Origin of the sequence: Streptomyces sp. NPDC001407, assembly GCF_042895325.1 — a bacterium.
In the GTDB taxonomy this organism is placed as follows: Bacteria; Actinomycetota; Actinomycetes; order Streptomycetales; family Streptomycetaceae; genus Streptomyces.
Window position 1 is genome coordinate 1 of sequence record NZ_JBIAWF010000024.1, and the last position, 54,521, is coordinate 54,521.

Genomic DNA, 54,521 nt, shown 5'->3' on the forward strand with positions numbered 1-54,521 from the left:
GGCTTTGTTCCCCTACCCCGCCCCTTCCCGAAACCGGGGAGACCCCGGACCCCAACCCGGCTCCGCCGGGTGTCCTCAAACGCCGGACGGGCTGAAATCAGCCCGTCCGGCGTTTGAGGACAGCGCGCGAAGCGTGCTTCGGGGTCTGGGGCGAAGCCCCCCACGCGGCGGAGCCGCACATCAGACGCAGCCGGGAAGGGGCGGGGGCTGGGGAACAAGCAGCCCGTCCGGCGATTGAGGACGAGCGCCGCAGGCGCTGCGCGTAAGCCGACGCACAGCGACCCCACCCCCGGGTCAATGAGTCGCGTGCCACACCCACCCCCGCGTTCCCCCACCGCCGCGTCGGATAGCCTGACGCCGGATCTCTTGACACCGAGAGAGATCCCCACAAATGGGCAGGGACACCCAACCCCAGTTCGCAGCAGGAGATCGCCATGACCCGCACTCCCGTCAATGTCACCGTCACCGGCGCGGCCGGTCAGATCGGCTACGCGCTGCTCTTCCGCATCGCCTCCGGCCAGCTGCTCGGCGCGGACGTGCCGGTCAAGCTCCGCCTGCTGGAGATCCCGCAGGGGCTGAAGGCCGCCGAGGGCACCGCCATGGAGCTCGACGACTGCGCCTTCCCGCTGCTGCGCGGCATCGACATCACGGACGACCCGAACGTCGCCTTCGCCGGTGCGAACGTCGCGCTGCTCGTCGGCGCCCGCCCCCGCACCAAGGGCATGGAGCGCGGTGACCTGCTGGAGGCCAACGGCGGCATCTTCAAGCCGCAGGGCAAGGCGATCAACGACCACGCCGCGGACGACATCAAGGTCCTCGTCGTCGGCAACCCGGCCAACACCAACGCCCTGATCGCCCAGGCCGCCGCGCCGGACGTCCCGGCGGAGCGCTTCACCGCGATGACCCGCCTGGACCACAACCGCGCGATCTCGCAGCTGGCGCAGAAGACCGGCACCCCGGTCTCCGAGATCAAGAAGCTGACGATCTGGGGCAACCACTCGGCCACCCAGTACCCCGACATCTTCCACGCCGAGGTCGCCGGCAAGAACGCCGCCGAGGTCGTGAACGACCAGGCGTGGCTGGCCGACACCTTCATCCCGACCGTCGCCAAGCGCGGTGCCGCGATCATCGAGGCCCGTGGCGCCTCGTCGGCCGCCTCCGCTGCCAACGCCGCGATCGACCACGTGCACACCTGGGTCAACGGCACCGCCGCCGGCGACTGGACCTCGATGGGCATCCCGTCGGACGGCTCCTACGGCGTGCCCGAGGGCATCATCTCCTCCTTCCCGGTCACCACGAAGGACGGCAAGTACGAGATCGTCCAGGGCCTGGAGATCAACGAGTTCTCCCGCGCCCGCATCGACGCCTCCGTGCAGGAGCTCGTCGAGGAGCGCGACGCGGTGCGCGCCCTCGGCCTCATCTGATCGACCCTATTCGTACGGGCGTGCAGACGTACGCCCGTACGCGTCGATTTTCGGCCCGTCATTTGCCCCCGGCAGGGGGTCGGTGGCGGGCCTTCTGGCTTATTCTGAGTTCTCCGAAAATACGTCAACTGCCGTGTATTCGCGGGTCAGTTCGACGATCGGGGGACCTGCATGTCAGCAAACGCCCGACACGATTCCCGGACCGAGGCCACCAGGCTTCTCTGCGCCGGGACCTACCTGGACATCGAGTTCCGCCGCCGCGTCATCGAGGAGCTGGTGGAACACGAGGAAAGACCCATCGCACCCTCGCTCGGCGTGGACGTCGTGCCGGTGCTCACCCACGCGCTTCGCGCCCGTAAACAGGACGCCCAGACGGCGCTGTTACTCCTCGCCCTCTGGGCGGCCTTCATCGGTGTCGACTTCGCCACCTCCGGGGACGGCGTCCCGCCCGTCTGGGCGGCGCTCTACGCCGGAGTGTGCTTCATCCAGTGGTCCGCGCACGCCGCCGCGGGCCGTGGATCCGCCGTCTACGTGGTGGACAAGCGCACCCTGCGCGAGGCGCTGAAGGGGCACCCGGCACCCCTGCGCGTGCTGGTGCCCGTGATCCCGCCGCTGGTCGTGCTCGCCTACTGGCTCTTCGCGGTCTCCAGCCTCGTCGAGGGCGCGGGCAACTGGCTCGCGCTGATCTTCCCCCTCGTGCTCGTGCTCCCCGTGTGGATGCACCGCTCCCGGGTGGCGGCCGTGATGCGCGCCGAGCTCGGCCGCAGGGCCTTCGCGCACGCGCCGCGCGCGGTGCCGGAGACCCGGCACCACCTGCGGATCGCCCAGGCCATCGACCGCGAGCAGTACGCGGGCCTGACCATCTACGACCCGACCCGCCCCTTCATCGGCATGGGCCGCCCCTACGAGCCCTGGTCGTTCGCCCTGGAGCTCAAGCGGCGCAAGGACGCGGGCCCGGCCGGCGGCCCTGCGGCGCCCTTCACCGGCCGCACCGTCGTGGAGCTCGTACGCCCCCGTCTGGAGGCGCTGCGCAAGGGTGCCGCCGAGACCAGCCGGGACCGGCTGAAGGATCTGGAGATCGAGGAGTTCGTCTATCTCCCGGTCGGCCCGCCGCGCCCCCGCCTCGACTACGCGGACGCCACCGTGCTGCGGCACCTCGCCGAGTCGGTCGACGAGGGCGGCGAGGCGCGCCGCTACTTCCTCCGGGTGCGCGTCGGCGCCTGGGACGAGCAGGTCGTGGTCTCCGTGCTGGTCCGGGTGCACACCCAGGGCGGCATGCTGGTGCTGGAGGTCGTGCCGCACGTCCTGACGCCGATCAAGCCGGAGTTCCGGGCGGTCGACGTGATCGCCTCCCGCGGCGAGGACGACGTGCTGCGCGACGGCGTACGGGCCCTGCTCAGCGGCCCCGCCGCCGGCTTCGCGGCCGCCGTCTCCACCGTCCGCTCCGCCGTCTCCGGCTTCCGCACCTGGCTCGCCGACCCGCAGCGCGCGGTGCCGGACGGCCCGGCGGGGTCCGTGCGGGAGATGGCCGGGACGCCGGGGGTCTCGCTGTTCCAGGAGATGGACATCAGCCGCTATGTGAAGACGGTCCAGGACCGCATCGCGAGCGGCGTACGGGACGCCCTGCGCTCGCAGGGCTTCGAGACCGACCAGTTCGAGCAGCAGATCGTGCAGATCAGCGAGGGCGGCGTCTTCATCGGCTCGATGAGCGGCGGTGCGGTCGCCGCGGGCGCCGGGGCACAGGCGAAGAACACGGCGAAGAGCGGGGCATCATGACGGAGCGGAACCAGCACGGACACGACGGGGAAGGGCGGGGCGGCGGCATCGCCATCGGGCGGATGACCGGCGGCGCGGTCGCCAGCGGCCGGCAGGCGCGGGCGGAGGACCGCTCGGAGCGCGTTGCCCGGCCCGCGCCCGGAGGGGGCGCGTTAGCGCCTGTGCCGGGGCGCGCGCCCGGCGAAGGCGGCGTCGCGGTCGGCGAGTTGGAGGGCGGCGCGGTCGCCGCGGGGCACGGGGCCGAGGCGGTGGACGCCGCGCGCGAGCCCCTCCCGGTGCCGGCCGCACTGCTGCTGGCCGTACGGGAACTGCGCGGCCAACTGCCCCTGCTCGCCCGGAGCGAGGACGACGGCCTCGACGCGGTCGACGAGGAGCTCGCCGATCTGGAGGAGGAGGCCACGCGCACCGGCCGCGCCGACCGCGGCCGGCTGGAGCGGCTGCGGTCCCTGCTGACCGGCGGCGCCACGGTGGCGGCGGGCCTGGCGTCGGCGCTCGCCGTCGTCCAGGCGATCACCCAGCTGCTGGCGTGAGGGGGCGGGCACATGAGTCGCTGGGACGCGGATCTCCAGCAGTGGGTGGACGACGACCCGCCACCCCGCAGGCCACACCACCACGGCCCCCATGAACCGACCGAGCCGGACATCCTGCTGGGCCCGGTGCCCCCGGACGACCTCGCCACGGGCCCCTCGCACGCGGCGATCCTGGCCGGTGTGCTGGCCGGAGTCGTCCTGGCGGGCGGCATCGGCGTCGGCATCTGGGAGCTGACACGCGACGACGGGGGCGGCAGCACCCCTGGAGGCGGCGTCCCGTCCGCCCCCACCGCCCCCGTGACCCCCGGCCCGTCCTACGACGGCTCCACGGTCACGGGCGGTCTCACGGGCGGTCTCACGGGCGGTCTCACCGGCGGTCCGACGTACGCGCCGCCGACGGACCTGCCCACCGGGCAGTCGACGTACGACTCGCCCAGCCCGTACACGGGCACGGGCACCGGCAGCGCCCCCGCGGGCTACGCGCGCACCAAGGACCCCTCGGGCTTCACGCTCGACGTGCCGCAGGGCTGGCAGCGCAGCACGGACGGCACGTCCGTCTACTACCGCACGGCCGACGACGAGAGCTTCATCCAGGTCTTCGTGCTGCACGGGCCCGAGGCCACGCCGTACGACGCGATCGTGTCGACCGAGGCGAGCATGTCCAAGAACCCCGGCTACCACCGCGTCCGGATGGAGCGGACCGCCGGCGGGGCGGCGGAGCTGGAGTACACCTACACGCGCGACGACGGCAGCCCCCGGCACGTCGCCCTGCACGACCTCCTGGCCCCGGACCACCAGCAGTACGGGCTCCTGGTCGCGGGCCCGGCCGGGGACTGGGGGTCGTACGAGGGGGTCTTCCGGACCCTGCTGAGCTCCTTCTGCCCCACGGCCTACTGCACGAACGGAGGCTGACCCGGTCTCCTGCGGGCTGCCGCCCCGGCGGCGGCCCGCAGGACGCGTCGGACGCGCATAAGTGACTCCCGTCACTCTTCGCGAAAGAAGTGGCATATGTTTCCGCCTTCTGGTTAGGCGCGCCTCGTTGCCGGGCCCCGCGAGGGCCCGGCGCGGTAGTTCAGCGCCCAGCGGACCGGAAGGCAGAAAAGCATGTCGTCAGTCGAGACCATCCTTGTGGACGGGGTGTGGCGTGCCGCCACGTCCGGCGCGCAGCGGGAGGTCCTCGACCCCGCAGACGCCAAGACCCTGGCCGTGGTGGCCGAGGGCGGCGCCGACGACACCGACGCCGCGATCGCCGCCGCCCGCCGCGCCTTCGACCACGGCACCTGGCCGCGGACACCCGTCGCCGAACGGGCCGCGCTGCTGCGCCGCGTGGCCGACCTGCTCCAGCGCGACCGCGAGGCCATCGCGCTGACCGAGAGCCGGGACACGGGCAAGACCCTGGAGGAGGGCCGCGTCGACGTCGACGACGTCACCAACGCCTTCCGCTACTTCGCCGACCTCGTCATCGGCGAGGGCGGCGGCCGCGTGGTGGACGCGGGCTCGGACGAGGTGCACAGCATCGTCGTGCACGAGCCGGTCGGCGTCTGCGCGCTGATCACCCCGTGGAACTACCCGCTGCTCCAGGCGAGCTGGAAGATCGCCCCGGCCCTCGCGGCCGGCAACACCTTCGTCATCAAGCCCAGCGAGGTCACCCCGCTCTCCACCGTGCACCTCGTCCGGCTGCTGGCCGAGGCGGGCCTGCCGGACGGTGTCGCGGGCCTCGTCACCGGCGCGGGCGACCCCGTCGGCGCCCGGCTGTCCGAGCACCCGGACGTCGACCTCGTCTCCTTCACCGGCGGCCTCGCCAGCGGCGTCAAGGTCGCCCAGGCGGCCGCGCCGACCGTGAAGAAGGTCGCGCTCGAACTCGGCGGCAAGAACCCCAATGTCGTCTTCGCCGACGCCTGCGCCACCGAGGAGGACTTCGACACCGCCGTCGACCAGGCCCTCAACGCCGCGTTCATCCACAGCGGCCAGGTCTGCTCGGCCGGCTCCCGCCTCATCGTCGAGGAGTCCGTCAGCGAGCGGTTCGTCGCCGAACTCGCCCGCCGCGCCGAGAAGATCAGGCTGGGCCGGGGCACCGAGGAGGGCGTCGAGTGCGGCCCGCTCGTCTCCGCCGCGCAGCTCGACAAGACCGAGGCGTACGTCGCCTCCGCGCTGGCCGAGGGCGCCGCGCTGCGCTGCGGCGGCTCCCAGCCCGAGCCGAGCGCCGTCCGCCCCGCGACCGGCTACTTCTACTCGCCGACCGTCCTCGACCGCTGCCACCGCGGCATGAAGGTCGTCCGGGAGGAGACCTTCGGTCCGATCCTCACCGTCGAGACCTTCCGCACCGAGGACGAGGCCGTCGAGCTCGCCAACGACACCGAGTACGGGCTCGCGGGCGCCGTGTGGACCAAGGACGCCGGCCGGGCCCGCCGGGTCGCCGGGCGGCTGCGCCACGGCACCGTGTGGATCAACGACTTCCACCCCTACCTGCCGCAGGCGGAGTGGGGCGGCTTCGGCAAGTCCGGCACGGGCCGCGAGCTCGGCCCCGCGGGCCTCGCCGAATACCGCGAGGCCAAGCACGTCTACCAGAACCTCGCCCCCAAGCCCGTCCGCTGGTTCGCGGGCTGACGCCCGCGTCCGCGAACGAACCGTCACGCGAAGAACCTTCCCTGCCCCCGAGGAGTACCCCCATGCCCCCCGCTGTCGAAGAGACCCGCGCGAAGATCACCGCTGACTACGTCGTCGTCGGTGGCGGCACCGCCGGATCGGTGATCGCCTCCCGGCTCGCCGAGGACCCCGGCACGTCCGTCGTCGTCATCGAAGGCGGCCCGACCGACATCGACCGCCCCGACGTGCTCACGCTGCGCCGGTGGCTCGGTCTCCTCGGCGGCGACCTCGACTACGACTACCCGACGACCGAGCAGCCGCGCGGCAACTCCCACATCCGGCACAGCCGGGCGAAGGTCCTGGGCGGCTGCTCCTCGCACAACACCCTGATCGCCTTCAAGCCGCTGCCCGGCGACTGGGCCGAGTGGGTGGCCGCGGGCGCCGAGGGCTGGGACGCTGCGTCCATGGAGCCGTACTTCACCCGGCTGCGGAACAACATCGTGGCCGTGGACGAGAAGGACCGGAACGCCATCGCCCGCGACTTCGTCGAAGCCGCGCAGGCCGCCATCGACGTGCCGCGCGTGGAGGGCTTCAACAAGAAGCCCTTCCACGAGGGCGTCGGCTTCTTCGACCTCGCCTACCACCCGGAGAACAACAAGCGCTCCTCCGCCTCCGTCGCCTACCTCCACCCGCACATCGAGGCCGGTGACCGCCCCAACCTCCGCATCCTGCTGGAGACCTGGGCGTACAAGCTCGAACTGGACGGCACCCGCGCGAGTGGCGTGCACGTGCGCACCAAGGACGGCGAGGAGGTCTTCGTCGAGGCGGGCCGCGAGGTGCTGCTGTGCGCCGGCGCCGTCGACACCCCGCGCCTGCTGATGCACTCCGGCATCGGCCCCAAGGCCGACCTGGACGCGCTGGGCATCCCCGCCGTCCACGACCTGCCGGGCGTCGGCGAGAACCTCCTGGACCACCCCGAGTCGGTGATCGTGTGGGAGACCGACGGGCCGATACCCGAGAACTCGGCGATGGACTCCGACGCGGGTCTCTTCGTGCGGCGGGACCCCGAATCCCCGGGCCCCGACCTGATGTTCCACTTCTACCAGATCCCCTTCACCGACAACCCCGAGCGCCTGGGCTACGAGAAGCCCGAGCACGGCGTGTCGATGACGCCCAACATCCCCAAGCCGCGCAGCCGCGGCCGGCTCTACCTCACCAGCGCCGACCCGGCCGTCAAGCCCGCCCTCGACTTCCGCTACTTCACGGACGAGGAGGACTACGACGGCCGCACCCTCGTCGACGGCATCAAGATCGCCCGTGAGATAGCCAAGTCCGAGCCCCTGGCCGGCTGGCTCAAGCGCGAGGTCTGCCCCGGCCCGGAGATCACCTCGGACGAGGACATCAGCGAGTACGCGCGGAAGGTCGCGCACACCGTCTACCACCCCGCCGGCACCTGCCGGATGGGTGCCGCCGACGACCCGCAGGCGGTCGTCGACCCCGAGCTGCGGATCCGCGGCCTGGAGGGCGTCCGCATCGCGGATGCCTCCGTCTTCCCGACCATGCCCGCCGTGAACCCGATGATCGGCGTCCTGATGGTGGGGGAGAAGTGCGCGGAGCTGCTTGTCTCCGATACCGACAGGGGCGATGCCCGATGAACGGCGGCAGTGGCACAACCGAGGCGCCCGTCTTCTCCGTCCGCAACCTCTGGAAGGTCTTCGGGCCCAAGGCCGACCGCGTGCCGGGCGGCCCGCTGGCCGACCTCTCGCCCGAGGACCTGCGCCAGGAGGCCAACTGCACCGTCGCCGTCCGCGACGTGTCCTTCGACGTCCGCCAGGGCGAGGTCTTCGTCGTCATGGGCCTGTCCGGCTCCGGCAAGTCCACGCTGGTGCGCTGCCTGACCCGGCTGATCGAGCCGACGTCCGGCACCATCGCCATCGACGGCGAGGACGTGTGCGGCATGGACAGTGGCGCCCTGCGCGAACTGCGGCGCCACCGCGCCGCGATGGTCTTCCAGCACTTCGGCCTGCTCCCGCACCGCACCGTCCTCGACAACGTCGCGTACGGCCTGGAGATCCAGGGCGTCGGCCGGGCCGAACGCCGGGCCAAGGCGGGCGAGATGGTGGAGAAGGTCGGCCTCGCCGGCCTGGAGGGGCGCCGCCCCACCCAGCTCTCCGGCGGTCAGCAGCAGCGCGTCGGGCTCGCCCGCGCGCTCGCCGCCGACCCCGAAGTGCTCCTCTTCGACGAGCCGTTCAGCGCCCTCGACCCGCTGATCCGGCGGGACATGCAGGAGGAGGTCGTCCGCCTGCACCGCGACGAGGGCCGCACGATGGTCTTCATCACCCACGACCTGTCCGAGGCCCTGCGCGTCGGCGACCGGATCGCGCTGATGCGCGCCGGGCGCGTCGTGCAGTGCGGCACCCCGGAGGAGATCGTCGGCTCCCCGGCGGACGACTACGTACGGGACTTCGTCCGCGACGTCCCCCGCGAGCAGGTCCTCACCGTCCGCCGCGCCATGCGGGACGCCCTGCCGGGCGAGGCGGAGGCGGGCCCCGCCCTGACCCCGGCGACGACGGTCGCCGACGCGATCGAGACGGTCGCCCGCACGGGCTCCGCGGCCCGCGTCATGGACGACGGCCGCTGCCTCGGCATCGTCGACCACCGCGGCCTGCTCGGCGTGGTGGCCGGCCTGGACCGCGACGGGAAGGCGGCGGCATGAGGGTCCACGCGTATCGCGAAGTCGTGGCGAACCGGCCCGTCCGGCGGCCGCTGACGCCGTCGGCGAACGGCGCTTCGCACGACACGGGCCGCGGGGAGACGCACGGCCGGACACGGCCCAGGGCCGCCCGCCCGGACGGGAGCTGTACATGAGCCTGACGACCACCACCGCCGACACGACCCGCAAGGCGGTCGCGCCCTCGTCGTCGGCCACGCGCGGGGCCGGTTCCCCGCAGGCAGCCGCCGCCGGCCAGGACGGCCGCATCCGGCAGGCGCTGCGCGAGCGGCCCGCCGCGCGCAAGCTGCTCGTGCTGGCCCTCGCCGCGGCCGTCCTCGCGCCCGTCGCCGCCGCCCTCTGGGGCAGCGGAAGCTGGCCGCACCCGCTGACCGTCGACCTGAGCGGGCCGCTCGGCCGCGCCAACGACTGGATCATCGACAACCGCGACAGCCACTGGCTGTTCCTGTACTTCTTCGGCTACATCAGCGGCGGCATCATCGACGCCGTCCACGCCGTCTACACCGTGCTCCTCGCCCTCGGCTGGGCCGGGGTCACCGCGGGCGCCACGCTGCTCGCCTGGCGGGTCGCGGGCGTACGGGTGGCCGTCACCACCGTCGTGTCGTTCGCCGTGTGCGGGCTGCTCGGCATGTGGGTGCCCACCATGCGCACGCTCGCGCTGATGATCGTCGCCGTCGCCGCGTCCGTCGTGGTCGGCGCGCTGCTCGGCCTCGCGGCCGGTCTCTCGGACCGTACGTTCCGCGCCCTGCGGCCCGTCCTGGACACCATGCAGTCGCTGCCCGCGTTCGCCTACCTGATGCCCGTCGTGCTGATCTTCGGCATCGGCGTGGCACCGGCCGTCCTCGCGACCGTCGTCTACGCGGCCCCGCCGATGGCCCGCCTCACGGCCCTGGGCCTGCGCTCCACCGACAAGGGCGTCATGGAGGCCGTGGAGTCCCTCGGCGCGACCGGACGGCAGCGGCTGCTGACCGCGCGGCTGCCGCTGGCCCGCCGCGAGCTCCTGCTGGGCGTCAACCAGACCATCATGATGGCCCTGTCCATGGCCGTGATCGCGTCCGTCATCGGCGCGGACGGCCTGGGCGACCGCGTCTACCAGGCCCTGTCGACCGTCGACGTCGGCAGCGCGCTGGCCGCGGGCATCCCCATCGTGCTGCTGGCCATCGTCATGGACCGCACCACGGCCGCCGCGGGCGCCGAGGGCCGCACCGGCCGGCGGATCACCGGCCGTACGGCCTGGCTGCTCGCCGCGGCCGGCACCGCCGCCGTCGCGCTGGCCGGGCGGGCGCTCTCCGCGCTCAACTGGCCCGACAGCTGGAACGTCGCCATCGCCGGTCCCGTCAACGACGCCAAGGACTGGATGGTCGACCACCTCTACTCCGGCCTGCCCGGCATCGGCGGCACCGCCGACTGGGCCGCGCACTACACCGGCTGGGTCCTCGACCCGCTGCGCGACGGCCTCCAGGCCCTCCCCTGGTGGGGCGCGCTGCTGCTGGTCGCCGCCCTCGCCTGGCTGATCGGCACCTGGCGCACCGCGCTGACCGCCGTCCTCGCGCTGGCCGCGATCGGCGTGCTCGGCCGCTGGGAGATCTCCCTGGACACCCTCTCGCAGGTGCTCGCGGCCGTCGCCGTCACGCTCGTCCTCGGCTTCGCGATCGCCGTGCCCGCCGCGCGCAGCGCGCGGGTGGAGCGGCTGCTGCGCCCGGTCCTGGACGTGTGCCAGACGATGCCGCAGTTCGTCTATCTGATCCCCGTCGTCGCCCTCTTCGGCGTCGGCCGGGCCCCGGCCGCGGCGGCCGCGATCGTCTACGCGCTGCCCGCCGTCGTCCGCATCACCAGCCAGGGCCTGCGGCAGGTCAACCCCGGCGCGCTGGAGTCCGCCCGCTCGATGGGCGCCACCAGCGGGCAGCAGCTGCGTCAGGTGCAGTTCCCGCTGGCCCGCCCGCAGTTGCTGCTGGCCGTCAACCAGGCCGTCGTGCTGGTGCTGTCCGTCGTCATCATCGGCGGCCTCGTCGGCGGTGGCGCGCTCGGCTACGACGTGGTCTTCGGCCTCGCCCAGGGCGACCTGGCCACCGGCCTCGTCGCGGGCGCGGCGATCGTCTGCATGGGCCTGATGCTCGACCGGGTCACGCAGCCCACGAAGGGAGGTGCCCGTGAAGACGCGTAAGTGGATCGTGGCCGCCGGCGCCCTCGGCCTGCTCGCCGCCACCGGCTGCGGTGCGGCCGACATGACCAAGCAGGCGTCGCCGTACGCCAACGCCCAGGGCACGAAGTCCATCACCCTCTCCGTGCAGTCGTGGGTGGGCGCGCGGGCCAACGCGGCCGTCGCCAAGTACCTGCTGGAGCACGAACTCGGCTACCGCGTCGACACCGTGCAGGTGGACGAGGTGCCCGCCTGGGACGCGCTCAGCCAGGGCCGCGTCGACGCGATCCTGGAGGACTGGGGCCACCCGGACCAGGAGAAGCGGTACGTGAAGGACAAGAAGACGATCGCGCCCGGCGGCGACCTCGGGGTCACCGGGCACATCGGCTGGTTCGTCCCGAAGTATTTCGCCGACGCCCACCCGGACGTCCTGGACTGGAAGAACCTCAACAAGTACGCGTCCCAGCTGCGCACGCCCGAGAGCGGCGGCAAGGGCCAGCTGCTCGACGGCTCGCCGTCGTACGTCACCAACGACAAGGCGCTGGTGAAGAACCTCGGCCTGGACTACCAGGTCGTCTTCGCCGGTTCCGAGGCGGCGCAGATCACGCAGATCAAGCAGTTCGCCAAGGACAGGAAGCCGTTCCTCACCTACTGGTACGAGCCGCAGTGGCTCTTCAACGAGGTGCCGATGGTGGAGGTGAAGCTCCCCGAGCACACCGACTCCTGCGCGGACAAGGGCGCGGCCGACCCCTCGACCGTCGACTGCGCGTACCCGACGTCGTCGCTGAAGAAGTTCCTCAACGCCGACTTCACGCACAAGGGCGGCAAGGCGGCCCGCTTCCTGAAGAACTTCAACTGGACGAAGAACGACCAGAACGAAGTGGCCCAGATGATCGCGGAGGACAAGCTCTCCGCCGACGACGCGGCGAAGCGGTGGGTCAAGGAGCACCCGGACGTCTGGAAGCGCTGGATTCCTTAATCGGGCGCCACCCCCGGTCCGGGGCGGACCCCCGTGCCGCCCCGGACCGGGGGTGGGTGTTTCGTATCCCCGGGTCTGAGGAGGGGGCCGCCTGCCCTGGCGCTGTGTCCGGGGCCGCCCCCTCCTCCAGGCGCGCTCGCATCCAGCCGCCTTGCCCATCCCTGCGGGCGCCCGGCGTCCACAGGAGGCGGATCAGCCGGTGACGGCGGCGCGACCGGCGGCGTAGACCGCGGCCTGGGCGGCGACTCGTCGGCCGAGGTGTTCGGCGGTGGCTATGTCGGCCTTGTGGACGCCGTCCGGCCCCCGGTCGGTGTCGGTCTGCGCGCCGGCGCCCAGGTAGAAGCCGAGGCGGTTGAGGTCGTACTCGGAGGCGGTGGTGGAGTGCCAGCCGGACGGCAGGCCGAGGTTGATCCAGTGCATGCCGTGCTGGGCAGCCAGCACGGAGAAGAACTGCAGGGTGTGCAGCTTGTCGCCGCTCTTGGAGCCCGAGTTGGTGAAGCCGGCGGCGAGCTTGTCCTGCCAGGCGCGGGTCGCCCACCGCTTCGAGGTGGCCTCCGCGAAGGCGTGGAAGGCGCCGGACGCGGTGCCCATGTAGGTCGGCGAGCCGAAGACGATCGCGTCGGCGGCGTCGAGCAGGCCCCACTGCTCCTCGGTGATTTCGTCGACCTTGACCAGGTGGACGGTCGCGCCGGCCCCGGCGGCGCCCTCCCGCACGGCCTCGGCGAGCACCGCGGTGTGCCCGAACCCCGAGTGATGGGCGATGGCGACGACCGGCGGGGCGGCAGCTGCGGAAGAGGCGGTCGGGGTGGGGGTGGTCACGGCGGGGCTCCTCAAGGTCGCGCCGCGTGGCGCGGCGCGAAGCGGTCGACGAATCCAAGGAAAACGATGGAAGGGTTAACTTTTTCGGAAGGCATGGTGGGCTGGTGAGCGCTGTGCGGAAGTGTGCCGGACGGGGTGTTCAACGTCTTCGCGCGTTTGCGGCGGCGGGTAGCCGGCGCCGGCGAGAAGACCCTGAACGCCCTGGAGCGCGGCGGGCTGGTGCGCCGCAATTTCTCAGAACCTGCCTTTGACAACACGCAGTCAGCTGGGGTCGTACGCGCCCGGCGCCAGCCGGGTCGTCACGGCAATGCGGTTCCACGAGTTGATCGTGATGATCGCCGAGATCAGGTGCGCGAGCTCCTGCTCGGGGAAGTGGCGCGCGGCCCGCTCGTAGACCTCGTCCGGCACGAAGCCGTCCGTCAGGACGGTGACGGCCTCGGTGAGGGCGAGGGCCGCGCGCTCCTTCTCGGTGTAGAAGCCGTGCGCCTCCTCCCACGCGGGCAGCAGGAAGATCCGCTCCTCGGTCTCGCCCGCCTTGCGCGCGTCCTTCGTGTGCATGTCCAGGCAGAACGCGCAGTGGTTCAGCTGCGAGGCGCGGATCTGGACGAGCTCGACGAGGGACGGCTCCAGGCCCTTCGTGGCGGCCTTGTGCAGGGCGATCATCGCCTTCTGCACCTCGGGGGCGAGCTGGTGGAGGAACATCCGGGGGCTGTGGCTGTGCGTGTTCTCGTTCGTCATGCCTACGACGCTACGGCCTGGGCAGCCCACCGGTATGGTCCATTCCCGTGGAGAGAACGTGGGCCATTTCCGGTGACGGCGCGGGCGCCGACCTGCACCTCGACCTGACCGGGCCCGGCGGTGTACGGGCCTCGCTGATCCGCGCCCTGCGCGACGCCGTGCGCACCGGCAGGCTCGCCCCCGGCACCCGCCTGCCCGCCTCCCGCACGCTCGCCAAGGACCTCGGCCTGGCCCGCAACACCGTCGCCGACGCCTACGGCGAGCTCGTCGCCGAGGGCTGGCTCACCGCCCGGCAGGGCTCCGGCACCCGGGTGGCACCGCGCGCCGAGCCCGGCGCGCCCGAGCGCAGGTCACCCGTGCCCCGGACCCGCCCGCGCCCCGTCCACGACCTGCGGGGCGGCACCGCCGACGTCTCCGCCTTCCCGCGCGCCGCGTGGCTGAGCGCCGCCCGGCGCGCGCTCGCGGCGGCGCCCGCCGAGGCGTTCGGCCACGTCGACGAGCGCGGCCGCGTCGAACTGCGCACCGCGCTCGCGGACTATCTGTCCCGGGCGCGCGGCGTGCGCGCCGACCCGGAGCGGATCGTGGTCTGCGCGGGCTTCACCCAGGGACTGTCCCTGCTGAGCCGGGTGCTGCGCGAGCGGGGGACGCGCGAGCTGGGCGTCGAGGAGTACGGGCTCTGGTTCCACCACGACGCCCTCGACCGGCACGGCATCCGCCCGACCGCGCTGACCGTCGACGAATCCGGCGCCCGCGTCGAGGAGTTGGCAGACCATGAGAACCTGCGGGCCGTGCTGCTCACCCCCGCCCACCAGTTCCCCACCGGCGTGCCCCTGCACCCCGACCGGCGCGCGGCCGTCGTCGACTGGGCGGTGCGCACCGGCGGGCTGATCCTGGAGGACGACTACGACGGCGAGTTCCGCTACGACCGCCGCCCCGTCGGCTGCCTCCAGGGACTGCGCCCCGAGAACGTCGTCTACTTCGGCACCGCCAGCAAATCCCTCGCCCCGGGGCTGCGGCTGTCCTGGATGGTGCTCCCCGAGCACCTCGTGGGCGACGTCGTGGCGCTCAAGCGGGCGGGGGAGTGGAGCTCGGGCGCCCTCGACCAGCTCACCCTCGCGGAACTGATCACCAGCGGGGCGTACGACCGCCACGTCCGCGCGATGCGGCTGCGCTACCGGCGACGCCGCGACCAACTGGTGGCGGCCCTCGCCCTGCACGCCCCGCACATCCGCGTCACGGGCATCGCGGCGGGCCTGCACGCGGTCCTCACCCTGCCGGAGGGCACGGAACAGGACACGGTGCGGGCGGCGGCCTGGGAGGGCTTGGCCCTGGAGGGCTTGTCCCGCTTCCGCTTCGGCCTGTCGGCGGGGCCGGAGGGTCTGGTGGTGGGGTACGGGACGCCGCCGGCGCATGGGTTCGAGGGGGCGTTGGCGGCGTTGCTGCGGGTGTTGCCGGCGGGGTGAGGGTGCGTTGCCGGGTGCGGGTCGCTTGCGCCTGCGGCGCTTTGTTCCCCAGCCCCGCCCCTTCCCGCAGCATCTGATGCGCGGCTCCGCCGCGGCCGGGGCTCCGCCCCGGACCCGTGCCCGGGTGCGGCTTGAGTGCTCCCCCAGCTAACGCTGGGAGGTGCCCCCAGCGGCGGGCTTGTTCCCCTACCCCGCCCCTTCCCGGCTGCATCTGAATTTGCGGCTCCGCCGCGTGGGGGGGCGCTGCCCCAGACCCCGCTGTGCGGGTACGTCGGCTGACGCGCAGCGCCTGCGGCGCTCGTCCTCAAACGCCGGACGGGCTGATTTCAGCCCGTTGGGGGCACCTCTGGGGGCACCCCCGGACGGAGTCTGGGGGAGGTAGCTGGGGGAGTTTGAGGACACCGCGCGGAGCGCGGTCAGGGGGTCCGGGGTCTCCCCGGTTCCGGGAAGGGGCGGGGCAGGGGAACAAGCCCGCCGCAGGCGAAAAGCGAGCCCCCGGAATCAATCCCCCGCCACCTCCCCGAACCGCGCCAGCGTCAACGCCCCCAGAACCGCCAGCACAAACCCCGCCACAGCCAACGGTTCGAGACCGGAGCGCGTCCCGTCCCCCAGCCAAGCCACCCCCACCACCGCCGGCCCCAACGTCTCCCCCAGCACCATCCCCGCCGTAGCCGCCGTCACAGAACCCCGCTGAAGCGCCGACGTGAGCAGCATGAAAGCCGCACCACCGCCCAGAATCAACGCGTAAGCCGCCGGATTCGTGAGCACGCCCCGCACCGAGAAGTCGTCGACGAGGCGTACGGCCACCTCCACGACGCCGAAGCCGATGCCCGCGCCCAGGCCCAGCGCCGCCGCCCGGGAGCGGCCCGGCAGGCGGCCGGCCAGGGCGCCCAGGCCCAGGACGGCGGCGGCGACGGCGAGGGTGCCCACGCGCAGGGCCGTGGAGCCCGTACGGTGGCCCTCCGCCCCCGAGGCGAGGCCCAGCATCGCCAGCCCGCCGCACACCACGCACACCGCGGCCCACTCCACGCCGCTGAGCCGCACGCCCAGCACCCGGGAGGCCACCACGGCCGTCACCGCGAGGCTCGCGGCGAGGGCGGCGCCCACGGCGTAGATCGGCAGGGACCGCAGCGCGACCAGCTCCAGCAGGAAGCCCAGGCCGTCGAGGGCGAGTCCGGCCAGATATCGCCACTGCCGCAGCACCCGCAGCAGGAGCATCGGGTCCACGCCCGAGCCGCTGCCGGGCGCGGAGGCCCGGGCGGCGACGGCCTGGAGGACGGACGCGGTGCCGAAGCAGACCGCCGAACCGAGCGCGCAGAGCATCCCAAGAAGCACGCCCCGAACTGTAGGCCGCCCGGCGGCCGGCCACACGACTTCCCCCTTTAGGGTGAACGCCGCAGCGGGAACCCGCTGCACGGAACGCATTCTGACGGGGGTCGGAACATGGCGGAGAAAGCGCGCAGGCGCCTGCGCTCGTCCACGGTCGTACTCGGCAGCATGGGCGCCCTCGCGGCGGCCCTCACCTCCTGTGGCTCCGAGCCGGACAAGCGCTGCGTGGACCCGAAGAGCTACGACGCGGCCAAGGGCGGCTACCGCGTCCTCGACCGGAAGGCGTGCTCGGACAAGAACTCCGGTCGCACGGCGGGGACTTGGTACTACAACAGCGGCAAGTCCGGCACGTACACCGGCGGCGGCACCTTCGACAGGAGCAGCGCCGTGCACCGTGGCGGCTTCGGCTGCTCCGGTTCGAGCGGCGGCTGAACCGGCCGTGCGCCGCCACCGCATCACCGCCCGCCCGGACTGGCAGAGCGTCGTCGAGGAACAGGGCGTCGTCTATCCGCTCACCCGGCACCCGGACGGCTCGCTGCGCCCGTACTGGGACGAGAGCGCGTACTACTCCTTCTCGCTCGCCGAGGTCGAGGCGCTGGAAGCCGTCGTGGCGGAGCTGCACGAGATGTGCCTGGCCGCGGCCGCCCACATCGTCGACCGCGGCCGCTTCGCCGAACTCGGCATCACCGACGGCCGGCTCGCCGGCCTGGTCGCCGAGTCCTGGCGGCGGCGGGACGAACTCCCCTCCGTCTACGGCCGGTTCGACCTGCGCTACGACGGGCACGGCCCGGCCACGATGCTGGAGTACAACGCCGACACCCCCACCTCGCTAGTGGAGGCGGCGAGCGCCCAGTGGTTCTGGATGGAGGACCGCTTCCCCGACGGCGACCAGTGGAACTCCCTCCACGAGCGCCTCGTCGCCGCCTGGCGGCGGCAGGCGGACCTGCTGCCGCCCGGCGCCCCGCTGCACTTCGCGCACTCCGCGGGCGACGAGATCGGCGAGGACCTGATGACCGTCGCCTATCTGCGGGAGACCGCCGGACAGGCCGGGATCGACACCCGCGCGATCTCCATGGAGGACATCGGCTGGGACCCGCTCTCGGGCCGCTTCGTCGACGAGCGGTACGCCTTCATCCGCGCCTGCTTCAAGCTCTACCCCTGGGAGTGGCTGGCCACCGACCCCTTCGGCGGGCACGCCCTGGACACCCTCGACAACGGCGGCGGTACGGGCTCCACCCTGTGGATCGAGCCGGCCTGGAAGATGCTCCTCTCCAACAAGGCGCTGCTCGCCGTCCTGTGGGAGCTCTTCCCCGGCCACCCGAACCTGCTGCCCGCCTACCTCGACGGCCCCCGCGAGCTCGCCGCCGGCCGCGGCTACGTGGCCAAGCCGCTCCTGGGCCGCGAGGGCGCCGGCGTCACCGTCCACCCCCCGGGCGCCGCGCCCCACACGCCCGGGGAGCCCTGCTGCTTCCAGGCGCTGGCACCGCTGCCCGACTTCGACGGCAACCACGTCGTCCTCGGCGCGTGGACCGTCGACGGCGAACCCGCAGGCCTCGGGATCCGCGAGTCCGCGGGCTTGATCACGGACGGCTACGCGCGCTTCCTGCCGCACGTGATCCGCTGAGATGCGGGCGTTCCGGGCCTGTGTCAGCCTGGCCGCGAGAGGAGTGAGCGCAGATGGCCGGTGGAGACAAGTCCCGGGACAAGGCGGCGCGGAAGAAGGACCAGACGAAGTCCAAGGCGGCCCAGGAACGCGAGAAGTCCGACGACCGGGCACGCCGGGAAAAGGTGGACGCGGAGCTGGAGGAATGGAAGGCGCGCGAGATCTTCGACCGCAATTTCGACGCGTGACGTGACGCTGCGCTTGGCTGTGGCGGATTCCGGGTGCGGGTTGCTTGCGCCTGCGGCGGGCTTTTCCCCTACCCGCCCCTTCCCGAAACTGGGGGCTTCGCCCCAGACCCCGAAGCACGCTTCGCGCGCTGTCCTCAAACTCCCCCAGCTACCTCCCCCAGACTCCGTCCGGGGGTGCCCCCAGAGGTGCCCCCAACGGGCTGAAATCAGCCCGTCCGGCGTTTGAGGACACCCGGCGGAGCCGGGTTGGGGTCCGGGGTCTCCCCGGTTTCGGGAAGGGGCGGGGTAGGGGAACAAAGCCCGCCGCTGGGGGCACCTCCCAGCGTTAGCTGGGGGAGCACTCCAGCCGCACCCGGGCACGGGTCCGGGGCGGAGCCCCGGCCGCGGCGGAGCCGCGCATCAGATGCTGCGGGAAGGGGCGGGTAGGGGAAAAGCCCGCCGCAGGCGGCAACGGACCCGCGCCCACCCCTACGCCGACAGAACCCCCCGCAACTGATCAAGCCCCCAATCCAGATCCTCCTTGCTGATCACCAGCGGCGGAGCGATCCGGATCGTCGACCCGTGCGTGTCCTTGACCAGAACCCCCCGCTCCATCAGCCGCTCGGAGATCTGCCGCCCCGTGCCGACGGAAGGGGCGATGTCGACACCGGCCCACAGCCCACGCCCCCGCACGGCCTCCACCGCACCGCCCCCCACCAGCAGGCCGAGCTCGTGGTGGAGGTGGTCGCCGAGCTCCGTCGCGCGCTGCTGGAACTCGCCGGACCGCAGCATGGCCACGACCTCCAGTGCCACCGCGCAGGCCAGCGGGTTGCCGCCGAAGGTCGAGCCGTGCTCGCCGGGGCGGAAGACGCCGAGCACCTCGCGGGAGGCGACCACGGCGGAGACCGGCACGACCCCGCCGCCGAGCGCCTTGCCCAGGACGTAGATGTCGGGCACCACGTCCTCGTGGTCGCAGGCGAAGGTCCGGCCCGTGCGGCCGAGGCCCGACTGGATCTCGTCCGCGATGAAGAGCACCCCGCGCTCGGCCGTCAGCCGCCGCACGCCCGGCAGATAGCCGGCGGGCGGCACCAGCACCCCGGCCTCGCCCTGGATGGGCTCCAGCAGCACGGCCACGGTGTTCTCGTCGACGGCCGCCTCCAGCGCGGCGAGATCGCCGTACGGCACGATCTCGAAGCCGGGGGTGTACGGACCGTAGTCGGCGCGCGCCTCCTCGTCCGTGGAGAAGCTGATGATCGTCGTGGTGCGGCCGTGGAAGTTGTTCCCGGCCACGATGATCTTCGCCTGCCCGTCCGGGACGCCCTTGACGCGGTAGCCCCACTTACGCGCGGTCTTCACCGCCGTCTCGACCGCCTCCGCGCCCGTGTTCATCGGCAGCACCATGTCCTTGCCGCACAGCGCGGCCAGCTCGGTGCAGAAGTCGGCGAAGCGGTCGTGGTGGAAGGCGCGTGAGGTGAGCGTCACCCGATCGAGCTGCGCCTTGGCCGCGTTGATCAGCCTGCGGTTGCCGTGGCCGAAGTTGAGGGCGGAGTAGCCGGCGAGCATGTCGAGGAAGCGCCGCCCCTCGACATCGGTCATCCACGCGCCCTCCGCATAGGCCACGACGACCGGCAACGGGTGGTAGTTGTGCGCGCTGTGGGCCTCGGCGGCTGCGATGCTGCGTTCCGTGGATGTCACCATGTGCTCCGTTCCGTGTGCGGGGCAGGCTGCTGTGGCTTTTCTACACCCCCTTCCGCACCACAGGACCGAGTCCGGTTGCGCACCTGAGAGAATGTGCTCATGGCCCTCGATCGTCCGCGCGCTCTCTCCGGTATCCAGCCCACCGCAGGTTCGTTCCACCTCGGGAACTACCTCGGTGCCATCCGGCAGTACGTGGCGCTGCAAGAGACCCACGACGCCTATTACATGGTCGTCGACCTGCACGCGATCACCGTGCCGCAGGACCCCAAGGAGCTGCGCGCCAACACCCGCAGCGCCGCCGCGCAGCTGCTGGCCGCCGGGCTCGACCCCGAGCGCTGCACGCTCTTCGTGCAGAGCCACGTGCCCGAGCACGCCCAGCTCGGCTGGCTGATGAACTGCATCACCGGCTTCGGCGAGGCGTCGCGCATGACGCAGTTCAAGGACAAGTCGGCGAAGCAGGGCGCGAGCCAGACCACGGTGGGTCTGTTCACCTACCCCATCCTCCAGGTCGCGGACATCCTGCTCTACCAGGCGAACGCGGTTCCGGTGGGTGAGGACCAGCGTCAGCACATCGAGCTCACCCGTGACCTCGCCGAGCGCTTCAACGCCCGTTTCGGTGACACTTTCACCATGCCCTCGCCGCACATCGTCCGCGAGACGGCGAAGATCTACGACCTCCAGGACCCGACCGCCAAGATGAGCAAGTCGGCGTCCACCCCCAAGGGCCTGATCAACCTCCTCGACGAGCCCAAGGTCTCCGCGAAGAAGATCAAGAGCGCGGTCACCGACACCGACACGGTGATCCGCTTCGACGCCGAGAACAAGCCGGGCGTCAGCAATCTGCTCACCATCTACGCCACGCTCACCGGCACGGGAATCGCCGAACTGGAGCAGAAGTACGAGGGCAAGGGCTACGGTGCGCTCAAGACCGACCTCGCCGAGGTCATGGTGGAGTGGGTGACCCCCTTCCGCGCCCGTACGCAGGAATATCTGGACGACCCCGAGACGCTGGACGCGATTCTGGCCAAGGGCGCCGAGAAGGCCCGTACGGTCGCCGCCGAGACCTTGGCGCAGGCGTACGACAAGATGGGCTTCCTGCCCGCGAAGCACTGAGCACGGCGAGCACGCAGCAGGCATCGATCGAGCGCCGGGCGAACCGGTAGCGGCCGGCCGCGCGCCCGGGACCACGAGTCCCGGGCGTGCGGGACCAGGGATCCTGGCACCGGGGGCGGCGCAGCCGTCACACTGGCCACGAGGACACGCAGGCGCACAGGAGGGAGAACGCAATGGGGACCGTAACGCTCGGCGTTTCGATCGCGGTCCCGGAGCCGTACGGCAGCTTCCTCCAGAAGCGCCGCGAGGGCTTCGGGGACCCGCACGCGCACGGCATCCCCACGCACGTCACCCTGCTGCCGCCCACCGAGGTCGACGCCTCGGCCCTGCCCGTGATCGAGCAGCACCTCGCCGAGGTCGCGGCGCTGGGCCGCCCCTTCCGGATGCGCCTGTCCGGCACCGGCACCTTCCGCCCCCTGTCGCCCGTCGTCTACGTCAACGTGGTCGAGGGCTCCTCCTCCTGCGCCTGGCTCCAGAAGCGCGTCCGCGACGGCTCCGGGCCGCTCGCCCGCGAGCTCCAGTTCCCCTACCACCCGCACGTCACCATCGCCCACGGCATCGCCGAGGAGGCGATGGACCGGGCGTACGCCGAGCTGTCGGAATTCGAGGCCGCCTGGACGGTCACGGGCTTCGCGCTCTACGAGCAGGGCGACGACGCGGTGTGGCGCCTGGAGCGGGAGTATCCCTTCGGGGCACCGGTGGAGAGCGCCGCCCCCACCCGGTCGAGCGCGGCCTGCCCGCCGGCCCCCTACCGCTGAGTCCCGGAGGGTTCGCGGGGCCCGCACGTGGCAATGTGTGGGTCCATGCAATGGCTGACCCGGCTGCCCTGGATCGGGCCTCTGATCGCCCGTCTCATGCGCACGCACGCATGGCGTTCCTACGAGACCCTCGACCGTGTGAAGTGGACCCGGCTGGCCGCCGCGATCACCTTCACCAGCTTCCTCGCGCTCTTCCCGCTGCTCACCGTCGGCGCCGCCGTCGGTGTGGCCGTGCTCAGCAAACGGCAGATGCAGGACCTGGAGCACAAGCTCGCCGAGCAGGTGCCCGGCATCTCCGGTCAGCTCGACCTCAGCGGCCTCGTCGACAACGCCGGCACCGTCGGCGTCCTCGCGGGCGCGGCGCTGCTCTTCACCGGCCTCGGCTGGGTCGGCTCCCTGCGGGAGTGCCTGCGCGCGGTGTGGGAGTGCGAGGAGAACCCCGGCAACCCCGTGCTGCTGCGCTTGAAGGACGGCGTCGTCCTGCTGGGCCTCGGCGGCGTCGCCCTGGTGTCGCTGGGCTGCTCCGCGTTCGCCTCGGCGGCGGTGGGCTGGGTGGTCCACCGGGTCGGCCTCGAAGGCGTCGGCGGGCTGCTCACGGCGCTGGGCTTCTGCGTCGCCGTCCTCGCGGACTACGTGCTGATGCTCTATTTCCTGACCCGCCTGCCCGCCGTCCACCCCACCCGGCACCGCCTGCTCGTGGGCGCCCTCATCGGCGCGGTCGGCTTCGAACTCCTGAAGCTGCTGCTCAGCGGCTATCTCCAGCATGTCGCGGCGAAGAGCATGTACGGCGCGTTCGGCACGCCGATCGCTCTGCTGCTGTGGATCAACTTCATGGCCAAGCTTCTGCTTTTCTGCGCGGCGTGGACCGCGACGCCGTCGCGGGAGGCGTGACGCCTGCGGCGGGCTTTTTCCCCACCCCGCCCCTTCCCGAAACTGGGGGCTGCGCCCCCAGACCCCCGAAGCACGCTTCGCGCGCTGTCCTCAAACTCCCCCAGCTACCTCCCCCAGACTCCGTCCGGGGGTGCCCCCAGAGGTGCCCCCAACGGGCTGGTTTTCAGCCCGTCCGGCGTTTGAGGACACCCGGCGGAGCCGGGTTGGGGTCCGGGGTCTCCCCGGTTTCGGGAAGGGGCGGGGCTGGGGAACAAGAACCGCCGCCCTGAACCGCTACTTCTTCCGCCGCACAAGATCCGGCAGCGGATGCCGCCGATGCACCATGAATCCCGCGACCGCCAGAAGGACGAGCACGGCCCCCGTGATCCCCATCGCCGTCCACATGCCGCCACCCGAACCGGCGACAGAAGCCTGCGTCCGGTCGGCGGACGGACGGCCGGTGCCGTCGCCGGACTTGCCCGTGGACTTCGGTGCGACGAGCGTGCCGACAGGCTTGACGTGCCCGGCCGCCTCGAAGCCCCAGTCGAGGAGCTTCGCGGTCTCGGTGTAGACCTCGTACGGCTCGCTCTTCTCCGGGTTCATGACGGTCACCAGCAGCTTGCGGCCGTCGTGCTGGGCCACGCCGGTGAAGGTGTTGCCCGCGTTCGTGGTGGAGCCGTTCTTCACCCCGGCCATGCCCTTGTACGCGGGCACACCCTGTCCGGTGAGGAGCCGGTTGGTGTTGACGATCGTGAACGACCCCCGCTTCCCGTCTTTCTTCTCCTCGTCGGGGAACTGCGCGGTCACCGTCGAGCAGTATTCGCGGAAGTCGGCCTTCTGGAGCCCGGAGCGGGCGAAGAGCGTCAGGTCGTAGGCGCTGGAGACCTGCCCCTCCTCGTCGTAGCCGTCGGGGCTGACGACGTGCGTGTCGTTCGCCTGGAGCTCGTCCGCGTGGGCCTGCATGTCCTTGACGGTCTGCGGGACGCCGCCGTTCATCGTGGACAGCACCCGCACCGCGTCGTTGCCGGAGCGCAGGAAGACGCCGAGCCACAGGTCGTGGACGGAGTAGGAGGAGCCCTCGCGGACGCCGACGGCGCTGCTGCCGGCGCCCATGCCCTCCAGGTCGGACGGTGCCACCTTGTGCACCTTGTCGCGCGGGAGCTTCGGCAGCACCGTGTCGGCGAAGAGCATCTTGAGGGTGGAGGCCGGGGGCAGCCGCCAGTGCGCGTTGTTCGCGGCGAGGATCTCGCCGGACTCGGCGTCGGCGACCAGCCAGGAGCGGCCGCTGACGTCCTGCGGCAGCTGTGGCGCGCCCGGGCCCAGCTGCACCTGGGGACCGGGCCTGCCGAGGAGTTCGCCGCCCACCGTGGACATCCGGGCGGGCGGGGTCTTGGGGGCGCCCTTGCCGTCGGCCGGGTTGTCGGCGGCGGCGGGAGCGGCGGTCATCAGCGGGAGGAGCAACGAGGCGGCCGCCGCGAGGGCGGGGCGGTAGCGGCGCGTCGCGGCGTACCGCGGGGGGTGTGATGTCGTCGGCACGTCCGTGAACGTACCCCGCCGCCCGTGGCCTGTGGATGGTGCCTCACCGGTGCGGGTACCGGCCGGGGACCCGATAGGGGGATCCGAGGCGGCCGAACGCATACTGAAACGCATGCAGAGTTCTTCCGGAGAGACCACCGGCGCCTCTCCCGCCCCCGCCGTCCTCTCCCGTCGCGTGTCCTGGTTCCTGCTCGCCTTCGGCGCGTGGTCGTGGGTCATCTGGATCACCTTCGCGAAGAATCTGTGGAAGGACGGCAGCGGGCTCGCCTTCGACGACGCGGGTGACCCGACCACGTACTTCTGGGTGCATCTTCTGCTCGCGATCACCTCGTTTCTTCTGGGGACGGCTGTGGGGATCGTCGGGTTGCGCGGCGTGCGGGCACTGCGGCGCACCTCATAGCGGGAGGATTCCGGCCACCTCCGCCGGTCGCCGCCGATCACTTGGCCGATTCCCGGGACGTGGGGGCGCTCGTGTGTTTGGGTGATGCGCATCACGGGCGGAGGGGGCGCGAGGATGCGTGCGGGCCGGTTACGGACGGGTGCGGCGGCGGCCGCGGGAGCGTTGCTGCTGACGGCGGGGGCGGCCGGCTGCGGGCTGGGTTCGCCGGGTGAGGCGGACCGGGGGCCGATCACGGTCGGCACGACGGACACGGTCACCGCGCTCGACCCGGCGGGCGCCTACGACGTCGGCTCCTGGGCGCTGTTCGGCAATCTCTACCAGTCGCTGCTGACCTTCACCCCCGGCTCCAGCACCCCGCTGCCGGACGCGGCGAGCCGCTGCGGCTTCCGGGGCCACGGCCTGATGACGTACGTGTGCACCCTGCGCGACGGGCTGAAGTTCGGCAACGGACACGACCTGACGGCGAAGGACGTGAAGTTCTCCTTCGACCGGATTCGGCGCATCCACGCCGAGCAGGGGCCCGCGCCGCTGCTGGAGACGCTGGACGCGGTGGAGACGGCCGGGCAGACGATCACCTTCCGGCTGAAGGTGCCGGACGCCACCTTCCCCTTCAAGATCGCCACGGGCGCCGGATCGATCGTGGACGCCACGCTCTATCCCGCGGACGCCCTGCGGCAGGGCAACGGCGCCGACGGCTCGGGCCCGTACGTCCTCAAGGACTACCGGCCCGGCGTGAGCGCCGAACTGCGGCCCGCCAAGCACTACGTGGGCGCGGTCAAGCCCAAGGGGAACGCCGTGACCGTGCGCTATTTCGCGGGGCCCGAGAAGCTGAGCGAGGCGTGGAAGCGGCGGAGCATCGACGTCGCCGGCCGCCAGCTCCCCCCGGCGGACATCGCCGGGCAGTCGCCCTCGGACACCGGCTCGAAGCTCATGGAGTCCACGGGCTCGGTCGCCCGCTCGCTCGTCTTCAACCTGCGGGACGGCTCGCCCGTGCGGCAGACCGCCGTGCGCAGGGCGATCGCCGCGGTCGTCGACCGGCAGGCCCTCGCGCGCGACGTCCACCTGCGCACCGTCGAGCCGCTGTACGCGCTCGTCCCGCAGGGCCTCACCGGCCACACCACGTCCTTCTTCGACGCCTATCCCACGCCGGACGCGGAGAAGGCCAGGACCCTGCTGCGCCAGGCGGGCATCACCACCCCGGTGCGCTTCGGCCTCGCCTATTCGCAGGGTGCCGCCACCGACCAGGAGGCGGCCCTGCTGAAGAGGCAGCTGGAGGCCACCGGGCTGTTCGAGGTGACCACCCGGCACGTGCCGTGGGCGGAGTTCCTGGCCGGGTACGCCCGCGGCGCCTACGACACGTACTGCGTCAGCTGGCTCGCGGACTTCCCCGACCCGGACACCTTCACCACGTCCATCGTCGGCAAGGACTCCGCCCTGCACTCCGGCTACACCAACCCCCGTGTGGAGCAGCTCATCCGCGACACCCAGCAGGAGGAACAGCGCATCCGCACGTCCGACGACTTCCGGGCCATCCAGAAGATCATCGCGGAGGACGTGCCGCTGGTGCCGCTGTGGCAGAAGAAGGAGTACGTGCTGGGCGACGCGGACATCTCCGGCACGGAATACCTCTCGGACGGCACGGGCACCTGGCGGCTGTGGCAGCTGGGGCGTATGTGATCAAATCCTGATGGAGCGTCAGAGCCCGTGACGGGCAAGGAAGTCCAGGATCAGCTTCTGCCACTGGTCGGGGCGCTCGGCCATGACGATGTGGCCGGTGTCCACCTCGGCGTACTCCGCGCCCGGGATGGCCTCGGCCAGCATCCGGGAGTTCTCGGGGGAGACCAGGGTGTCCTGGAGCGGGGCGATGACGAGGGTGGGCACGGAGATGCCCGCGAGGTCGGCCGTGGTGTCCGTCGTCTGCACCACGGTCGCCTGCTCGGCGGCGCCGGCCGGGACGCCCTTGACCAGCAGGCTGTAGAACGCCGCGAGCTGCCCCTGGGGCATCGCGTTGAAGAACCCCGGGCTGAAGCCGCTCAGCGCGGTGAACCGCGCGAAGCTCTCCAGGTCGCCGTTCTCCAGCAGCGTGTGCCACAGGTCCAAGGAGGCCAGGACGCGGTTGTCGGCCTTGGCCAGACCCGCCGTCAGCACCAGCCCCCGCACCCGCTCGGGATGGCGGGCCGCGATCCGTACGGACACCTGCGTGCCCATCGAGTAGCCGACCAGGGTGAAGGTGTCGAGGCCCGCCGCGTCGGCCTGGGCCACCAGCGCGTCGGCCAGCAGATCGGCCGTCAGCACGTCCGCGCGCGGCGTGGCACCGGAGCCGGGGTAGTCGGGCGCGACCACGGTGTGGTGGGCGGCGAGGGAGGGGATCAGCGTCGTGAAGTTCCCCGCGATGCTGCCGCCCGCGCCGTGCGCGAGCAGCACACCGGGGCCGGAGCCGCGGACGGCCGTGGACAGGGGTATCGGAAGCAGCTGTGTCATGCCGTCGAGCCTGTCATGTGACACGGTGTCAAGGTCAAGCAGGATCCGCCGGATCCGGGTGCGCGAAAGGCCCCGCTCCCTTGCGGAAGCGGGGCCTGACGCGTCGTCGTACGACCGGGGTCAGTAGCGGCGCGTGATCAGGGCGCGCTTGACTTCCTGGATCGCCTTGGTGACCTCGATGCCACGGGGGCACGCGTCGGTGCAGTTGAACGTCGTGCGGCAGCGCCACACGCCGTCCTTGTCGTTCAGGATCTCCAGCCGCTGCTCGCCGGCCTCGTCACGCGAGTCGAAGATGAAGCGGTGGGCGTTGACGATGGCCGCCGGGCCGAAGTACTGCCCGTCGTTCCAGAAGACCGGGCAGGACGACGTGCACGCCGCGCACAGGATGCACTTGGTGGTGTCGTCGAACCGCTCGCGGTCCTCGGCCGTCTGGAGGCGCTCACGCGTCGGCTCGTTCCCCTTGGTGATGAGGAACGGCATGACGTCGCGGTACGCCTGGAAGAACGGCTCCATGTCGACCACGAGGTCCTTCAGGACCGTGAGGCCCTTGATGGGCTCGACCGTGATCGGCTTGCTCGGGTTGAGGTCCTTGATCAGCGTCTTGCACGCCAGGCGGTTCTTGCCGTTGATCCGCATGGCGTCGGAGCCGCAGATGCCGTGCGCGCAGGAACGCCGGAACGTCAGCGAGCCGTCCAGCTCCCACTTGATCTTGTGGAGGCCGTCGAGGACCCGCTCCTTGGGGTCGATCTCCAGCTGGAAGTCCTGCCAGCTCGCCTCGGCCGCGACCTCCGGGTTGAACCGGCGGACCCGGAAGGTGACCGTGATGAGGTGCGAGGAGGTGGAGTCCGCCTCGAGCTTGTCCAGGGTCGGGGTTGCCATCAGTACTTACGCTCCATCGGCTGGTAGCGGGTCTGCACTACCGGCTTGTAGTCGAGGCGGATCGAGTCCTTGCCGTCCTTGCCGACCTCGCGGTACGCCATGGTGTGGCGCATGAAGTTGACGTCGTCGCGGTTCGGGAAGTCCTCGCGGTAGTGACCACCGCGCGACTCCTTGCGCGCCAGCGCGGACACGGCCATCACCTCGGCCAGGTCGAGCAGGTTGCCCAGCTCGATGGCCTCCAGGAGGTCGGTGTTGAAGCGCTTGCCCTTGTCCTGGATGGACACGTTCTTGTAGCGCTCGCGCAGCTCGGCGATCTTCTCGACGGCCGTCTTGATGGTCTGCTCGGTGCGGAAGACCATGACGTTGGCGTCCATGGTCTCCTGGAGCTCCTTGCGGATCTCGGCGACCCGCTCACCGCCCGTGGCGTTCCGCAGCCGCTCGACCTGCTCGGCGACAAGCTGCGCCGGGTCCTCCGGCAGCTCGACGAAGTCGGCCTTGGCGGAGTATTCGGCGGCCGCGATGCCGGCCCGCTTGCCGAAGACGTTGATGTCCAGCAGCGAGTTGGTGCCCAGGCGGTTGGCGCCGTGCACGGACACGCAGGCGACCTCGCCGGCGGCGTACAGACCAGGCACGACGGTGTCGTTGTCGGCCAGCACCTCGCCCTTGACGTTGGTCGGGATGCCGCCCATGGCGTAGTGCGCGGTGGGCTGGATCGGGATCGGGTCCGTGTAGGGCTCGATGCCGAGGTAGGTCCGCGCGAACTCGGTGATGTCCGGGAGCTTGGCGTCGAGCTGCTCCGGCGGCAGGTGGGTGAGGTCGAGGTAGACGTGGTCGCCCTCGGGACCGCAGCCACGGCCCTCGCGGATCTCCGTGTAGATGGAGCGCGAGACGACGTCACGCGAGGCGAGGTCCTTCATGACGGGCGCGTACTTCTCCATGAAGCGCTCACCGTCCTTGTTGCGGAGGATGCCGCCCTCGCCGCGGGCGCCCTCGGTGAGGAGGATGCCCATGCGCCAGATGCCCGTCGGGTGGAACTGGAAGAACTCCATGTCCTCCAGCGGCAGGCCGCGGCGGTAGCAGGCCGCCTGGCCGTCACCCGTGAGGGTGTGCGCGTTGGAGGTCACCTTGAAGAACTTGCCGGTGCCGCCGGAGGCGTAGATGACCGACTTGGCCTGGAAGACGTGGATCTCGCCGGTGGCGAGCTCGTAGGCCACCACACCGGCCGACTTCTTGACGCCGTCGACCTCGGTGATCAGCTGGTCCAGGACGTAGAACTCGTTGAAGAACTCCACGCCCTCCTTGACGCAGTTCTGGTACAGCGTCTGGAGGATCATGTGGCCGGTGCGGTCCGCGGCGTAGCAGGACCGGCGGACCGGGGCCTCACCGTGGTTGCGGCTGTGACCGCCGAAGCGGCGCTGGTCGATGGTGCCGTCCGGGGTGCGGTTGAACGGCAGGCCCATCTTCTCCAGGTCGAGGACGGAGTCGATGGCCTCCTTCGCCAGGATCTCGGCGGCGTCCTGGTCGACCAGGTAGTCGCCGCCCTTGATCGTGTCGAAGGTGTGCCACTCCCAGTTGTCCTCCTCGACGTTCGCGAGGGCGGCGGCCATGCCACCCTGCGCGGCGCCGGTGTGGGAGCGGGTGGGGTAGAGCTTCGTCAGCACCGCGGTGCGGCTGCGCTTGGTCGACTCGATGGCCGCGCGCATGCCGGCGCCACCCGCGCCGACGATGACGGTGTCGTACTTGTGGATCTTCATGGTCGCGTCAGCCCCGGGCTCTAGCGGATGTTCGGGTCGAAGGTGAAGATCACCAGCGTGCCCAGCAGGACGGTGAACACCGTGGCGGCGTACAGCAGGTTCTTCAGCCAGAAGCGGGTCGTGGGCCGCTCCGCGTAGTCGTTGATGACCGTGCGCAGGCCGTTGGCGCCGTGCAGCATCGCCAGCCACAGCATGACCAGGTCCCATGCCTGCCAGAACGGCGAGGCCCAGCGGCCGGCCACGAAGGCGAAGCCGACCTTGGACACGCCGCCGTCGAGCACCAGCTGGATCAGCAGGTGACCGAGGACCAGCACGACCAGGACGATGCCGGACAGCCGCATGAACAGCCAGCCGTACATCTCGAAGTTGGTGCGGGTCGACTTCGGCGTCTTCTTGGTGCGCTTGCGGGGCGGCTCGATGACCGGAGCCGGGTGGTCCACGTCGTAGAGCGACACGGAGTCGTTCACAGCGGGGGTGGTGTCAGCGGACATTACGCGTCAGCTCCCGAACAGCGTGCGCAGCGTGTGCTGGAGCACGGGGTAGAAAGCGCCGATCATGAGCACGCCCCAGACGAGGACCACGGACCAGAGCATCTGCTTCTGGTAGCGCGCGCCCTTGGACCAGAAGTCCACGGCGATGACGCGCAGACCATTGAGGGCGTGGAAGAGGATGGCGGCGACGAGGCCGTACTCCATCACATTGACGACGGGCGTCTTGTACGTCGCGACGACATCGTCGTAGGCCTCGGGAGAGACGCGAACGAGAGCGGTGTCGAGGACGTGCACGAACAGGAAGAAGAAAATGAGGACGCCGGTGACTCGATGAGCCACCCATGACCACATGCCTTCCCGGCCGCGGTACAGCGTTCCAGCCGGCACGGAAAACCCTCCGGGAGCGGGGATCGGGGCCTGCCGGCTTCACTGTCAGCGGGCCCGGCCGGGTACGGTCCACCGGCCCTGGCCATCGTAGCGACGCCTTGTCGGTTCTTTCGCCCGGGGTCGTCGGGTGTGGTCAATCACGCACGTACGGACCAGTGCGAGGGCCGAAAGGGCCGTTCGGGGGCGGGTTCCGGTGCCGGACAGGCCCCGCTTCCATGATCTTTAGGCGTTATGTCCCATGGTGCTGCCGGGTGTCGTGGCTCCGGGTGCACGGGATGTCGGGGGCGAGCCGGATCAGCCGGCCGCGGGCGAGGCGGGCGAGCTCGACTGCGGTCGCGGCGGCCTCCTCCTCGACGGTGCCCTCCAGCCGGGAGCGGAGCGCGGCGAGGGCGCGGTCGAGGGCCTCGGCGGGCCGGCAGCCGTCCAGGCACAGCACGAAGACGTGGCCGAATCTGTGCTCATAGGCGGCCTGGCCCCGCGTCAGGGCGGCCAGCGCGGCGGAGCCGGCGGATATGCCGGGCCCCGCGCGCCGGACCAGCGCCGGATACGGGCCCCGCTCGTCGGCGAGCGCCTCGGCGAGATCGGCCGGGGCGAGGACGTGCGCGGCCCGGTCGGCGGCCCGGAGCAGGGCGGCGAGATCGGGATACGGGCGCCCGGCCACCAGCTGCCGGGCCCACCGGCGGCTGCCGCAGCAGGCGAGGAGGGCGGCTTCGGCGGCGCCGGGCACCGCGGAGTTGAGGCGGTCGAGACCGTGGCGGGCGGGGCCGTGCAGCGTGGGCTCCTCGGAAGTGCGGACCGTGGGGGTACGGATCCGTGCACAGGGGACGAGGGGCGGTGCACAGGGCCGTACGGGCGATGCGGGGCCGTGCGGGTCGAACCGGGCGTGGCGTGCGGATCCGTCATGCGGTCGTGATCGGCTTGTGATGCGAGGACGCGTGAGAACTCCACGGTCCGGCGTGCACACTGGGCCGCCACCGTAGCGATGGTTCTCGGCCACTGTCCGACGGATGCGCGAATTTCCTTCGTACGGGCTGCCCTGGGCGCGTGGTGGACACCCGTCCCGGGCACAGTCGGATTACGGTCTCCTCATATTTGCCCTGAATAGGAGGCTTTGCTCCCATGGGTCCACCTTTCGGAATCACCCGGGCCAGTGTGGCGCGGGGCACCGTCGCCGGTGCCGCGCTCCTCGCGACCATGACGATCATGGGCTGCCCCCGGGACGGCGCCCCGCACGCCGCCCGGGACGACTCCCGCTCCCCGCAGGCGTCCCCCTCCTCCGCCACCCACCCGGCCCCCGGCCAGGCCCCCGTGGTGCAGGGCACCCCGCGCACCGTGCCCGCCCTGCGGTCCACGACGCCCGCCGCCGGGCCCGGCTGGCGGCCCGCCCCCGGCGCCCGCGTCGTCACCGACCCGGCCGGCCCCCTCGCCGACGAGGCCCGCCGCCTGGCCGACGAGCTCAAGCTGGGCACCGCCCCCGCCCCCGCCCACCCCGGCGACATCGAACTGGCCCTGCGCCCCGGCCAGAGCGGTGGCCCTGAGGCGTACGAACTGACCACCCGCGACCGCCAGGTGCTGATCACCTCCGAGGGCGAGGCGGGCGTGTTCTACGGCACGCGCACCGTCCTGCAAGCCGTGCGCTCCGGCGGCGGGCTCCCCGAAGGCGTCGTGCACGACGCCCCCGACCGCGCGCAGCGCGGGCTCAACCTCGACACCGCGCGCAAGCACTTCACCGCCGCCTGGATCGAGGACCGGCTGCGCGAGATGGCGGACCTCAAGCTCAACCAGCTCGCCCTGCACTTCTCCGACGACCAGGGCTTCCGCATCGAGAGCGACACCCACCCCGAGATCGTCTCCCCGGACCACCTCACCAAGGACGAGGTCCGGCACATCCTCGCCCTCGCCGACTCCCTGCACATCACCGTCGTCCCCGAGCTCGACTCACCCGGGCACCTCGGCGCCGTCATCAACGCCCACCCGGACCTCCAGCTCCGCGACGCCACGGGCACGGCCCTGCGCGGTGCCGTCGACATCGCGAACCCCGACTCCGCCGACATCGTCGACGACCTGCTGCGCGAGTACGCGCCCCTCTTCCCCGGCCCCTACTTCCACCTCGGCGCCGACGAGTACCGCGCGCTGACGTACAAGGACCCCGAGTCCTCCTTCCCGGCCCTCACCGAACTGGCCCGCCGCCGCTACGGGCCCAAGGCCCGCGTCCAGGACCTCGCCACCGGCTGGCTCAACGACCGCGCCGCCGTGCTGCGCACCCTCGGCAAGAAGCCCAAGGCGTGGAACGACGGCTTCTTCACCGGCGGAGTCATCAGCGCCGACAAGGACATCGAGGTCGAATACTGGACCGGCAAGGAACTCGGCGCGCGCGACCCGCAGGAATACCTGAACGAGGGACGCACGGTCGTCAACCTCAACGACGAGTACCTCTATTACGTACTCGGCCAGCCGAACCAGTTCACCTACCCCACCGGGCAGCGCATCTACGAGGAGTGGTCGCCCTCCGTCCTGCGCGCCACGAAGCCGGTGGAAGGCGGCGCGACGGCCGTGCGTGTCCCTGGCGGGAGGCTGGCGGTCTGGTGCGATCGCGCTGACGCGCAGTCCCCTCAACAGGTGGCGGACGGGATCCGCCTCCCTCTCGCCGCTCTGTCCCAACGCTTGTGGGACGCGGGCCGGCCGTCGCTGCCGTGGAAGGATTTCGTGTCTCTGAGCCAGAGGGTGCACTGAGGGCTTGCCTGCGGCGCTTTGTTCCCCACCCCGCCCCTTCCCGAACTGGGGCTCCGCCCCAGACCCCGGTCCTCAAACTCCCCCAGCTACCTCCCCCAGACTCCGTCCGGGGGTGCCCCCAGAGGTGCCCCCAACGGGCTGATTTGGCTGATGTGGGTGCCCATTCAGCCCGTCCGGCGTTTGAGGACAGCGCGCGAAGCGTGCTTCGGGGGCCTGGGGCACGCGCCCCAGTTTCGGGAAGGGGCGGGGCTGGGGAACAAAGCCCGCCGCAGGCGCAACCGACCAGCCCCAATACCTCCCCGCACCCAAAAGGCCCTACCCTCCGGGAGGTACGCACGCGCACTTGAACGAGGGCCCGATGAAGATCGAATTCTTGCTGCACAACGCTTACGGCATCGGCGGCACCATCCGCTCCACCGTCAACCTCGCCGCCGCCCTCGCCGACAGGCACGACGTACGCATCGTCAGTGTCAACCGCCCCGTGGACGAACCCGAGCTCACCATCGACCCCCGGGTGCGCCTCACCCCCCTGGTCGACCTGCGTGAGGGCACCGACACCGACGAGTACGAGGCCCCCCTCAACCAGCAGCCCAGCGAGATCTTCCGGGACGAGCGGATCGACAACGGCCGGATGGCGGCGACGGCCCTCACCGACCAGCGCGTGGCCGCGCACCTCGCGGACACCGACGCCGACGTCGTCATCGCCACCCGCCCCAAGCTCATCGGCTACCTCGCGAAGTACGGCAGCGACCGCTTCCTGCGGCTCGGCCAGGAGCACCTCACCCATGAGGCGCACGTCCCCGAGCTGCACGCCGTGATGGACCCGGCGATCGCCGCGCTCGACGCCTTCGCCACCGTCTCCGAGGCCGACGCGGGTCACTACCGCGAGGCGCTCCCCGACGCCCACGCGCGCATCCTCTCCATCCCCAACGCCGTACCGGCGCCGGTCGCCGAGCCCTCCGACGGCACCTCCCGGACGATCGTCTCGGCGGGCCGCCTGGTCGGGGTGAAGCGCTACGACCGCCTCGTCGCCGCCTTCGCGAAGATCGCCGCCGAGCGCCCCGACTGGAACCTGCGGATCTACGGCCGCGGCCCCGCCAAGGCCAAGCTGCGCAAGCAGATCGAGGAACTCGGGCTCTACGAGCGCGTCACGCTCATGGGTGCCCGCTCGCCCATCGAGACCGAGTGGTCGAAGGGCGCCGTGGCCGCCGTCGCCTCCGACGCCGAGTCCTTCGGCATGACCATCGTCGAGGCCATGCACGCCGGGCTGCCGGTCATCGCCACCGACTGCCCCTACGGCCCGCGCGAGATCCTCACCGACGGCACCGACGGCATCCTCGTCCCGCTCGACGACTCCGACGCCGTAGACGCCTACGCCGAGGCCCTCCTGAAGCTCACCGGCGACGCCGGCCTGCGCCGGAGCCTCGGCGCGGCGGCCCGTCAGACCGCCCACCGCTACGAGCCCTCCCGGATCGCGCAGCGCTACGAGGAGCTCTTCGAGGAGCTCCGCCCCGGCTCCACCGCCGCCGCGCCCGCGCCGGAGAAGAAGGGCGGCTTCCTGCGCGGCCTCTTCGGCGGCAAGGCCAAGCAGCCGGCCGCCGCCGCGCCCGCGCCGCAGGGCGGCACCGCCAACCCCGAGGCCCGCTGCGCCGTCGAGGCCGACGGCTCCCTGACCGTACGGCTGCGCCCGGAGCAGCTCACCTCCGCCGACACCCACGTCCTGCTCCGCCACCGCGGCAGCAAGGGCAAGGAGGCCGTGCGCGTCCCGCTGGCCGGCGACGGCACGGCGCGGATCGAGCGCGCCGCGCACACCATGTCCGAGGGCCGCTGGGACACCTACGTCGAGCGGTCCGGTGACAAGTCCCGGCGCCGCCTGGCCGCGGCGCTCGTCGAGCAGAAGGCCCTCCTCGGCCTGCCGCTCGCGGTCTCCGGTGCCGGGGTGACGGCCTGGGTGCCGTACGAGACGAGCGACGGCTTCCTCGCCGTCCGCACCTGGCTGCGCCCCGAGCACGCCGAGGCCACCGAGGTGCGCGTCGGCGACGACGCGCTCACCGTCACCGTCACCCTGCACGGCACGCCCCTGACCGAGGACGCCGAACTCGTCGCCCGCCTCCGGCACGGCGACGGCCCGGCCGGTGATGTCCGCGCACCCCTGGAGAACGGCAGCGCCACCCTCCCGTACGCCCCGATGGAGAAGCGCATCGCCGAAGACCAGGACCTCTGGGACCTCTGGCTCCGCCCGAAGCCCGGAGCCGCCCTGGTCCGAGTGGGCCGCCTCGCGGGCGACTTCGCCGACCGCAAGGGCATCGACACCTTCCCGGCGGCAACCCGGGGCGAGGTACGGCTGCGCCCTTACTTCACGGTGACGAACGACTTGACGGTGACGGTGAAGGACGCGTCGACGGCTGAATAACCAGCCCGTCCGGCGTTTGAGGACGCGCCCGCAGGGCGCTTTCCGCCGCAGGCGGCAACGGGCCTGAGGTTCGGGGTCTGGGGCAGCGCCCCAGTTTCGGGAAGGGGCGGGGTAGGGGAACAAAGCGCCGCAGGCGCCAACGCACCCGCACCCGGGGGTCTTGGGGCCGCGTTCCGGCTTCGGGGTACGCGAAATCCAGCCCGTCCGGCGTTTGAGGACGCGCCCGCAGGGCGCCCCCGCCGCTGGGGGCACCTCCCAGCGGTAGCTGGGGGAGGCAACGGACCCGCACTCGGGGGCCTGGGGCACGCGCCCCAGTTTCGGGAAGGGGCGGGGCTGGGGAAGAAAAAAGCGCGCGCAGCCCCACACCGCAGACCCCACACCGCAGACGGAGACGGCCGGGGCCGCCACCCCCCACAGGAGAGGCCCCGACCGTCGTCCGGTACGAACCCTGGTGGGGCCCGCACTACCTACAGCGCCACCGCCCGCAAATCCGTCACACTGTCATACCGGCGAGGCAGGGGCCGTTTCTGGACGAGGCCGGGCCCCTGCCCGTAACGTGCGGGTCCGCGCCCGAGGCGGCGCCGCTCTCCCGTTCGGTCCCGGTGGCCGGGGAACCGGGGGACATCGCTTGAGTCCGGCCACGTCCCCAGGGGGTCTGAGAAATGTATCCGTGCGGTCGATGCCGCGCTGCCGCCGTCGGCCAGGACGGCCGCTGCGCCGCCTGTGGTGCGTACCAGCAGCAGCCGGCCCCGCCGATGGGGATGCCGTCGGCGCCGCCGTATCCGTACGCCGCCGCGATGCCCGCGATGCCCGTCGGCGCCGCCGACCTGCGGCGCGGTCTGCGGATCGCGCTGAGCGTGCTGCTGTCGGTGTGCGTCGTGATGCTGCTGTTCGTCTTCTGGGCGCGCGTGGAGCAGCGTTCGGCGATCCAGGCCGTCATCGACGACGGTGTCAGCGGCAGCACGGTGGACGACGCCAACAGCGCGGACAGTTTCGTCGTCGGGACGCAGCTGCTCTACTTCCTGGCGCTCGTCGCGACCTCCGCGCTGTGGGCCGTGTGGTTCCGGCGCGCGCGGCTCAATGCCGAGCTCTTCGCCCCGGGCACGCACCGCATGGGCACCGGCTGGGCGGCGGGCGCGTGGTTCACGCCCGTGGTCAACCTCTGGTTCCCGAAGCAGATCGCCAACGACATCTACCGGGCCAGCGCCCCGGCCGGCCCGCAGAGCGCGCCCAAGGGACTGCTGAACACCTGGTGGTGCCTGTGGATCGGTTCGTTCGTCATCAACGCGATCGCGTCCGTCACGGCCGCCACCGCCAGTGCCCGGCTCCGGACGCGGGGCTATGACGGCTCCACCTGGGAGAGCGACGTCGACTCCCTGAAGTCCGCCGCCAACCTCTCGGCTTTCGCGGCCCTGCTGACGGCGGCCGCGGGCGTCCTCGCGATCTTCGTCGTGCGGCAGTTGGCGCGGCTCCAGGAACAGCGTGCCCTCATGGGTCCCGCGCCGATGGGCCCGATGGGTCCGGTGCCGCCGATGGGTGTGCCGATGCAGGCTCCGGCGGCCGGTCCGTACGGTGGTCCGGTGCCCGGGGCGCCGTACGGCGCCCCGGCGTATCCGCCCGCGCAGCCCGGCCCGGCGGCGGGTGGCTGGGGCAATCCGGCGCAGCCACCGCAGAATCCTTACGGCAACGGCCCGGCCGGCCACTGAGTCGCGGATTCTCCCAGTGGGGCAGGATGAGGGTGTGCAGGGGGACGACACTGAGCTGACCGCCGCGGTGCGCGCGGCGCAGAGCGGGGACGAGACGGCGTTCCGCACCGTCTACCGGACGGTCCATCCCCGCCTGCTCGGCTATCTGCGCACCCTCGTCGGGGACGCGGAGGCGGAGGACGTGGCATCCGAGGCGTGGCTCCAGATCGCCCGCGATCTGGAGCGGTTCACCGGGGACGCGGACCGCTTCCGCGGCTGGGCGGCGCGGATCGCCCGCAACCGCGCCCTGGACCACATACGGATGCGCGGCCGGCGCCCGGCCATCGGCGGCGACGAGAGCGAGCTCGCGGGCCGCGCGGCCGACGCGGACACCGCCGGGGAGGCCCTGGAGTCCCTCGGCACGGACCACACGTTCGCGCTCATAGCCCAGCTGCCGCAGGACCAGGCGGAGGCCGTCGTGCTGCGGGTGGTCGTCGGGCTCGACGCGAAGAGCGCCGCCGGGGTGCTCGGCAAGCGGCCGGGCGCGGTCCGTACCGCCGCGCACCGGGGCCTGCGGCGGCTCGCCGAACTGGTGACGGCGCCCGACGCCCTCCCCGGGCAGCGGCAGGCACAACCGTCACACACCGGAGCGAATGCTTCTGCCGGTGTGACGCAATTGCGTACGCGGACGCAGAAGGACATGTGATGGCCGACGACCACCGCTACGACTGGCTGGATGACGACGCCGTGGAGCGTCTGCTCACGCCTGCGCAGTCGCCTTCGGCGGGCCCGGAGGCGGAGCTGCGGCTGGCGGCGCTCCTGCGCTCCCTGGCCCCGGAACCGGCGCGGCCGGACCACGCCCTGCCGGGCGAGGAGGCGGCCCTGGCGGCGTTCCGCACGGCACGCGCGGAACGGACGCGCGAGGCGCACGCCTTCGCGGAGGAGGCCGCGCCCGTGGTGGCGCTCGGCGAACACGTGTCGCCGGCGCGGCAGGACGCACCGGGCGTGGGCCACGGTCTCGCGGCCGCTTCCTCGGGGAGCGCGCACGGGCCCGTGCCGGGCGCGGTGCCGTCGGCGGGCGCCCCCACCCCGATAGCTGACGGAGCGTCATCTCCGGTCGCGCGCCCCCTCGCCCACGCGGCGGGAGCCACCCCCACTACGCGCGTCAACCACCCGGAACCCGACCCCGTCGTCCGCATCGGCATGGCCGAGAAGGCGCGCGGCCTGTTCGGCCGGTGGCGGCCCGTGAAGGTCGCCCTCGCGATGACCGTCGCCGGGTGCGCGCTGGGCGGCGTCGCCGTCGCCGCCGGTACGGGCGTGCTGTCGACACCCTTCGGGCGCGCGGCGAGCGAGCCCGAGACCAGTGCCAGCGTCTCCGCCCTCGACGACACCGGCATGGAGACGCCGCTGCCCCCGTCCGGCGGGCCCAGCGCCTCGCCGTCGCCCGGCAAGGACGGGCACTCCCGCGCGAGCGGCGCGCCGCACGCCCCCGCGCCGAGCGGCGGGGCCACCGCCGGGCACGGCGGCAAGGAGGACAGACCCGGGGACGCCCCCTCGGCGTCGCCCAGTCATGACGCCGGTCAGGACCGCGACGGCGACGCCGACGCCACCAAGGGCGGCGCGGCCTGGGCCGCCCGGCTGTGCCGCGACTTCCTCGACGCGCAGCAGCGCCGCGGCCAGGACGTCGACGAGCACGACCTCCGCGACCTGGAGCGCTTCACGGGCGCCGGGAGCGCGGACGCCCTGCGCGAATACTGCGAGCGCCACACGGCCGACGGCGGCAAGGGCGTCGTCGGCGGAGGCGACGACAAGGGCGGGAGCGACAACAAGGGAGGCGGCAAGGGCGGTGACGACGGCAAGGGCGACGGCCGCAGCGGCCGGTCCGCCCCCCTCGTGCCGTCCGTCCTCGGCACCTCCCCGCTCCTGCTCTCCAAGGCGCTCCCGGACGCGCTCGCGGCCCCGCTCCGCCCCCTGGTGTGACGTTTTTCGCGCCGGCGGCGCTGTAGGAAATGTGCCGACTGGTCATCGGCCGCGCCCGAGCCGGAGTTCCCCCCATACCGTCGGCTCGGCGCACCGGCGCGGGCGGGGCTCTTCCCCCGGCTCTGCCCGCGCCCCCCACACTTCATTGCGCCTCCGCCGCCCCACGCGCCGCGCCGCTGCTGCCCCTTCGCCCTCCGGCGGAGCATCCTTGTACGTATCTGCAAGGTACGTATCCGCAAGGACACCGCACGGCCTGACGAGCAGCGGGAGGCGGCACCCATGGCGCGCGAGCCGGAGAGCAGCAGCACGCGGTCGACCGAGTCCGGACTGCCCGTCGATCCGGTCTACGGCCCCGGGGCCCTCGTCGGCTGGGACCCCGCCGAGCGGCTCGGCGCCCCCGGCGCGTACCCCTTCACCCGCGGCGTCTACCCCACGATGTACACCGGCCGGCCCTGGACCATGCGGCAGTACGCCGGGTTCGGCACCGCCGCCGAGTCCAACGCCCGCTACCGGCGGCTCATCGAGCACGGCACCATGGGCCTGTCCGTCGCCTTCGACCTGCCCACCCAGATGGGCCACGACTCCGACACGCCGCTGGCCAGCGGCGAGGTCGGCAAGGTCGGGGTCGCGATCGACTCCGTCGAGGACATGCGGGTGCTCTTCGACGGCATCCCGCTCGACAAGGTCTCCACGTCGATGACCATCAACGCGCCCGCCGCGCCGCTCCTGCTGCTCTACGAGCTGGTCGCCGAGGAGCAGGGGGTGGCGGCCGAGCGCCTCACCGGCACTGTGCAGAACGACATCCTCAAGGAGTACATCGCCCGCGGCACGTACATCTTCCCGCCGCAGCCCTCGCTGCGGCTCGTCGCGGACACCTTCCGCTACTGCGGTGAGGTGCTGCCCCGGTGGAACACGATCTCGATCTCCGGCTATCACATGGCCGAGGCCGGGGCCTCGCCCGTGCAGGAGATCGCGTTCACGCTGGCCGACGGCATCGAGTACGTCCGCACCGCCGTCGCCGCGGGCCTGGACGTCGACGCGTTCGCGCCCCGGCTGTCGTTCTTCTTCGTCGCGCGGACCACGTTCCTGGAGGAGGTCGCGAAGTTCCGCGCGGCGCGGCGGATCTGGGCGCGGGTGATGCGCGAGGAGTTCGGCGCGCGCGACCCCAAGTCGCTGATGCTGCGCTTCCACACGCAGACCGCGGGCGTCCAGCTGACCGCGCAGCAGCCGGAGCTCAATCTCGTACGGGTCGCCGTGCAGGGCCTGGCGGCGGTGCTCGGCGGCACGCAGTCGCTGCACACCAACGCCTTCGACGAGGCCATCGCCCTGCCCACCGACAAGTCCGCCCGGCTTGCCCTGCGCACCCAGCAGGTCCTGGCCCACGAGACGGACGTGACGGCCACGGTCGACCCCTTCGCCGGGTCCTACGCCGTGGAGTCGCTGACCGACGCGGTCGAGGCGGCGGCTCTCGAGCTCATGCGGCGGGTGGCCGACCGGGGCGGGGCGGTCGCCGCCATCGAGGAGGGCTTCCAGAAGGCCGAGATCGAACGCAACGCGTACCGCATCGCCCAGGAGACGGACAGCGGCGAGCGGGTCGTCGTCGGCGTCAACCGCTACCGGCTGGACGAGGAGGAGCCGTACGAGCCGCTCCGCGTCGACCCCGCGATCGAGGAACAGCAGGTCCGGCGCCTGCGGCAGTTGCGCGCCTCCCGCGACGCGCGGGCGGTGGAGGACGCCCTGGCCCGCCTGAAGGAGGCGGCCGCCGGCACGGCCAACGTCCTGCCGCCGATGAAGACCGCGCTCAGGGAGCGGGCGACGGTGGGCGAGGTGTGCGGGGCGCTGCGGGAGATCTGGGGGACGTACGAACCGAGCGAGTCCTTCTGACCGGACCGGGGACCGCGGCCCGCCGGGTGAGGGAAAATGGCGGGATGTCCTCTCCGCGCCGCACGTGCCCAGTCTGCTCCCGGGAGATCGCCGTCGTCGGCGGTCGCTTCGCCCGCCACGACCCCCCGGGCCGCCGCGCCTCCTACGACCTGATCTCCTGCCCGGGCTCCCGCCGCTCGGCCCCCTCCTCTCCACGGAACCCCGCCTCTTCGACCCGGAGGAACCGGACATGAAGGGGCAGGGGCAGTTGTTCTGAGCGACGGGCTCAACCGTCGCCGTGGATCAGCCACATCAGGACGGCGATGGGCATGAGGACGGCGAACACGGTCTTGGTGTAGAAGAACGCGAAGGCGCACCCGGTGAGCCCGAGGACGACGCGCTGCACCCGCTTGTACCGCACCTTGGCCCCGCCCCACGCCCCCGCGACGAAGGCGAACGGCACGGCGTAGCCGAGGGCCCAGACGAGCGGGAACTGCGAGCCCGCGAAGTCCACGTAGGCGAGCAGCAGCGCGAGGGGCGTACAGACCGCGGGCGCCAGCCACCACTGTGCGTCCGGCGGGGGGACGTGGCGGGGCGGGCAGGGGAGCGGGGGCGGCGTCGGGTTCATGGAAGCAGTCCACCGCGGCGGGTCACCGCCGCGGCACCGCGCGGGTACTCATTCGTACGTGCGCGCGTACTCAGCGCGGCTGCCCTCGGGGCGGGAGGCCGGGCGGGGGCGGCGAGGGGGAGGGGCCGCCGCGACCACACTCACCCGTGACGAAGGCGAACCCGGGGGACTACCCCACCCGTTTCCGGGGGATTGCCGGAGTGCTCGGCGTCGGCGTCGCGTGATCCGCTGTTCGTACGAGGATCGTGCGAACAGAGGGTGGAGAGTTGAAGGTTCGGATCGGGTATTCCGCATGGATCGTGGGTGTGGTGCAGTTCTTCGTCATCCATGTGGTCGCCGAGTCGGCTTGGGCCAGGCCGTACAGCTGGGCGCGGAACAACATCAGTGACTTGGGCAATGCTCACTGCGCCATGCAGACGGACCCCGAGCCGCGTTATATCTGTTCGCCCGAACACGGCCTGATGAACGCTTCGTTCACCACTCTGGGAGTGCTGCTCGTCATCGGCGCCGCCCTGACCGGTGGTGCCGCCCTGTGGCGCCGAGGTGCGGCCGCGGCCGTGGCCCGGGTGCTTCTGGCCGGTGTGGGTGTGGGATTCGTGCTCGTCGGGCTCGCCCCCGCGGACATCAATGAGAACCAGCACGCACTGGGTGCTCTGCTCGTCATGGGAACGGGCAACATCGGCCTTCTGCTGGCGGGGTTCGCGCTGGCCGACCACGTGCCGGGGGCGCTGCGCTGGATGACCCGCCTGTTGGGAATCACCGCGCTCGCGGCCTGCGGGCTCTTCCTCTCCGAGCATTATCTCGGCCTCGGCATGGGAGGCATGGAACGGGTCGCGGCCTTTCCCGTCCTGGTGTGGGCGCTGGCCGTCGGCGTCCGCGGCCTCATCGTGAGGCGGGCACCCTGGCAACCGACTGCTGAATCCGGGCGTCTCACCAACTGACCGCAACGATTCGCGAGGCGTATCGGGGGAACGCGGATGGCCACCACACTGGCCGAGGAAATCGTCTTGCTCTCCCTGGACGACGAGACCGGGGTGCCGGGGCAGCGCCAAGAGGCAGGCTGGGCCGTCGCAGGCGGGATCCTGCTGGAGCTGGTCCTCACCGGAAGGGCATCCGTCGAGGGCAAGTACCTCAAACTGACGGACAGGACGCCGACCGGCGAGCGATTGCTCGATGACCGGATGGCGATGCTCGACACCTGGCTGCGCGGCCGCGAAAAGGGCAGTGTGACCGAGTGGCTGACAAAGGACCAGGGCAAGGCCGGCCGTGCGGCTGTGGAAAGCCTTTGTGCGCGCGGTGTGGTCGTCGAGCAGCAGCACAAGGCCCTCGGCCTGTTCCCGACGCGCCGCTATCTCGCGGCCGACGGTGCGCCCAAGTCGGAGCTGCGTCAGCGGCTCCGGGCCGTCGTCCTGGACGGTGCCGCCCCGGACGAGCGTACGGCGGGCCTCATCGCCCTGCTCCACGCCGCGAAGCTGCACCGCCTGGCGTTCCCCGGTCTGCCGCGTAAGCAGGTGGCCGCCCGGATGGCAGAGGTCGCGGTCGGCCAGTGGGTGGGCGAGAGCGTTCGTGCCGCGATCCGCGACATGGAGGCGGCGGTGGTCACCACCACGGTTGTCATGGGCGGAGGCTGACGCCGTGCCCCGTGTGTTCGCGGGGCACGGCGCGGGTTTCAGCAGGAGTAGAACTGCGTGACCTGGGACGTGTCCGCGTAGACGCTCTGCGGGAACGTGCCGTCCGCCTTCATGTCGTACCACTTGCTCGGCCACATCGTCGGGCTGTCGTAGGTCGTGGTCCTGTAGAGCTCCTGGCCGCTCGCGTTCTTCAGCGCGAAGCGCGCGTGCCAGATGTCGCCGCTCAGCGTGAAAGTCGTCTGCGTCCTTGCGGTGAAGGAGAGTTTGCCGTCCGAGTAGAGCCGCAGCTCTCCGCCGCTCTGGTGGCAGTCACCCGCGCTGAGGTCACCCCAGGTCCACCATTTGTAGTCCGCGGCGACGCCTTGCTGGACGTGGCCCGCCGAGGCGGGGCCGGTGTCCGCCGACGCTGTCGGGACGGTGAATGCGGTGAGGAGGAGGGCGGCGGCCAGGAGCTTTTTGATGGAATGCATGGCGATGTTCCATTCGGGATGTGTCAGCCCCTCGGAGTGATTACCCGGAGCCGAATCCGACGGAGCGGGCCGGCAGGGGCGGCGGGCCGGTCTCGTCCCAACTGCCGCCGGTTCCCACGATCGCCAGAAGCTGCGTGCACGCGCCGTCGGCGTAGACGAAAGCCGTCGCGTCGGTGTCGTTGGCGGCGTGGGCCGCGCCGCCGGGGATCGGCAGACAGCGGTCGTTGGGCGGGTTGGAGAGTGCGTCCAGGGTTCCTGTGTCGAACCTGATGTACGAGAAGTCGCCGCCCGCGGCGTGGGCGTTGACCGGTACGGCCGCGAGCAGCAGCAACGCACCGCCTGCGGCGAGGGCTGCTTTGCGTAGAGGCATGGCTTCCCTTCCCGAAATGGGGCCGGAAGGGGAGCATCCATCTTTTTGGGGAGTTGGGGAAGGGTGTTGACGTACGACCACTCGGATGGGCTATTGGGATTATTTATCGGGGTTCAGGTCGCCGTGGAGGAGGGCGCGAGAGAAGGATCGGTACGCGGTTGAATTGAAGTGGAGGGTGGGGCTGTTGGGGAGTTTGGAGTCGCGTATGGCTATGACGTCATCGGTGTCAGATATCTCCACGCAGTTGTCCCCGCCATTGCTGTAGCTGCTCGTTCTGAACGCCATCCTCAAGTCCTCTCCCCGGCGATCCTCCGGATGAAGTCGCGGGTCGCGTCCGTGTCCAGCGCGCGTGCGCGCAGGTGGTTGAACGCCGCGTCGTACCGCCCGATGTGGGCGTCTTCTTCCAGGTAGATGCAGGTCGTCAGCGGCTCCACGGCGATGACCGGCTCGCCTGCGTCGAAGTGGAAGACCGTGTACGAGCCGTCGATTCCAGTGTGCGCTCCCGCGTCGAACGGGAGAACCTGCACGTCAATATTCGGCTGCTCCGACATGGTGAGCAGGTGCGCGAGCTGCTTCTGGAGCACCTCGGGGCCGCCTACCTTGCGCCGTAAGCATGCCTCGTCGAGCACGCACCACAGGGAGAGAGGCTCCGTGGCGAATTCATCGGCTGCGCGATTCTTCAGAACTGCCTGTCGTTTCATGCGGAGTTCAGTAAAGGTTCGCACTTCACGTGCGGTGCTCCACTTGCTGCTTCCTTCGATGACGGCGAAGGCGTAGTCAGAGGTCTGCAACAGGCCCGGAATGATCGACGCCGCGTACACGTCGGCGCGAGTTGCGATCTCCTCCAGCTCGATGAAGTCGGCGAACGGCGCGCGAATCGCGTCCTTGTACTGCGTGAACAGGTTCTTCTGTCGGCTGGTGGCCGCGAACTTTGCGATCTTCCTGGTCTCCGCGATCTGTACGGGGTCCGTAACCCCGTACGCGTCGAGAAACTTGTCCAGGTCCGGTCGCTGCTTCCCGTGCTCGATCTTGCTCAGCGTCGGCGCTCCGGACAGGCCGAGCAGCTTGGCCGCGTCCACCAGAGTCAAGCCGGCTCTCGTGCGCATCGTCTTCAGGATCGAGCCCAGCCGTCGGCGCATCAAGGTCGGCGTCGCATCGGACACGTGATCACCTCCTCCGAGGCGTGACTCTACCGACAGCGGCCTCACTGGCAGATGCAGCCGTTCACTCGGTCGTAGCAAATCGGGGTAGAAAACTTGCGCCTCAAGTCTTCGGGTCCCATCGTGATGTGCAAGCCGGCCTGCAACTGCGGGCCTGGCTCGCTGAGTTGGAGGAGGCCCACGGCAATGACGTACCGAAACGGCGCGTTCGTAGTGGACACACGCGGAGGACGGATCGCCCAAGTGATCGACAGCATCGGCAGCCGCGTACGCGTCCGTACGCCCGGCGGCGGCCCCGAATGGGAAGTTCCGTTCGCCGCACTGCGGTTGGCCACGCGCGCCGAGCGTGACGATGTGGGGCTCTGGCCCGCCGGGTCGTGGTCGCGGAAGGAGTGCCCGGAATGCCCCGTACTGGACCAGGCGTGGCGGGACGCCGCCGCCGGAGGCGACAAGCTGAAGGAGGCGACCGCGCTCGTGACGCTGCGGCGGCACGGACGGGTCGTGCACATGCTGCCGGGAGGCAAGTGGTGAGGGCGTGCCCGCACAACCGTGGCTGGGCCCGCGCCAACGGGGCTGCCACCTGCGCGAGTTGCGGCGTCGTGCGGTTCACCGAATACCGCGCCGTACGTCCGCCCGGCCTCGCCGAAGCGGTGATCCGGCCCCGCCGTGACGCGGACCGCGCGGCCGCGTCGTGGGTGACGGAACGGACCCGGCGGCGCCAACCTGCCACGTACGACAAGTGGTTGGTCTCACTCGTTTGAGTGGACGAAGTGCTGATCAGGTGTAATTAGGGGGCGATATCGGGAAGTTACCCGGCTGTCGGAGCTTTGACCTGGGGAGGGATCCGCCATGGAGCGGGAGGAAGAGCCGTATGAGCCACCGGAGTTGATGGAGGTCGGCGAGTTCGCCGACCTGACGCTGGGCACGTCCAGTGGCACGTATTTCGAAGGCGGCTACGCCCCTTGGTACGTCCGGCCGAGCTGACAGGGCGATGAGCAGAGAGACGTGGTTCGCGGTCGTTCCGGACGGCGAACCGGGGGCCGCCGTGGCGGGGACGTTGCGCCGCGGGGCCGCCGAGGTGATCGACCACCATTCCGGCCGGCCGTGGCTGGTGGGGAGCTGGCCGGCCGGGCAGGTGGTGGTGGCCGCGGTGGGGGAGGCGCGGCTGGCGGTGATCGGGCGGTGTGCCGTCACGGCCGAGGCGCTGCGGGTGCGGCTCGGGCGGGTGCGGGGGCTCGCGGATGTGGAGGGGGCGCTGGCGGGGCTGGAGGGCAGCTTCCACGCGGTCGCTTCCGTGGGCGGCCGGGTGAGGGTGCGGGGGAGCGCCTCGGGGGTGCGGCGGGTGTTCCGCGCCCGGCTGGACGGGGTGACGGTGGCGGCGAGCAGGGCGGACACGCTGGCACGGGCCCTCGGCTCGGGCGTGGACGAGCGGAGGCTGGCGCTCCACCTGCTGTCGTCCCCGCCGCCCTTCCCGCTCGACGCGGGGCCCAGCCTGTGGCGGGGCGTCGAGGCGCTGCCGTCCGGAAGCTTCCTGCTGCTGGAGGCGGACGGGCGCGCGGCGGTGCACCAGTGGTGGCATCCTCCGGAACCGCACCTGCCGCTGGCCGAGGGGGCCGTGGAGGTGAGGCGGGCGCTCACGGCGGCGGTGGATTCCTGCACGGTGGACGCGAAGGCCGTGAGCTCGGATCTCTCCGGCGGCATGGATTCCACGAGCCTGTGCTTCCTGGCCGCCCGTGGCCCGGCCCGCCTGGTCACGTTCCGCTGGGAGAGTGTGGACGCGGCGAACGACGACGCGGCCTGGGCGCAGCTGGCGGCGGCCCGGCTGCCGGGCACGGCGGAGCACGTCGTTCCCGAACGGTCGCGCGCGCCCCTGTGGTTCAGCGGGCTGACCGGCCTCGGGGCGACGGCGGACGAGCCGGGCAGCTGGGCGCGGGACGGCGCCCGGCTGAGCATGCTCGTGGAGCTGATGGCCGACCGGGGTTCGCAGCTGCACCTGTCGGGCGGCGGTGGGGACGAGCTGTTCTGCGCCCTCCCGCCGTACGCGCAGGACCGCCCTCGTCGGCACACGCTGCCCACGCTCAGCCTGGTGCGCAGGCGGGGCGCTCTCCGCCGGTGGCCGCTGTGGTCGTTGCTGCGGGGGTTCGCGGATCGCAGCACGTTCAGCCAGTGGCTCGCCGCCTGGGCCGACGGGCTCACGCAGGGTGCCGGTTCGTCCACGGCCTGGGGGCCGGTGCTGCGCATGCCGCCCTGGGCCACGCCGGACGCGGTCCGGGCCGTGCAGTGCCTCCTGCGCGCGGCGGCGGCCGACGTTCCGGAACCGCTCGCCGCCCAGCGCGGCCAGCACGCCGCCCTGACCGCTGTGCAGGCGTGCGGCCGTGGCTTCCGGCAGGTCGATCAGGTGACGTCGGCCCAGGGCCTGCCGTATGCCGCGCCCTATCTCGACGACCGCGTCATCGAGGCCGCCCTCGCCGTACGGCTCACCGAGCGCGGCGCCCGCGACCGCTACAAACCGCTGCTCGCCACGGCGATGGCCGAGCTCGTGCCGGACACCGTCCTGGCGCGCTCCACGAAGGGGGAATACAGTGCCGATTTCTATCTCGGTCTGCGGCGCAACAAGGCCGAACTGGCGGAGATCGTCACGGAGTCCCGCCTGGCCCGCGCGGGCCTCCTGGACACGGCGGCGCTGCGGGCGGGGCTTCGGCATCCGGAGCTGTCACCGGAGGTGATGCGGGCTCTCGACAACACGCTGGCCTGCGAGATGTGGCTGCGCTCGGTCCTCGACGCGGGCGGTGCGGGGAGCCGGCCGTAGGGCTCACGCCCGCGGCACCGTCCAGCGGTCGGCTATCTGCCGCCCGTGGTCTCGGCGGGGCTCGGCGCGCTCGTGCTTCCGCTTGTGTCGGTGCTCGCGGCCGGGCTCATACCCGTAGCCGTACCCGCGCTCGGTGAGGAGGTGAGCGGGCGGACGTTGCCGCCGCGCGCCCCCGGTGTCGCGCGCCCGGCCGCGTTCCGGGCCTGGTCCCGCAGCCAGCTGGTGCGTGCGCCGAGCACGCCGAGGCCGAGGGCCACCAGGTGGCCGGCGTCGGCCAGTTCGTGGTTGACGACCCAGGCGACGGTGAGCAGCGTGGTGAGGGCGGGCAGTCCGTACCGGCGGGCCCGGCGGCCGCCCAGGGCGAGGAGGCAGGAGGCGGTCGCCACCAGCCCGTAACTGATCCCGACGTCACGGGCCCTGGCCAGGACGCCCGGCAGGTGCGCGAGGTGCATCAGCCACATGGCGCCCTCGGTCAGCAGCGTCGCCACGAGGTGGCCCAGCAGGAACACCGCGAACCCGCGCAGCGTCCCCCACCGCCACTCCGCCAGCCCGAGCGCGGCGGCCACGGCCGCGATGCCCAGCAGCACGGGCACGCCGTCGACCACCAGCCCGCTGGTGAACAGCGTCCACCACTTCCCGACCTCAAGGTGGTGGATGTTGCTGCTGTTGTGCCGTACGAACCGCGCCTGCTCGCGCAGTGACTGGCTCGACATCCACGCGGCGATGCTGACCAGCAGTGCGACGTACGCCGTCGTTGCGGGCAGGCGCCGGGCGGCGCGCACCATGGTGTTCCCGAACATTGGGGAACTGTAGGCGAGGCGCGCGTCGCGCCGCGATAAGGGCCGCCTCGATTGGCCCATGATCTTCGATGGGGAATGGACCAGCCCCTTGGGCCGTACTGCTCGTAGCCTCATGGTCATGACGCACAAAGTGGACTTCTACTTCGACCCCATCTGCCCGTTCGCCTGGATCACCTCGCGCTGGATCCTCGAGGTGGAGCGCCATCGCGATCTCGACCTGCGGTTCCGCGTCATGAGCCTGTCCGTGCTCAACGAAGGCCGCGCCGACCTCCCCGAGCGGTACCGGCGGCTGCTCGACGTGGGCTGGGGGCCGGTGCGGGTGTGCATCGCCGCGGCGCGGGAGCACGGGGAGCACGTGCTGCGCGACCTGTACACCGCCCTCGGCACCCGTCTCCACGACGCCGACCGTGAGGTGTCCGACGCCCTCATCCGGGAAGCGCTGGCGGAGGCGGGCCTTCCGGAGGCGCTGGCCGGCGCGGCGCACACCGAGGAGTACGACGAGGAGCTGCGCAAGAGCCACCACGAGGGCATGGACCCGGTCGGCGAAGAGGTCGGCACGCCGACCCTGCACGTCGACGGTGTCGCGTTCTTCGGCCCGGTCCTGACCGCGATTCCGCGCGGCGAGGAAGCGGCCCGGATCTTCGACGGTGTGCAACTGCTCGCCGGCTACCCGAACTTCTTCGAGCTCAAGCGCACGCGCACGGGCGAGCTGGACTTCAGCTGAGGGATCGGCATTCGGATATCGGTTTGAGCACTCGACGCCCATGGGGCTAGGTTTGCGCGGTTAGTTCAATTGGCGGGAAAAGGGATTTATGCGCAAGCTCATGGGGGGTGCGGTGTCCGCCGTGCTCACGGTCGGAGTGCTCACCGGCTGCTCGTCCGCCGCCGACAAGGAGACCGGGGCCTCGGCCTCGGCCCCGGCTTCGCCTTCTGTCGCGCCTTCGGCTCCGGCCTCGCCTTCGGCTGCCGCGAAGGGCGCCGGGAAGGGCGCCAAGGACTCCGGCGAGTGGAAGAAGGCCGACACGAGGATCGGGAACGCCGGTTCGGCCTGTGAGCTCCCCGTGTCGTTCACGGCGACGAAGATGTGGAAGCCGTCGTGCCTCTCGCGGGAGGACGGCGAACTGCTCGGCAGGTTCTCGGGCCACAAGACCTTCAGGGGCGCCCTCGAACTCGACGCGAAGCCGGCGGGCAACATCGGCTTCATCCGCGTCTGGACCGCGGACGCCATGAACGACAAGACGCCGCGCCAGGTCCTGGAGGCGTTCATGTCCGAGGAGAAGAAGGTCAGCGGCCAGGAATACACCGAGACCAAGGCCGGTGAACTGCCCGCGGCCGAGGTCACCTACAAGGTCGACAGCATCCTCGCGGACGAACCCAAGCAGGAAAGCGCCCTGGCGGTGACGACGCCGAAGGGCGTCATGGTCGTCCACCTCGGCGGCATGGACACGCAGGAACACCAGGAGATGCTGCCGGCGTACGAGCTGGCGAAGAAGACGATGGCGGTGGCGGGGTAGGGATTCCGCCGGGAAGCCCGGTGCGGTGACCGTGGGCCGTGGGCGGCCGGCCGCGCGGTTCCCCGCGCCCCTTTCGGGGCGCTGCCCCCTTCCAGGCCGCCGTTCCAGGGGGACGGTGTTTCCGCAGATCAGAGGCGGTTTCACCGTTCCCGCGTCCCTTCTTTCCCGTAGCTCGTTGCGGGGGCGGCCGATCCGCAGCGAAGGTCGTTCCCGTCGGCAGCGGTGCTCGTTTCGTGCCGTGTCCGGCTGACCAGTCAGATCGCTACGGGGGGACCACCCATGCGCAACAACCTCATCCGTACCACCGCCCTCGCCGCCACGGCGCTCGCCGGCCTCCTGTCGCTGAGTGCCTGCGGCAAGGGTGGGACGGATACCGCCGCTGCTCCCGCTTCGTCGTCGCCCAGCGCGTCGGGCTCCGCGAACCCGGGGCAGAAGACCGACGGCGGTGGCACGGGTGGCGGAGCCAAGGCTTCCGGTTCTCGGGGGGACTCCGCCGAGGCGGGAAGCCGGAATTCGTCCGGCGGCAAGGCGTCCGCGGGAAGCGGGCATGCGAACCGCGGCAACGCGTCCGCCGACGGCGACAGCGGGGACGGCGGCAAGAGCCGCTACGGACAGGTCTGCGGCGCCAACGACCTGTCCTGGTCCACCGCGTCCAAGACCCAGGCCGGTGGCTACATCCAGATATCGGTGCAGGCCAAGCCCGGCATCACCTGCACGCTCCCGGGCACGCACCCGGTCGTGGCGTTCGGCTCCGACGGCACGCAGGCGGGCCCGGCCGAGCAGGCCGCCACCGAGCAGGTGAAGTTGAGCGGCGGCACCACCGCCTATGCCGGGGTGAACCCCAAGACCATCAACGGCCACCACGGCAAGGAATTCGCCAAGATCATCGTCGCGGTGGAGGAGGGCGACGGGGCCGGCCCGATCAGCCTGCCGATCGACAGCGCCACCATCGACGGGCCGATCGTCACCAACTGGCACACGTCGGCGCAGAAGGCCGTCCCCGGCAGCGGCCTGGACAGCGACTGACGCGGACGCCCGCCTTCCGGTTTCCTTCCGGTCAGGGCAGAGTCAGGATGCGCGGGCCCTCGTCCGTGATGGCGACCGTGTGCTCGATGTGGGCCGCGCGGCTGCCGTCCGTCGTGAAGAGGGTCCAGCCGTCGTCGCCCGTACGGTAGCTGTCGCGGCCGCCCGCCATGAGCATGGGCTCGATCGCCAGGACCAGGCCGTGACGGAGAGGGAAACCGCGGCCGGGGCGACCGCGGTTGGGGACCGGCGGGTCCTCGTGCATCGCTCGCCCGATGCCGTGGCCGCCGAAGTCGGAGGGCATGCCGCAGCGGGCCGCCTGGGCGACGGTGCCGATGGCGTGCGCGATGTCGCCCATCCGGTTGCCCGGGACGGCGGCGGCTATGCCGGCGTCGAGGGCGCGCTGGGTGGCGTCGATCAGTTCGAGGTCGCCGGGCCGGGGCGTGCCGACGGTGAAGCTGATCGCGGCGTCGCCCGCCCACCCGTCGAGCTGCGCGCCGCAGTCGATGCTGACCAGGTCGCCGTCGCGCAGGCGGTAGTCCGTGGGGATGCCGTGCACGACCGCGTCGTTCACCGACGTGCAGATCACCGCCGGGAAGGGCGTGGGCGCGAACGAGGGCCGGTAACCGAGGAAGGGCGAGTCCGCCCCGGCCTCGCGCAGGACCGCGCGCGCCGCTTCGTCCAGCTCGCGCAGGGACACTCCGACGCCCGCCGCCTTCCGTACGGCGGTCAGCGCGTTGGCCACCACGCGCCCCGCCTCGCGCATGGCGTCCATTGCCGCGTCGGTCTTGATCTCCACCATGTTCGTGCGACTCCTCGTCCCTGGGAACCGTTATTTCTATACCGGTATTAGTATCACGGTCATGGTGAGGACTCCTTTGACCCCGTGGGAACGCGAACGCGGCGAACGCTTCGGCGCCCTCCTGCGCCGTACGCGCGGCGACCGCAGCATGGTGGAGATCGCCGCGGCGGCCGGCGTCTCCGCGGAAACCCTCCGCAAAATCGAAACCGGCCGCGCGCCGACCCCGGCCTTCTTCACGGTGGTGGCGCTTGCGGCGGCGCTCCACGTGTCCCTGGACGAACTGGCGGCGGCGTGCGCGCCGGAGGAGGGGTGGGAGGGGGAGATACTCTCGGCTTGAGGGTGACCCCGGCCCTGGCCGGGGTCAGCACTCCGGAAGGCCCTGCCCAGCCGCCCTCTCGTTCCCCGGCGCGTCAGCCCTTGAGCTTGGTGAGCGTGGCTCTGGCGTCCTTGACGAGGAGCGGCTCGAGCTTGTCGGTGCTGTAGGGGCCCGCCTTGTCCTCGTCGGAGAGGGGAACTCCGGTCACCTTCATCGAGAAGACGGCTCCGCCGTCGAGGACGCTGATGGTGAGGAAACGGGCGTGCTCCAATTCCGTCGAGATGACATATGCCCGATCCCCCAGGCCCGGCAGCTTCTTGACGGTGGTCCTGCTCTTCGGAATGTAATCGGCCCTCTCGGCCTCGGCGATGAACTCGGGCCCGGGGTTGGTCTTCTTGTGGAGAGTGAGGGCGGTGCTGACCGTCATCGCGCCCACGCTCGTCGCTTTCGCCGCCATCTCCCGATAGCACTCGCTGCGATCCATCGAGTCGTGCCTGAGCACTGCCGGTTCACCGTCCTTCACGGTGAAGAGCGAGCCTGTTTCCCTCAGGACTGCGTCCTTGCAGAGGTCGTCGACGGCCCGATAACCGCTGACATCAGGCACCTTGGCACTGGAACCGCCGGAAAGCGCCAGTGCGCCACCCCAGACGACGGAGGCCGCCACCGCACCGGCCACGACCGGTATCCCGACCCGCTTCATCCGCCCAGCGCCGGAGCCCCCAGGGACGGCGGGTGCGGGCATCGGGGCGGGGGACTGTCCGTACGGGCTGGGGCTGCTCGGTTGCTGAGGCGACGCGTTCATGGGGGTGAACGTACACGGGGATCCGAGATATGTGCAGGTCAGAGGGGTGCGGGGTGGGGTGTGCCGCCGCCCTGTCCATGGCACGGCCTTTGTGCCGATCGATTAAAACGCCTCGACGCCGAGGCGGCCGCTTCGGCAACCTCTCTTCATGGCCCCCAAGTTCTGGCCTCTCTACGGCCTGCGGATCACCACGCCCCGGCTCGAATTGCGGCTGCCGGACCTCGGCACGCTCGACGAACTGTCCGCCCTCGCCGCTGATGGCGTGCACGACTCCGCCTTCATGCCGTTCACCGTGCCGTGGACCGACACTTCTCCGGCCGAGCGCGGCCGGTCGACGTTCCAGCACGTGCTCAGCACGATCGCCGCGTGGAGCCCGGAGCAGTGGACGCTGAGCCTGGCGGTTCTGTGCGACGGCGAGGTCGTAGGCCGGCAGGATCTGACGGCCCGGGAGTTCGCCGTGACGCGTGAGGCCGAATCGGGTTCCTGGCTCGGCCTGGCCCATCAGGGCAACGGCATCGGCACGGAAATGCGGGCGGCTGTCGCGCACTTCGCGTTCGAGGGGCTGGGCGCGAGGTGCGTGAGGTCGGGTGCCTTCACGGACAACGGTCCGTCGCTGGGCGTTTCCCGCAAGCTCGGCTATCGCTTGGACGGTGAGGAGACGCTGTCCGTACGCGGCGAGGCGCGGACACTTCAGCGGCTCCGGCTGGACCGCGCGGACTGGGAGGCGCGCCGGAGTGTGCCGGTCCGGATCGAGGGGTTGGAGGGGTGCGGGTCGCTGTTCGGGGTCTGAGTCGGAACCATGCGCACCCC

At 71.6% G+C, this 54,521-nt stretch carries 54 protein-coding genes and 1 pseudogene; 36 read left to right on the forward strand and 19 right to left on the reverse strand.

Translation table 11 applies throughout. The annotated features are described in order from the left end of the window. Positions 1-434 precede the first annotated feature (434 nt). The 9 genes from ACFY1P_RS27520 (at position 435) to ACFY1P_RS27560 (ending at position 12,166) form a co-directional block, all read left to right on the forward strand. Entirely contained in the window at positions 435-1,424 is a 990-nt protein-coding gene (locus ACFY1P_RS27520) for a malate dehydrogenase (protein ID WP_361532388.1), read from the forward strand. Positions 1,425-1,595: 171 nt separating this feature from the next. Further along, a complete protein-coding gene (locus tag ACFY1P_RS27525) occupies positions 1,596-3,200 on the forward strand; it encodes a hypothetical protein (RefSeq protein WP_390752125.1) in 1,605 nt (534 codons plus the stop codon). Continuing rightward, positions 3,197-3,730, forward strand: a complete 534-nt coding sequence (locus tag ACFY1P_RS27530; protein WP_361532394.1) for a hypothetical protein — start codon at positions 3,197-3,199, stop codon at positions 3,728-3,730. The genes ACFY1P_RS27525 and ACFY1P_RS27530 overlap by 4 nt, the downstream gene beginning before the upstream one ends. Before the next feature lie 12 nt (positions 3,731-3,742). Beyond that, positions 3,743-4,642 carry a hypothetical protein gene (locus tag ACFY1P_RS27535; protein ID WP_390752126.1) on the forward strand — a complete coding sequence of 300 codons (900 nt, stop codon included), beginning with the start codon at positions 3,743-3,745 and terminating at the stop codon, positions 4,640-4,642. A 192-nt stretch (positions 4,643-4,834) separates the two neighbouring features. Then, the gene (locus ACFY1P_RS27540; RefSeq protein WP_390752127.1) at positions 4,835-6,337 is read left to right on the forward strand and encodes an aldehyde dehydrogenase family protein; all 1,503 of its coding nucleotides are present in this window, start codon (positions 4,835-4,837) and stop codon (positions 6,335-6,337) included. Positions 6,338-6,399: 62 nt separating this feature from the next. Continuing rightward, on the forward strand, positions 6,400-7,971 hold the full coding sequence (locus ACFY1P_RS27545) for a GMC oxidoreductase (protein ID WP_361532403.1): 1,572 nt from the start codon (positions 6,400-6,402) through the stop codon (positions 7,969-7,971). After that, complete coding sequence (locus ACFY1P_RS27550) at positions 7,968-9,032, forward strand: glycine betaine/L-proline ABC transporter ATP-binding protein (RefSeq protein WP_361532406.1); 1,065 nt, start codon at positions 7,968-7,970, stop codon at positions 9,030-9,032. The genes ACFY1P_RS27545 and ACFY1P_RS27550 overlap by 4 nt, the downstream gene beginning before the upstream one ends. A 148-nt stretch (positions 9,033-9,180) precedes the next feature. Further along, positions 9,181-11,211 (forward strand): ABC transporter permease subunit, encoded by a 2,031-nt coding sequence (locus ACFY1P_RS27555; protein WP_361532409.1) that lies wholly within the window; start codon positions 9,181-9,183, stop codon positions 11,209-11,211. After that, positions 11,198-12,166, forward strand: coding sequence for an ABC transporter substrate-binding protein (locus tag ACFY1P_RS27560; RefSeq protein ID WP_361532412.1), 969 nt, complete (start codon positions 11,198-11,200; stop codon positions 12,164-12,166). The genes ACFY1P_RS27555 and ACFY1P_RS27560 overlap by 14 nt, the downstream gene beginning before the upstream one ends. A 192-nt stretch (positions 12,167-12,358) precedes the next feature. Here the strand turns inward: ACFY1P_RS27560 and ACFY1P_RS27565 are convergent, their stop codons facing one another. Together ACFY1P_RS27565 and ACFY1P_RS27570 are read right to left on the reverse strand one after the other, a co-directional pair. Continuing rightward, positions 12,359-12,985 carry a flavodoxin family protein gene (locus ACFY1P_RS27565; protein ID WP_390752128.1) on the reverse strand — a complete coding sequence of 209 codons (627 nt, stop codon included), beginning with the start codon at positions 12,983-12,985 and terminating at the stop codon, positions 12,359-12,361. Positions 12,986-13,246: 261 nt separating this feature from the next. Then, positions 13,247-13,723 (reverse strand): carboxymuconolactone decarboxylase family protein, encoded by a 477-nt coding sequence (locus ACFY1P_RS27570; protein ID WP_361535494.1) that lies wholly within the window; start codon positions 13,721-13,723, stop codon positions 13,247-13,249. Between the two features lie 47 nt (positions 13,724-13,770). On the opposite strand from ACFY1P_RS27570, the gene ACFY1P_RS27575 reads away from it, so the two are divergent. Further along, positions 13,771-15,186 carry a PLP-dependent aminotransferase family protein gene (locus ACFY1P_RS27575; protein ID WP_390752129.1) on the forward strand — a complete coding sequence of 472 codons (1,416 nt, stop codon included), beginning with the start codon at positions 13,771-13,773 and terminating at the stop codon, positions 15,184-15,186. Positions 15,187-15,687: 501 nt separating this feature from the next. Here the strand turns inward: ACFY1P_RS27575 and ACFY1P_RS27580 are convergent. Then, positions 15,688-16,509: a hypothetical protein gene (locus ACFY1P_RS27580; RefSeq protein ID WP_361528918.1), complete on the reverse strand. Its 822-nt coding sequence runs from the start codon at positions 16,507-16,509 to the stop codon at positions 15,688-15,690. Positions 16,510-16,629: 120 nt separating this feature from the next. Here ACFY1P_RS27580 and ACFY1P_RS27585 point away from each other — a divergent pair, with 120 nt between their 5' ends. From ACFY1P_RS27585 to ACFY1P_RS27595, 3 genes are read left to right on the forward strand one after another with little or no spacing between them, the layout of a single operon-like run. Continuing rightward, the gene (locus tag ACFY1P_RS27585; protein ID WP_361528883.1) at positions 16,630-16,947 is read left to right on the forward strand and encodes a hypothetical protein; all 318 of its coding nucleotides are present in this window, start codon (positions 16,630-16,632) and stop codon (positions 16,945-16,947) included. 7 nt (positions 16,948-16,954) lie between these two features. Further along, positions 16,955-18,139: a glutathionylspermidine synthase family protein gene (locus ACFY1P_RS27590; RefSeq protein WP_390752130.1), complete on the forward strand. Its 1,185-nt coding sequence runs from the start codon at positions 16,955-16,957 to the stop codon at positions 18,137-18,139. 53 nt (positions 18,140-18,192) lie between these two features. Beyond that, positions 18,193-18,366, forward strand: coding sequence for a hypothetical protein (locus ACFY1P_RS27595; RefSeq protein WP_361528879.1), 174 nt, complete (start codon positions 18,193-18,195; stop codon positions 18,364-18,366). 468 nt (positions 18,367-18,834) lie between these two features. Here ACFY1P_RS27595 and rocD read toward each other — a convergent pair whose 3' ends face one another. Beyond that, entirely contained in the window at positions 18,835-20,043 is a 1,209-nt protein-coding gene (gene rocD / locus ACFY1P_RS27600) for an ornithine--oxo-acid transaminase (RefSeq protein ID WP_390752131.1), read from the reverse strand. 99 nt (positions 20,044-20,142) lie between these two features. Between rocD and trpS the strand changes: the two genes are divergently transcribed. The 3 genes from trpS to ACFY1P_RS27615 all read left to right on the forward strand — a co-directional run bounded on the left by trpS (position 20,143) and on the right by ACFY1P_RS27615 (position 22,805). Then, positions 20,143-21,156, forward strand: a complete 1,014-nt coding sequence (gene trpS / locus ACFY1P_RS27605) for a tryptophan--tRNA ligase (protein ID WP_361535260.1) — start codon at positions 20,143-20,145, stop codon at positions 21,154-21,156. A gap of 173 nt (positions 21,157-21,329) precedes the next feature. Then, entirely contained in the window at positions 21,330-21,914 is a 585-nt protein-coding gene (locus tag ACFY1P_RS27610) for a 2'-5' RNA ligase family protein (RefSeq protein ID WP_361535263.1), read from the forward strand. 45 nt (positions 21,915-21,959) lie between these two features. Beyond that, positions 21,960-22,805, forward strand: a complete 846-nt coding sequence (locus tag ACFY1P_RS27615) for a YihY/virulence factor BrkB family protein (protein ID WP_361535265.1) — start codon at positions 21,960-21,962, stop codon at positions 22,803-22,805. Between the two features lie 273 nt (positions 22,806-23,078). On the opposite strand, the gene ACFY1P_RS27620 is transcribed toward ACFY1P_RS27615, so the two are convergent. Then, positions 23,079-24,320 (reverse strand): D-alanyl-D-alanine carboxypeptidase family protein, encoded by a 1,242-nt coding sequence (locus tag ACFY1P_RS27620; RefSeq protein ID WP_390752132.1) that lies wholly within the window; start codon positions 24,318-24,320, stop codon positions 23,079-23,081. Positions 24,321-24,432: 112 nt separating this feature from the next. On the opposite strand from ACFY1P_RS27620, the gene ACFY1P_RS27625 reads away from it, so the two are divergent. Continuing rightward, positions 24,433-24,720, forward strand: a complete 288-nt coding sequence (locus tag ACFY1P_RS27625) for an SCO4848 family membrane protein (protein WP_361533668.1) — start codon at positions 24,433-24,435, stop codon at positions 24,718-24,720. A gap of 114 nt (positions 24,721-24,834) precedes the next feature. Further along, on the forward strand, positions 24,835-26,397 hold the full coding sequence (locus tag ACFY1P_RS27630; RefSeq protein WP_390752133.1) for an ABC transporter substrate-binding protein: 1,563 nt from the start codon (positions 24,835-24,837) through the stop codon (positions 26,395-26,397). A gap of 18 nt (positions 26,398-26,415) precedes the next feature. Here ACFY1P_RS27630 and ACFY1P_RS27635 read toward each other — a convergent pair whose 3' ends face one another. From ACFY1P_RS27635 to ACFY1P_RS27660, 6 genes are all read right to left on the reverse strand, one after another. Continuing rightward, positions 26,416-27,201 carry an alpha/beta hydrolase gene (locus tag ACFY1P_RS27635; protein ID WP_361533674.1) on the reverse strand — a complete coding sequence of 262 codons (786 nt, stop codon included), beginning with the start codon at positions 27,199-27,201 and terminating at the stop codon, positions 26,416-26,418. Positions 27,202-27,321: 120 nt separating this feature from the next. Beyond that, complete coding sequence (locus tag ACFY1P_RS27640; RefSeq protein ID WP_361533677.1) at positions 27,322-28,080, reverse strand: succinate dehydrogenase iron-sulfur subunit; 759 nt, start codon at positions 28,078-28,080, stop codon at positions 27,322-27,324. Next, on the reverse strand, positions 28,080-29,834 hold the full coding sequence (gene sdhA / locus ACFY1P_RS27645; protein WP_361533680.1) for a succinate dehydrogenase flavoprotein subunit: 1,755 nt from the start codon (positions 29,832-29,834) through the stop codon (positions 28,080-28,082). The genes ACFY1P_RS27640 and sdhA overlap by 1 nt, the downstream gene beginning before the upstream one ends. A gap of 20 nt (positions 29,835-29,854) precedes the next feature. Further along, positions 29,855-30,325, reverse strand: a complete 471-nt coding sequence (locus ACFY1P_RS27650) for a succinate dehydrogenase hydrophobic membrane anchor subunit (protein WP_361533683.1) — start codon at positions 30,323-30,325, stop codon at positions 29,855-29,857. A gap of 6 nt (positions 30,326-30,331) precedes the next feature. Next, entirely contained in the window at positions 30,332-30,712 is a 381-nt protein-coding gene (sdhC, locus tag ACFY1P_RS27655; protein ID WP_361533686.1) for a succinate dehydrogenase, cytochrome b556 subunit, read from the reverse strand. Between the two features lie 229 nt (positions 30,713-30,941). Beyond that, on the reverse strand, positions 30,942-31,439 hold the full coding sequence (locus ACFY1P_RS27660) for a 2-oxo-4-hydroxy-4-carboxy-5-ureidoimidazoline decarboxylase (protein ID WP_390752134.1): 498 nt from the start codon (positions 31,437-31,439) through the stop codon (positions 30,942-30,944). 392 nt (positions 31,440-31,831) lie between these two features. Here ACFY1P_RS27660 and ACFY1P_RS27665 point away from each other — a divergent pair, with 392 nt between their 5' ends. The 7 genes and pseudogenes from ACFY1P_RS27665 to ACFY1P_RS27695 all read left to right on the forward strand — a co-directional run bounded on the left by ACFY1P_RS27665 (position 31,832) and on the right by ACFY1P_RS27695 (position 41,663). Beyond that, positions 31,832-33,445 (forward strand): family 20 glycosylhydrolase, encoded by a 1,614-nt coding sequence (locus ACFY1P_RS27665; protein WP_390752135.1) that lies wholly within the window; start codon positions 31,832-31,834, stop codon positions 33,443-33,445. Positions 33,446-33,803: 358 nt separating this feature from the next. Beyond that, positions 33,804-35,858: a glycosyltransferase gene (locus tag ACFY1P_RS27670; RefSeq protein WP_390752136.1), complete on the forward strand. Its 2,055-nt coding sequence runs from the start codon at positions 33,804-33,806 to the stop codon at positions 35,856-35,858. A 662-nt stretch (positions 35,859-36,520) separates the two neighbouring features. Beyond that, positions 36,521-37,564 carry a DUF4328 domain-containing protein gene (locus ACFY1P_RS27675; RefSeq protein WP_390752137.1) on the forward strand — a complete coding sequence of 348 codons (1,044 nt, stop codon included), beginning with the start codon at positions 36,521-36,523 and terminating at the stop codon, positions 37,562-37,564. 34 nt (positions 37,565-37,598) lie between these two features. Then, positions 37,599-38,249 carry an RNA polymerase sigma factor gene (locus ACFY1P_RS27680; protein ID WP_361528607.1) on the forward strand — a complete coding sequence of 217 codons (651 nt, stop codon included), beginning with the start codon at positions 37,599-37,601 and terminating at the stop codon, positions 38,247-38,249. Next, on the forward strand, positions 38,249-39,523 hold the full coding sequence (locus tag ACFY1P_RS27685; RefSeq protein WP_361528609.1) for a hypothetical protein: 1,275 nt from the start codon (positions 38,249-38,251) through the stop codon (positions 39,521-39,523). Before ACFY1P_RS27680 ends, ACFY1P_RS27685 begins: the two co-directional genes overlap by 1 nt. A gap of 279 nt (positions 39,524-39,802) precedes the next feature. Beyond that, positions 39,803-41,407 carry a methylmalonyl-CoA mutase gene (locus tag ACFY1P_RS27690; RefSeq protein WP_390752138.1) on the forward strand — a complete coding sequence of 535 codons (1,605 nt, stop codon included), beginning with the start codon at positions 39,803-39,805 and terminating at the stop codon, positions 41,405-41,407. Positions 41,408-41,451: 44 nt separating this feature from the next. After that, a pseudogene (locus ACFY1P_RS27695) lies at positions 41,452-41,663 on the forward strand (hypothetical protein). 9 nt (positions 41,664-41,672) lie between these two features. Here ACFY1P_RS27695 and ACFY1P_RS27700 read toward each other — a convergent pair. Continuing rightward, positions 41,673-42,014: a hypothetical protein gene (locus ACFY1P_RS27700; protein WP_390752139.1), complete on the reverse strand. Its 342-nt coding sequence runs from the start codon at positions 42,012-42,014 to the stop codon at positions 41,673-41,675. Between the two features lie 305 nt (positions 42,015-42,319). Here ACFY1P_RS27700 and ACFY1P_RS27705 point away from each other — a divergent pair, with 305 nt between their 5' ends. Both ACFY1P_RS27705 and ACFY1P_RS27710 read left to right on the forward strand, forming a co-directional pair. Then, entirely contained in the window at positions 42,320-42,955 is a 636-nt protein-coding gene (locus ACFY1P_RS27705; RefSeq protein ID WP_390752140.1) for a DUF998 domain-containing protein, read from the forward strand. A 36-nt stretch (positions 42,956-42,991) separates the two neighbouring features. Continuing rightward, complete coding sequence (locus ACFY1P_RS27710; RefSeq protein WP_390752141.1) at positions 42,992-43,645, forward strand: GPP34 family phosphoprotein; 654 nt, start codon at positions 42,992-42,994, stop codon at positions 43,643-43,645. Positions 43,646-43,683: 38 nt separating this feature from the next. Here ACFY1P_RS27710 and ACFY1P_RS27715 read toward each other — a convergent pair whose 3' ends face one another. From ACFY1P_RS27715 to ACFY1P_RS27730, 4 genes are all read right to left on the reverse strand, one after another. Further along, positions 43,684-44,115: a DUF6294 family protein gene (locus tag ACFY1P_RS27715; RefSeq protein ID WP_361528619.1), complete on the reverse strand. Its 432-nt coding sequence runs from the start codon at positions 44,113-44,115 to the stop codon at positions 43,684-43,686. A gap of 40 nt (positions 44,116-44,155) precedes the next feature. Next, positions 44,156-44,485 carry a hypothetical protein gene (locus ACFY1P_RS27720; RefSeq protein ID WP_361528621.1) on the reverse strand — a complete coding sequence of 110 codons (330 nt, stop codon included), beginning with the start codon at positions 44,483-44,485 and terminating at the stop codon, positions 44,156-44,158. 99 nt (positions 44,486-44,584) lie between these two features. Further along, entirely contained in the window at positions 44,585-44,770 is a 186-nt protein-coding gene (locus tag ACFY1P_RS27725) for a DUF397 domain-containing protein (protein WP_390752142.1), read from the reverse strand. A gap of 2 nt (positions 44,771-44,772) precedes the next feature. After that, positions 44,773-45,648, reverse strand: coding sequence for a helix-turn-helix domain-containing protein (locus ACFY1P_RS27730; protein WP_390752143.1), 876 nt, complete (start codon positions 45,646-45,648; stop codon positions 44,773-44,775). A gap of 183 nt (positions 45,649-45,831) precedes the next feature. Between ACFY1P_RS27730 and ACFY1P_RS27735 the strand changes: the two genes are divergently transcribed. The 4 genes from ACFY1P_RS27735 to ACFY1P_RS27750 all read left to right on the forward strand — a co-directional run bounded on the left by ACFY1P_RS27735 (position 45,832) and on the right by ACFY1P_RS27750 (position 48,454). Beyond that, positions 45,832-46,176 (forward strand): hypothetical protein, encoded by a 345-nt coding sequence (locus ACFY1P_RS27735; protein ID WP_390752144.1) that lies wholly within the window; start codon positions 45,832-45,834, stop codon positions 46,174-46,176. Beyond that, positions 46,173-46,406, forward strand: a complete 234-nt coding sequence (locus ACFY1P_RS27740) for a DUF6255 family natural product biosynthesis protein (protein WP_390752145.1) — start codon at positions 46,173-46,175, stop codon at positions 46,404-46,406. Before ACFY1P_RS27735 ends, ACFY1P_RS27740 begins: the two co-directional genes overlap by 4 nt. Positions 46,407-46,494: 88 nt before the next feature. Further along, positions 46,495-46,629 (forward strand): lasso RiPP family leader peptide-containing protein, encoded by a 135-nt coding sequence (locus tag ACFY1P_RS27745; RefSeq protein WP_361528631.1) that lies wholly within the window; start codon positions 46,495-46,497, stop codon positions 46,627-46,629. Positions 46,630-46,636: 7 nt separating this feature from the next. Beyond that, the gene (locus tag ACFY1P_RS27750; RefSeq protein WP_361528633.1) at positions 46,637-48,454 is read left to right on the forward strand and encodes an asparagine synthase-related protein; all 1,818 of its coding nucleotides are present in this window, start codon (positions 46,637-46,639) and stop codon (positions 48,452-48,454) included. Between the two features lie 32 nt (positions 48,455-48,486). On the opposite strand, the gene ACFY1P_RS27755 is transcribed toward ACFY1P_RS27750, so the two are convergent. Continuing rightward, positions 48,487-49,254, reverse strand: coding sequence for a rhomboid-like protein (locus ACFY1P_RS27755; protein ID WP_361528635.1), 768 nt, complete (start codon positions 49,252-49,254; stop codon positions 48,487-48,489). A 118-nt stretch (positions 49,255-49,372) separates the two neighbouring features. Here ACFY1P_RS27755 and ACFY1P_RS27760 point away from each other — a divergent pair, with 118 nt between their 5' ends. The 3 genes from ACFY1P_RS27760 to ACFY1P_RS27770 all read left to right on the forward strand — a co-directional run bounded on the left by ACFY1P_RS27760 (position 49,373) and on the right by ACFY1P_RS27770 (position 51,794). Beyond that, positions 49,373-49,978, forward strand: a complete 606-nt coding sequence (locus ACFY1P_RS27760) for a disulfide bond formation protein DsbA (protein ID WP_361528637.1) — start codon at positions 49,373-49,375, stop codon at positions 49,976-49,978. Between the two features lie 88 nt (positions 49,979-50,066). After that, positions 50,067-50,768 (forward strand): lipoprotein, encoded by a 702-nt coding sequence (locus tag ACFY1P_RS27765; protein ID WP_361528639.1) that lies wholly within the window; start codon positions 50,067-50,069, stop codon positions 50,766-50,768. A 279-nt stretch (positions 50,769-51,047) separates the two neighbouring features. Then, positions 51,048-51,794 carry a DUF4232 domain-containing protein gene (locus tag ACFY1P_RS27770; RefSeq protein ID WP_361528641.1) on the forward strand — a complete coding sequence of 249 codons (747 nt, stop codon included), beginning with the start codon at positions 51,048-51,050 and terminating at the stop codon, positions 51,792-51,794. A gap of 31 nt (positions 51,795-51,825) precedes the next feature. Here ACFY1P_RS27770 and map read toward each other — a convergent pair whose 3' ends face one another. Next, on the reverse strand, positions 51,826-52,593 hold the full coding sequence (map, locus tag ACFY1P_RS27775) for a type I methionyl aminopeptidase (protein ID WP_361528643.1): 768 nt from the start codon (positions 52,591-52,593) through the stop codon (positions 51,826-51,828). A 61-nt stretch (positions 52,594-52,654) separates the two neighbouring features. On the opposite strand from map, the gene ACFY1P_RS27780 reads away from it, so the two are divergent. Beyond that, positions 52,655-52,930 carry a helix-turn-helix transcriptional regulator gene (locus ACFY1P_RS27780; protein ID WP_361528655.1) on the forward strand — a complete coding sequence of 92 codons (276 nt, stop codon included), beginning with the start codon at positions 52,655-52,657 and terminating at the stop codon, positions 52,928-52,930. A gap of 73 nt (positions 52,931-53,003) precedes the next feature. Here ACFY1P_RS27780 and ACFY1P_RS27785 read toward each other — a convergent pair whose 3' ends face one another. Continuing rightward, positions 53,004-53,711 (reverse strand): hypothetical protein, encoded by a 708-nt coding sequence (locus ACFY1P_RS27785; RefSeq protein ID WP_390752146.1) that lies wholly within the window; start codon positions 53,709-53,711, stop codon positions 53,004-53,006. 148 nt (positions 53,712-53,859) lie between these two features. On the opposite strand from ACFY1P_RS27785, the gene ACFY1P_RS27790 reads away from it, so the two are divergent. Next, positions 53,860-54,501: a GNAT family protein gene (locus ACFY1P_RS27790; RefSeq protein WP_361528647.1), complete on the forward strand. Its 642-nt coding sequence runs from the start codon at positions 53,860-53,862 to the stop codon at positions 54,499-54,501. Positions 54,502-54,521: the final 20 nt, after the last annotated feature.

What these genes read in the sequence shown, in the direction of transcription:
- ACFY1P_RS27520 (WP_361532388.1), top strand. Translation starts at nt 435, where the DNA reads ATGACCCGCACTCCCGTCAATGTCACCGTCACCGGCGCGGCCGGTCAG.
- ACFY1P_RS27525 (WP_390752125.1), top strand. Translation starts at nt 1,596, where the DNA reads ATGTCAGCAAACGCCCGACACGATTCCCGGACCGAGGCCACCAGGCTT.
- ACFY1P_RS27530 (WP_361532394.1), top strand. Translation starts at nt 3,197, where the DNA reads ATGACGGAGCGGAACCAGCACGGACACGACGGGGAAGGGCGGGGCGGC.
- ACFY1P_RS27535 (WP_390752126.1), top strand. Translation starts at nt 3,743, where the DNA reads ATGAGTCGCTGGGACGCGGATCTCCAGCAGTGGGTGGACGACGACCCG.
- ACFY1P_RS27540 (WP_390752127.1), top strand. Translation starts at nt 4,835, where the DNA reads ATGTCGTCAGTCGAGACCATCCTTGTGGACGGGGTGTGGCGTGCCGCC.
- ACFY1P_RS27545 (WP_361532403.1), top strand. Translation starts at nt 6,400, where the DNA reads ATGCCCCCCGCTGTCGAAGAGACCCGCGCGAAGATCACCGCTGACTAC.
- ACFY1P_RS27550 (WP_361532406.1), top strand. Translation starts at nt 7,968, where the DNA reads ATGAACGGCGGCAGTGGCACAACCGAGGCGCCCGTCTTCTCCGTCCGC.
- ACFY1P_RS27555 (WP_361532409.1), top strand. Translation starts at nt 9,181, where the DNA reads ATGAGCCTGACGACCACCACCGCCGACACGACCCGCAAGGCGGTCGCG.
- ACFY1P_RS27570 (WP_361535494.1), bottom strand. Translation starts at nt 13,723, where the DNA reads ATGACGAACGAGAACACGCACAGCCACAGCCCCCGGATGTTCCTCCAC.
- ACFY1P_RS27580 (WP_361528918.1), bottom strand. Translation starts at nt 16,509, where the DNA reads ATGCTCTGCGCGCTCGGTTCGGCGGTCTGCTTCGGCACCGCGTCCGTC.
- ACFY1P_RS27585 (WP_361528883.1), top strand. Translation starts at nt 16,630, where the DNA reads ATGGCGGAGAAAGCGCGCAGGCGCCTGCGCTCGTCCACGGTCGTACTC.
- ACFY1P_RS27595 (WP_361528879.1), top strand. Translation starts at nt 18,193, where the DNA reads ATGGCCGGTGGAGACAAGTCCCGGGACAAGGCGGCGCGGAAGAAGGAC.
- rocD (WP_390752131.1), bottom strand. Translation starts at nt 20,043, where the DNA reads ATGGTGACATCCACGGAACGCAGCATCGCAGCCGCCGAGGCCCACAGC.
- trpS (WP_361535260.1), top strand. Translation starts at nt 20,143, where the DNA reads ATGGCCCTCGATCGTCCGCGCGCTCTCTCCGGTATCCAGCCCACCGCA.
- ACFY1P_RS27610 (WP_361535263.1), top strand. Translation starts at nt 21,330, where the DNA reads ATGGGGACCGTAACGCTCGGCGTTTCGATCGCGGTCCCGGAGCCGTAC.
- ACFY1P_RS27615 (WP_361535265.1), top strand. Translation starts at nt 21,960, where the DNA reads ATGCAATGGCTGACCCGGCTGCCCTGGATCGGGCCTCTGATCGCCCGT.
- ACFY1P_RS27625 (WP_361533668.1), top strand. Translation starts at nt 24,433, where the DNA reads ATGCAGAGTTCTTCCGGAGAGACCACCGGCGCCTCTCCCGCCCCCGCC.
- ACFY1P_RS27630 (WP_390752133.1), top strand. Translation starts at nt 24,835, where the DNA reads ATGCGTGCGGGCCGGTTACGGACGGGTGCGGCGGCGGCCGCGGGAGCG.
- ACFY1P_RS27635 (WP_361533674.1), bottom strand. Translation starts at nt 27,201, where the DNA reads ATGACACAGCTGCTTCCGATACCCCTGTCCACGGCCGTCCGCGGCTCC.
- ACFY1P_RS27640 (WP_361533677.1), bottom strand. Translation starts at nt 28,080, where the DNA reads ATGGCAACCCCGACCCTGGACAAGCTCGAGGCGGACTCCACCTCCTCG.
- sdhA (WP_361533680.1), bottom strand. Translation starts at nt 29,834, where the DNA reads ATGAAGATCCACAAGTACGACACCGTCATCGTCGGCGCGGGTGGCGCC.
- ACFY1P_RS27650 (WP_361533683.1), bottom strand. Translation starts at nt 30,325, where the DNA reads ATGTCCGCTGACACCACCCCCGCTGTGAACGACTCCGTGTCGCTCTAC.
- ACFY1P_RS27665 (WP_390752135.1), top strand. Translation starts at nt 31,832, where the DNA reads ATGGGTCCACCTTTCGGAATCACCCGGGCCAGTGTGGCGCGGGGCACC.
- ACFY1P_RS27670 (WP_390752136.1), top strand. Translation starts at nt 33,804, where the DNA reads ATGAAGATCGAATTCTTGCTGCACAACGCTTACGGCATCGGCGGCACC.
- ACFY1P_RS27675 (WP_390752137.1), top strand. Translation starts at nt 36,521, where the DNA reads ATGTATCCGTGCGGTCGATGCCGCGCTGCCGCCGTCGGCCAGGACGGC.
- ACFY1P_RS27685 (WP_361528609.1), top strand. Translation starts at nt 38,249, where the DNA reads ATGGCCGACGACCACCGCTACGACTGGCTGGATGACGACGCCGTGGAG.
- ACFY1P_RS27690 (WP_390752138.1), top strand. Translation starts at nt 39,803, where the DNA reads ATGGCGCGCGAGCCGGAGAGCAGCAGCACGCGGTCGACCGAGTCCGGA.
- ACFY1P_RS27700 (WP_390752139.1), bottom strand. Translation starts at nt 42,014, where the DNA reads ATGAACCCGACGCCGCCCCCGCTCCCCTGCCCGCCCCGCCACGTCCCC.
- ACFY1P_RS27710 (WP_390752141.1), top strand. Translation starts at nt 42,992, where the DNA reads ATGGCCACCACACTGGCCGAGGAAATCGTCTTGCTCTCCCTGGACGAC.
- ACFY1P_RS27715 (WP_361528619.1), bottom strand. Translation starts at nt 44,115, where the DNA reads ATGCATTCCATCAAAAAGCTCCTGGCCGCCGCCCTCCTCCTCACCGCA.
- ACFY1P_RS27720 (WP_361528621.1), bottom strand. Translation starts at nt 44,485, where the DNA reads ATGCCTCTACGCAAAGCAGCCCTCGCCGCAGGCGGTGCGTTGCTGCTG.
- ACFY1P_RS27725 (WP_390752142.1), bottom strand. Translation starts at nt 44,770, where the DNA reads ATGGCGTTCAGAACGAGCAGCTACAGCAATGGCGGGGACAACTGCGTG.
- ACFY1P_RS27735 (WP_390752144.1), top strand. Translation starts at nt 45,832, where the DNA reads ATGACGTACCGAAACGGCGCGTTCGTAGTGGACACACGCGGAGGACGG.
- ACFY1P_RS27745 (WP_361528631.1), top strand. Translation starts at nt 46,495, where the DNA reads ATGGAGCGGGAGGAAGAGCCGTATGAGCCACCGGAGTTGATGGAGGTC.
- ACFY1P_RS27750 (WP_361528633.1), top strand. Translation starts at nt 46,637, where the DNA reads ATGAGCAGAGAGACGTGGTTCGCGGTCGTTCCGGACGGCGAACCGGGG.
- ACFY1P_RS27755 (WP_361528635.1), bottom strand. Translation starts at nt 49,254, where the DNA reads ATGTTCGGGAACACCATGGTGCGCGCCGCCCGGCGCCTGCCCGCAACG.
- ACFY1P_RS27760 (WP_361528637.1), top strand. Translation starts at nt 49,373, where the DNA reads ATGACGCACAAAGTGGACTTCTACTTCGACCCCATCTGCCCGTTCGCC.
- ACFY1P_RS27765 (WP_361528639.1), top strand. Translation starts at nt 50,067, where the DNA reads ATGCGCAAGCTCATGGGGGGTGCGGTGTCCGCCGTGCTCACGGTCGGA.
- ACFY1P_RS27770 (WP_361528641.1), top strand. Translation starts at nt 51,048, where the DNA reads ATGCGCAACAACCTCATCCGTACCACCGCCCTCGCCGCCACGGCGCTC.
- map (WP_361528643.1), bottom strand. Translation starts at nt 52,593, where the DNA reads ATGGTGGAGATCAAGACCGACGCGGCAATGGACGCCATGCGCGAGGCG.
- ACFY1P_RS27780 (WP_361528655.1), top strand. Translation starts at nt 52,655, where the DNA reads ATGGTGAGGACTCCTTTGACCCCGTGGGAACGCGAACGCGGCGAACGC.
- ACFY1P_RS27785 (WP_390752146.1), bottom strand. Translation starts at nt 53,711, where the DNA reads ATGAACGCGTCGCCTCAGCAACCGAGCAGCCCCAGCCCGTACGGACAG.
- ACFY1P_RS27790 (WP_361528647.1), top strand. Translation starts at nt 53,860, where the DNA reads ATGGCCCCCAAGTTCTGGCCTCTCTACGGCCTGCGGATCACCACGCCC.